Here is a 55,166-nt window from a genome sequence, read left to right on the forward strand (position 1 = left end):
TGCTTGCGGTCATAACATCATTGGCACGACAAGTGTTGCCGCTGCGATCGCGCTAAGCAAAGTGCTGGATGAAACTGGCGGTGAAGCGGTCGTATTTGGAACGCCTGCCGAGGAAGGCGGCCCTAACGGAAGCGCTAAAGGAAGCTTTGTAAAGCATGGCCTTGTTGAGGGAATCGATGCGGCATTGATGCTGCACCCTTCCGGACAAACAAGGTTGACAACGTCTTCCCTTGCTGTTGATCCACTCGACTTTGAATTCATCGGCAAGCCAGCCCATGCAGCCGCATCGCCTCATGAAGGTATCAATGCACTGGATGCGGTGATCCAGCTTTTCAATGGTATTAATGCATTGAGACAGCAGTTGACTGATGACGTACGAATCCATGGAATCATCACCCATGGAGGTGATGCACCGAACATCATTCCTGAATATGCAAAAGCAAGGTTCTTTATCCGGGCTGCAACACGGAACGGTTTAAATGAAGTAACCAGCCGTGTCAAAGCAGTCGCTGAAGGGGCAGCCCTGGCAACAGGAGCAAAGCTGAATATTATTGCTTTCCAAAATGAGGTTGATAATCTTCTGTTGAATGATCGATATAATGAAGTTTTTAAAAATGTCATCGAAGACCTTGGGGAGACAGTTGCAATTGATGAAAGGGACGGAATTGGCTCAACCGATGCAGGCAATATCAGCCAGGTCGTGCCAACCATCCATCCTTATATCAAAATTGGACCGGACAATCTTGTTGCCCATACTGTTCCATTCCGGGAAGCAGCCGCTTCTCATCAGGGGGATGAAGCCTTGCTTAAAGGGGCAAAAGCATTAGCTTTGACAGCTTTTCAATTAATCACAGACCAGGATTTATTAAAAGATATAAAGGCTGAATTCGAGAAAAGAAAAGCTGCGGAAAATAATTAATTCCTATTTACTTCATATGAGAACCCTTGTACAATCGCAAGGGTTCTTTATAATGTTCGAAGTCAGCTATCCTTGATTGGCCCATTAATATAACTAGCTCAAACAAAAGAACAGAAGCAAGACTACTTCTGTTCTTTTGATCCTGCCACACTGATTAAGAAATCAATTGCTTCCATTTCTTCACGGGTCAAATACTGTCCTATATCTGGATTCTTCAAAATGGCTTCTGCTTGTTCGATCGTCATTAGATTCTCTCCTGAACTAAAATTATTCCTTCTATACTATCGGATGAGAATGGGTGTTTTTTAATACCCACTACACTAATCCGGATTACGCCCCTGAAAGCAGCATTCGATTGATTTAAACCGCGAACTGCTTTCCTTCTATTCAAAAAATACTAAAAACTTAATTGACTTGTGAAGAGTTAGTAGATATAGTAGTGTGTATTATTCTTCTTTTGGGTTGCATGAGAAGAAAGGCTACATTTCCTTGTGATTCACTGAACAAGACTTGACTGCCTTTCCAGCGATTGGAATTTTCTTTCCTGTTTATGAGGATTTATAGAAATTTCTCCTGATCCACCTAAAGAAGTGCTTGAACCAGAATTCACAACATCAAGAAGAGGAGACAAGTGTATATGCAGCAAAAAATTTCGTTTTCAACCTATGCCCTGATTGGGACCATGCTATTTGGAATGTACTTTGGAGCGGGGAATTTGATATTTCCTATTCAACTAGGGCAGCTGGCAGGCACAAACTTCTGGCCAGCATTAATTGGATTCCTTGTAACAGCCATCGGCCTTCCTTTTTTAGGCATATTGGCGATTGGCCTTTCAGGAAGCACTGGTCTGCGTGATCTAGCCAGCAGAGTGCACCCTATTTTTGGTATCGGCTTTGCGACAGTTCTTTACTTGACGATTGGGCCCTTTTTCGCGATTCCACGAACCGCCACTGTTCCATTCGTTGTTGGCTTTGAACCCTATATTGCTCCAGGACAAGCTGGTTTGTGGCTGGGGATTTTCAGTTTCGTTTTCTTTGCCATCGTTTACTTCTTCTCACTGCATCCTGCGAAGGTGATGGACTACATTGGGAAATACCTAACACCCGCTTTTCTTGTATTTTTATTTTTATTAATTGGCATCTCCATCATGAAGCCTATGGGCAGCTTCGGGGAACCGAGCGGTGCTTATGCAGATTTAGCTTTTATGACAGGATTCAAAGAGGGATATAATACAATGGATGCCCTTGCCTCCCTGGCATTTGGAATTGTTGTCATCAATGCCATTAAAGGCCAAGGAATAACCAGCACAAAGGATATTGCCAGGGCTACATTGAAATCTGGTATCTTCGCAATGACATTGATGATGCTGATATACGGACTTATAACATATATGGGCGCTTCCAGCGCATTGGTTATTGGAACATTCGAGAATGGCGGACAGATTTTTTCTGCAGTCGCCAAACACTATTTTGGGCCCTACGGTGCAATCCTGCTGGCTATCATTATTGTTCTTGCATGTTTAAAAACAAGCATTGGGTTAATCACGGCATGCAGCGAGTTTTTTCATGATTTATTACCAAAGGTTTCTTATCAAAGGTTTGTGCTTCTTCTTTGCATCGTTTCTTTCACAATCGCAAACTTTGGTTTGAACAATATCATCCAATTTGCTGTACCTGTTTTAATGTTCCTGTACCCATTAGCAATCATCCTCATCTTATTAACTCTGATATCACCGCTTTTCGGAAATAAGCAAAGCGTATATGCGGCTTCAATAGCGATGACATTCTTTGTGAGTGTTTTTGATGGCTATAGCGCTTTGGTCGTTAATCTGCCGAATATAGATATTTCTTTATTCAACTCTGTAACGTCTATATACAAGGATTATCTACCTCTATACGCTATTGGTCTTGGCTGGATCATTCCAGCGTTCCTAGGTGCAGTCATCGGTTATATTTTGCCTAAAGCTCAATTACCGGTGAAAAAATACCAAAAAGAACTGTAGATTTTTTCTGCAGTTCTTTTCTTTTCTTTTCCTACTTTAAATATTCAAAATTTTCAAAAGGAATCTACAAGCGGCTGCCCGGAAGCAAATTATTTATTTTGTTTCCTTTGAGCTTTTAATGCTACCTTTTCAAAACCATTTCCTCTTTCCTCCGCAAATTCAATATCTGCTTTTGGCATAGCTTTATTGTGCTTTGGCTTATTTTTAGCCATTTTCTTCACCACCCATCATCCTTAATGTCATGTTTTTACCAAGTGCCAGTTACTCTATATTGGTGTCATCCGCCATTCTCTAGTTTGTGTTTCTTTTCTAAGGTTATGCTTTCCGTTCCAGGCAACGTGGATTACTTCTTATCATTTCTTATGCATTGAAAATTTGCTGGATGACGGAAATATTAGATGATGATTCGTAAAGATTGTTGTTAAAATCCTAAAGCCGATTTTAACGTATATAAAGTCATTTTGCTGGTCAGTATTAAGTTTGCAGGCTCTTTTCTCATTATAAAGAATCAAGTTTGCAAAGAAAAAATGTCATTCAATCCTATTTTTTAGTCAATAGTAACAAAGTTTGAGAAAAGAGCCTTTTTAAAAAAGGTATTTATCCCAAGATACATATCCAGACATGTCCTTCTTACATGAATAAACTGATTATTAATAGGTATGAAAGGAGGTGATTTGGATGGAAAGAAGAGAATTTGATGACTTTGGCAACCAGATGTCATTCCGATTTTCAAAACGCCGTCATGGACATGATAATCATAACCGGTTTGAAAGGGAATTTGAATCGAGTGACAATCACCATGGTGCAAGGAGAGAAGACCAACACTCTCGCCGAAGAGAGGTCGGAGGAATAAGCACTTCGATGTGCGAGAAGCTTGCCGACATTATCGGAGGAGATGTATTGACCGATACTCCAGTCTGTGTTGTTTCTCGTCTCAGAAATATAAAAGCCACTATTTTAGGACGCCGTACACGTTCCCCGCTTGCGCTGCCATTTGCACTGTCCTTTGAAAATAAGAGAAATGGGAAGACACTTAATCTTGGTGAAACAGTAATTCTTCAAAAGGAAATTAACCCTTTCCTGACTGAATTGCGGAAAAGAGGCATCATAGTAACTGCCGTCCATAACCACTGGCTTTTTGAAGACCCACGGTTAATGTATATGCATTGGGAAAACATTGGGGATCCATTTGAGTTTGCTAAAGACAGCATTGAAGCCGCTAAAGACGCTGGTTTATTCTAATAGAAATACCCTATGAACTAGTAAATCTAACTTCTTTAAGATTTTTATCCCTATACCATTTGTCATGCCACTTACCAGCCAATAAAAATGCTGCCGATGAAATTAACGGCAGCATTTTTTATATAGGGACACTTCAGCAATACAATGTCATTTCTTCTAATTTTGTTTGTCCGCATGCTTCCAGGACAAGGACCAAACTTCTTGGGTATCTCCCTGTTCGATAACTGTCTTATAGTTTAGGTTGACAAAAGAACTGTCTTACTGAATCATCCGCAGAAATTGTTTTGTACGGTCAGCTGTTGGATTGGTGAAAATACTGTCAGGTGCTCCCCGTTCAACGATAACACCGCCGTCCATAAAAATTACTTCATCAGCTGCTTCCTGGGCAAATCGCATCTCATGAGTTACTACGACCATTGTCATGCCCTCGTTTGCCAGGTCCTTCATAACTTTTAATACTTCCCCAACAAGTTCAGGATCCAGGGCAGATGTCGGCTCGTCAAACAACATCACTTCTGGTTCCATCGCTAGCGCCCTTGCAATCCCTACACGTTGCTGCTGGCCGCCTGACAGTTGAAATGGATAAAAATCCATTTTGTCAGAAAGCCCCACTTTTTCCAGAAAGAATGCTGCTTTCTGGCGCGCCTTATCTTTCGTTTCTTTTTTAACGGTTACCGGTCCTTCCAAAACATTCTCCAATGCCGTCATATGAGGAAAGAGATTATATCCTTGAAATACCATCCCGGTAAGACGGCGGAACGATGAAATGGATTTTGGAGAAACCTTTGCTGAAAAGTCGATTTTCTGTCCGCCAATCGAAATCTTTCCTTCTGTTGGTGTTTCAAGGACATTCAGGCAGCGCAGAAATGTTGTTTTGCCGGAACCTGAAGGACCGATAATAACGACAACTTTACCCTTGTCAATTTCAAGATCAAGTCCTTTTAATACTTCCAGCTGGTCAAAAGATTTCCTTAAACCTTTAATAGAGATCATAAATATCCTCCTTTCACTGGCAATTTACCGAGAAACATATCGGTCCAGCCGATTTTCAATTCTTCCCTGAGCAATTGAAAGAATAAAACAGATAACCCAGTAAATGAGTGCTGCTTCAGTATAGAGAAGAAGAAATTCATAATTTGTAGTCGCAATTTCCTGTGCTCGCCGGAACATTTCGGTTAATAGAATCATGGATGCAAGTGAAGTATCTTTTACTAAACTTATAAAAGTATTGGATAGGGGCGGAATGGATACCCTTGCCGCCTGAGGGATAATGATTCTCCTTAATACCTGCCTGCTGCTCATTCCTATGGAATATCCCGCCTCCCATTGGCCTTTTGGTATAGAAAGAATGGCTGCCCTTATAATTTCGGAAGCATATGCACCAACATTCAGGCTGAAACCGATTATCGCAGACGGCCACGGATCCAGAGTAAGCCCGATCGTAGGCAAACCATAGAACAAGATGAATAATTGCACCAGCAAAGGTGTCCCTCTTATCGCGGAAACATAAACCCTGGCAATCATCCGGAAAATCTTCACGTCTGAAATCCTGGCAAGTGCAGTCAGGACGGCTAATCCTATTCCGCAAATAAAGGATATCAGTGTTAAGGGGATTGTATAAAAAATAGCCCCCTGTAATAGGGGGACAACTGAGTTTTGGGCAATTTCAATCAGTCTTGCCAACCTTTCAGGGTCAGCCAGTATGTTATTCAAGTACATTTTCATCAAACCATTTTAAAGAGATTTTGTCATAGGTACCGTCAGCGATCATATCTGCAAGTGCACCATTTACCGCCTCGACAAGAGTATCGCTGTCTTTTCTGAACATTAAACCGCTTTTGGAAGCATCTTCGCTCTCTGCAATGATTTTAACTTTTGCGTCTGGTTTTGCCTTTTTAAAATCAAGGAAGGAAAGGTTTTCATTGATAGTTGCATCAACACGTTTAGATAAAATCAGTTCGATGGACTGATTAAAGCCATCAACACCAACAATTTCTGCACCATTTTCCCTTGCAATGTCAGCATAGTTGCTAGTCATTGACTGTGCCGCCTTTTTACCTTTCAAATCTTCGAAACCCTTCAATTCATTATTATCTTCATGAGCAATCAATACTGCCGTAGATGTGATATAAGGGCTAGAGAATAAATACTTCTCTTCTCTTTCCGGCTTTATGCCCACTTGGTTTGCGACCATATCAAAACGCTTAGCATCAAGGCCAGCAAACATTGCATCCCATTGAGTTTCTTTGAACTCTGCTTGAACCCCTAGTCTCTTGGCAACTTCTTTTGCTATATCAACATCAAAACCGGTTAAATTCCCGTCCTTGTCATGGAAAGTAAATGGAGGATATGTCCCCTCTGTCCCCACAAGAAGTTTCCCTTCTTTTTCTACCTTGGCAAGAACTGAGTTTTCTTCCTCAGTTGCGTCGTTACCTTGTAGCACCTTATCATCCTTTTCCTGCCCACCGCACCCAGATATTAAAAGAACGGCAGTAAGAATTAGAATCAGTAAAAATGAAAGTTTTTTCATTTTAATTCCTCCTATTTCAGTTGGTTTAGTCAGATTCAATTATCATAATTGATTTTCTTATGATAGTCAAAAGTTTAAACTTCACTTAAAGACGACTCGAATAGTCTTTATTAACTATTATTTAAAAATTTTACAACAAAGAAAATTCCTGATTGTTTATCAAGCATTAAATTACATTTTCAAAATCTCTTGTTTTCTTTACTTTCTCCCAGTAAGCAAAATGGCATGCTCTTTTCATCCAATTACTTTGGAACTTTCCCAGCGACGCAATATGCTTAAAGCCATTTATTCATTTGGATTCTTGTTTGCAGACTTCAATAGTTTGTAAAGCATGGCATTAAATAAGAACTATTTTTGCACATTATTCTCCTTAAATCGGAAAACATAAACTGGTCAACAAAAATCCAGGAGGGAAACATTATGCAAAACATGAACCAAAACGGCAATCAAATGGCAGCAAACATGCCAATGAATCAAGGTTTGTCAAACAATCATGGGGGACATGAGCTCTTTGATGCTCATGAAGTGATCAGTGGAATCATTTGTATGCTTGATCAGTACCTAATTTATGATCAGCACATTAAGGATCCCGAGCTAAAAGCAATTCTGCACAAGCAGTCTGCCTTTGTCACTCAAACATATAACACAATAGTCGAGAGTTTTAAAACCGGACAAGATCCAACCATACCGACTCAGCAATACGAAATGACCCAGAATAATGATGTTGTATATGGTCTCAAGCCGGGGGAGCCGAAGAAACCTATGCAGTCACTTAATGAGATTTCTGATCAGGGCATTTCAGGATTTATGCTGGGCCAGGCAAAATCGATGTCATCCATGCTTGCAATGGCGGCACTGGAAATGACAAATCCAGTACTTCGACGTGTGATTGCGGACAGCGTCCCGAATTTCATTGAACTGAGCTATGAAATTTTCCTTTATCAAAACAAACATGGCTATTATCAGGTTCCACAATTGATGCAGCAGGATATGAACCAAATGCTGACAAGCTACACCCAGTCGAATTCTCAAAAGCCAGGTTCCATGACTAACTAAGATTAATAAAACAGGAAAGAAGTCGCTGATTTCTTTCCTGTTTTTGATTAGATCAAAAAGCTTTCTGCCAATTTCGTGCAGATAGTTTATTAAAAAATTTCTCTGGATACTTCAAGAATTTTTTCTGCTTTAAGTTTTCTTCATTTTACCCAGAAGTTCGCTCCAACTCCTGATTTGTAATTAAATACCATTCAAAATACCTTTTGCACTTTACCTTTCTCTCTTTTTCCTTCTACGGTTCATACGTTTATACGGATGATGACCGGGTATGTTTTAGATAATAATAATCCTATCCAATCAAGGTTGTTTGGATGAAAGGAGACTTATCATGAAAAAGAAACTATTTTATGGAATCCCCTTGACGCTTGCGATTTTAATTGGTGGATGTTCTGCGGAGACGGACCAGGAAAATGAACCGCCTGTCGAGGATACTGAAACTGATGTGGAAGATGAGGATTTCAAATTGGATGATGATAAATCAGACAGTAATGGGAAATAACCCTAAGAGGTAATGATGTAAAAAAATGCTGTTTCTCCGAGGATGGAAGAAGCAGCATTTTTCATTTTATGGTTTGTAAGTGATTGCCTGTTCTCCAAATTGTTCCCAGCCTGCAACAAACTCTTCTTTTGAGAGTTTTTCGTTTTTGCCCTCTAGCGGGTCGTTTACATAAATATTTCTGTCGTCAAATCCAGTGACCAAAACCGAATGCCATTTGTAAGTGATCTTTTCTTTGCCTTTCCTTGTGTTCCATATTTCCCAGTGCTTGTCTGGTACGAGGGCAAAGATACTTGGTACCAGCACCCATACTGGGCGGCCATCTTTAACATGCTTCTCCACTTCTTTGAAATCTTCACCGGTCAGGTCCAATATTTTTCCTGGGAGGTACTGTTCTCCCAATTCCGCAACTGGACCATGATAGACACCTAGCCCAGGCTTGTCCATCGACTTCATATTGCCAACAAACCCCTCACCCGGATGCCCCTTCATGCCGTCTTTTTTAAATGGAACACGGGCAATTTCCTTTGATAGCTCCATCTTGCCAACATCTTTGCCCGCATGCTGTGAAAGCATAGCAAGTGTTGTGACCTCGCAGCCTCTTTCCAATTCAGGCAATTGCGATATATGGGGAGCATCAAGCATCACTTTTGACTGACTGTTTTGTTCTGATTTACTTTTTTCATTCGAGTTCTCCTCCTCAGTTTGTTGCTTCTCATTAGGAGCAGGGTCAGACTCTGGCGGAGGATTATCAGCACCTGTGCACCCCCCGAGCACAATGATCAACGGTAAAATAGCTTTTCTCAACTTTTTCGCTCCTTTTGATAATAGTATGAGTTTCCAATGAAAAAACCTTAGTACCAAGACGGTTCTAAGGTTTTTCAGCCAACATTATTCTTCAACCGAGTCTTCGATTATTTTCTGTTCCTCTTCGGTTAATTCCTCATCATTCTCGGTTGTGCCTTCTTCGGGTTGATCAGGCAATTCATGTGTTCCATCTGGTGCCGGAGGAGCTTGTTCATCCTGTTCCATCACCGGATCTTCTTCCGGGGGCGGCTCTTCTGTGGCTCCGCAGCCGGAAAGCATTAGCCCTGTCCCAAACGTGAATGAAAGCAGTAGATTTCTTTTCTTCATGCTGCCACTCCTTCCTCTCCTGTCTTATTTTACTTATAGCCCAACTCAATGAAGATAAACATATTGTAGAAACCAGGAGTTTTTCTTTAACAAAGACTCTTTTCTCAAACTTTGTTGCTATTGACTACAAAATAGGATTGAATGATATATTTTTCTTCGCAAAGTTGACTCTTTTGTGAGAAAAGAGCATGTAAACTTAATACCGACCAACAAAATGGCCTTCTTTTACGTTAAAATCGGCTTTAGGATTTTAACAACAATCTTTACGAAAACAGCCTTAACAAAAAAACTGCAAAACCAGATGGCTCGCAGTTTTCATGATTATAAAGGTTTTCCTGCATCACTTTTCGCATCTAATTTCTTTCTCCCTGTAAACATTGGGACTAAAATGGTCAGCAAGCTAACAATGATCAGTGTAAGCGCGATTGGCTTATCCAAAAATATCCCCAGGTTTCCGTTTGAAATCGTCAGCGTTTGCCTGAAGGCTTGTTCCATCATCCCGCCAAGGATAAAGGCCAGTATAAATGGTGCCGCTGGAAATGAGAACATCCTCATCAGGAATCCAATCATACCAAATGCGACTAGCATATACAGATCGAAGGTATTGAAGCTTATGGCATATACTCCAATCAAGCTGAAAATGATCACAAGCGAGATCAGGAGCGGCCGCGGGATCCTTAGTACTCTCGCAATGTATGGTATCAACGGGAGGTTGAGTATCAACAAGAAAATGTTCCCGATATACATACTCGCAATAATTCCCCAGAATACTTCGGGGCGGTCCTGAATCAACAACGGTCCTGGCTGTACACCGAGTACCAAAAATGCTCCCAGTAGAACCGCTGTTGTTCCCGAACCAGGAATCCCCAGGCTGAGAAGCGGCACGAATGCTCCGCCGGTAGCCGCATTATTCGCTGTTTCAGGCGCTGCAAGTCCTTTAATTGATCCTTTCCCAAATTCTTCTGGTTTTTTCGCAAGCTTCTTTTCGGTGATATAAGCAATGAACGAAGCAATCGTTGCTCCAGCTCCTGGCAAGACCCCGATGATGAAGCCCAGGAAAGACTGCCTCGCCATTGGCCCGCTCATTTCCTTTACATCTTCCTTCGACAAGCGCAGGCTGCCAATCTCTTTATTGTCACTCATTGAACTGTCTTTTCGATTCAACACAAGTGTGCTGACTTCAGCCAGAGCGAACAAACCAAGCGCGATGACCAGGAAGTCGATTCCCTCTAGGAGGTTCGGATTCCCGAATGTGAACCTGCTTGTCCCTGTCTGGCTGTCAATCCCGATCGTCACAACCATGAAACCAAGCGTCGCTGAAATGAATGCCTTGATAGTTGACCCATCAGACAAACTTGAAATGGCAGTCAGACCGAGGAACATTAGAGCAAAATATTCTGCTGGCCCGAACGATACCGCCACAGCTGATAAAATTGGCGTGAATAGCATGAGCAGAATGACACTGACTGTTCCGCCAGTAAACGAGGCAATCGCCGCAATGGCCAGTGCCTTTCCTGCTTTCCCCTGCTGGGCCATTGGATATCCATCAAACGCTGTTGCAACAGTCCCGGCAACACCCGGTGCGTTTAGGAGAATCGAGGAACTTGAGCCTCCAAAGATAGCACCGTAATAAACCCCGGCCATCATCACCAATGCAACCGTGGGATCCATAGTGTAAGTGATCGGGATCATGATGGCAATCGCACTGATTGGCCCCAGTCCTGGCATCATTCCAATGAAAGTACCTACAAAAACACCGATAAAAACAAACAGGAGTCCTTCTAAGCTAAAAGCCACTTGAAATCCTGTCATTAAACCTTGAAATGCGTCCATGTTCTACCCTCCTTTTACAACGGGATAATTCCTGCTGGCAGATTAATTTTCAAAAGATAGTTGAATAGTCCATATATAACTAGGGAAAATGCAACCGAAACAATTGCATTCGCTACATGCTTTTTATATCCAAGGAATAATGAACAGCCAAAAATAAATAAAGCTGTCATGAGTAAAAACCCGATGATTTCTAATAGGAAGATATAAATCAAGATGAAAACAAGAACGGACAATAATAATAAAACATTCTCCTTCGTGATTGTTCGCTTCAGCTTTTCTGCTTCAGTCTCTTCTTTTTTATCAAAATATAGAAGGACAGCGAAAAACAGCAATAGGAATCCTAAACCCTTTGGCACAACATCCGCATCGATAATGGCATTAGGGTATTTCGGCAGGTTATAGCTTAATAACAAATAGAAGCCTGATAGAATTGCCAGAATGACGGCGATTTTTTGATTGATCCTGCTTAGCAATGGTGGTCACCTCTTTTAATAGAATGAAAGATAGAACAGGGATGACTGCTCTATCTCTCGAATAGGCTCTTTTCGAAATTCGATGCTTTGACATATTTTTTGTGATTTTTCAGTTCAGAAGTCTCAGTGAAAAGATCCCTGAATAAAGTTCCTGGCTGGAAGTTAACGAGCCAACCCTAGCTCTTCAAGAAGCTTTTTCATGTCTTCTGCTTCTTTTTTCAAGAACTCGCTGTACTCTTCGCTATCCATGTAAAGTTCGCCCCATCCATACTTCTTGCGGATTTCATCCCATGCTGGAGAGTCGCTTAACTCCTTGAACTTCTCTTCATAATACTTAACAGCAGCAGGGTCCATTCCTGAAGGTCCGAAGAAGCCTCTCCAGTTTACAAAAGTTTCATCAATCCCCTGTTCCTTTGCTGTTTGGAAGTCAGATAGGACTTCTCCTTCCAATCTTTCCTCAGAAGTGATACCAAGAACCTTGATTTTGCCTGCTCTTACTTGTTCGATCGTTTCAGCTACTCCTGTTGTATAAACATCGACACTTCCATTTAATACAGCAGTTAAACCCCCAGCATCCGGATCAGAGATATACTTGATCTTTGTTACATCAACGCCAGCAGCCTTAGCAATTTTTACGAACTGCATATGGTCCATGCTGCCAGGTGATGATGTACCAATAACGCTGACGCTTGCTGGGTCCTTCTTCATGTCTTCGAACAAATCGTTCAGGTTATTCCATTTAGCATCTGCTTTCACAACGAAAGCACCGTAGTCTGCGATTATGTTTGCAAGCGGAGTGAAGTCTTCATATCCGTACTCCGATTGCCCGTTTAAAGGTACTAAAATTAATGGTGGCGAGGCAACGAACATATTGTGATTACGCTCTTTCTTACCAGCGATATATGCCCAGCCAATCGCTCCGCCTCCACCTGCTTTGTTCACTACCGGCAAGCGCTTATCAATAATTTTCTCCTGTTCAAAAACCTGTGAAGCCATACGTGCAGTTGTATCCCAACCACCGCCAGGTCCCGCTGGAGCCGTGATTTCAATCGGTTGAGTCGGTTTCCATTCTCCATTTTCCCCTGTGGCACTGCCCTCGCCAGATGACTGGTCCGAACATCCTGCCGCCAACAGCATTGTGAATGCCGCAGCTGTCGCTAAAAACTTTTTCATTTTGTTTCCCCCCTGTAAAAAAATCTTCTTCCATCCTTATCCGCTATAATAATTCAGAATAATAAAAATGTAACCGTTTACAATTTTACTTCCATAAAAAACTTTTTGGCTATTTTGTTCATTTTGTTCACGAGTAAGCAGCAAGGAAAAATGAATTCATAAAAAAACATCTCCCGTAAGAGGAGATGTCTTAAACCAAATAATATTTTCGCTCGGGTCTTCCAACAATTCCGTATTCCAGTTCCGCTCTTGCTTTCCCGACAGAAATTAAATACTCCAAATACCTCCTGGCTGTGGTTCTTGACGCGCCTAGGTGATCACCTAAAATCTCTGCATTTATGCCGCTAGAAAGCATGCTCAATGTTTCCTCTACTTTTCCAAGTGTTAATGGGTCGATTCCTTTTGGCAGAAGCTCAGGATCCGCTTCTGCTTGCCCGCCAGTGATAACCTTGTCGATGATTGCCTGATTGAATTCCTCATTGGCTTCCATCAGCTGCCTGCGCCTGGATACTTTTTCCAGAGATTCTCTGAATCGTTCAAAAGTGGCTGGCTTTATGATATAATCTACTACTCCGTTGCGGATAGAGGGCTCCACCACTTTCCGTTCTGTAGAAGCAGTAATCAAGATAATATCCAAATTCTCGAATCGTTTTCTTAAAGCCGGCAGTATGGATACTCCGTTTCGGTCAGGAAGATAATTATCCAGCAGCAGCACATCTACTTCTTTAGTTTCCAGCAGTTCAATTGCTTCCCTGGCATTCAATGCTTTGCCTGCGACCGTGACTCCCTCGATTTTTTCTAAAAACTGTTCATGGATTGACGCAACCCTGAAATCATCTTCAGCAATAGCTACCTTGATCATTCCACCACCCCTTTTCCCTGTTATATTTCCAAGCTCCTGCAACTCTAATTTGCAGTACTTAATCTCTTTTTCGGCAGGTAAACGGTCAATACCGATCCCCTACCAGGCTTGGATTCTACCTCAATGTTCCCATCCAATTTGTCTATTGCCTGCTTAACAATTGCCAGGCCGTAGCCACGATTTTCTTCGCCTTTGGTAGAAAAACCTGTTTGGAAAATTTTATCCGTTTCGCCTACTGAAATCCCTGGACCATTATCGTAAACCTCAATGATCAGATCCTCGCCCAGATCAATCGCGAAAAAGGTCACCCTGCCATCATTGATCCCTTCTACTGCATCAAAGGCATTGTCGATAAGGTTGCCGATGATCGATATGACATCTGTATAAGGTATATGTGCCAGAAGAGGGCCCATACTGCTGTTCTCATCAATGAAGAATTGAATTTTTTTCTCAGAGGCTTTCCCAAGTTTACCTAGCAGCAGAGCCTGAATTTTCGTATCAAAGATTTGGTCAAAAATGATCTTGTTTTGACTTTCATGAACTTCTGATTCTGCTTGGATCATTTCAATTGCCTCGTCATGCTTGCCCAATTGGAGCAAACCTGAAAGTACATATAGCTTGTTGGAAAATTCATGTGTTTGTGCCCGCAGATCTTCAGAATACCTTTGTACTTCAGTCAAAGTTGCAAGCATCTTATTGATTTCGGTTTTATCCCGGAATGTTGAAACTACACCGATTACTTCACCATTTTCAAATATTGGCGTCCGATTGATGATCATATCCCTATTCCTTAATGTAATTTCATGATCACGATCCGGCTTTCCCGAAATCAATACATGATAGACACCGGTATTAGGGATGATCGTTTCGATCTTTTGATTTACACTGTCCTCTTGTATATCTAATAATACTTTAGCAGATTGGTTAATCATTGTTATATAACCATCTTTATCGACTGAGATGATTCCTTCTTTTATCGAATAAAGGATAGCATTCCGCTCGAGATAAAGCGAAGTCACCTCATGGGGCTCCAGACCCAAGGTAGTCCTCCGGATGTTTTTAGCCAGAAGATAACTTGCGATTATACCAATCAACACGACGATCAAGGAAATGAATCCTATTTCTTTCCCCCTTTGAAGAGCGTCCGCCTGCAGGTCAGTGATCATGTAGCCAACGGAAATGATGCCGACGATCTCACCTTGCAGATTCCTGATCGGACCTTTTCCTCTGATGGACTGCCCAAGAGAACCCTTCGCCTTTGATATGTAAAATTCACCTTTTAATGCAGGACTGTTATCTCCTCCAACCATTGACAATCCAAGTTTCTTCTCATCTGGATGCGCATATCTCAGTCCGTCTTTATTGCCAATAACGATGAATTGTGCCCCGGTTTCCCGTCTAATTTGATTCATTAGGGGCTGAAGAGTTTCAGAAGGATCGTTACGCTCAAAAGCCATAATTACGGTAGGCATCGAAGCCACGGTTCTTGCCAATTGAAGAGCCTGGTTTCCCCTCTGCTTTTCAACCTGCTTATACTCAATCACCAATGATATGACAAGGAAAATGAAAATGATAAATACTGTATTAACAATATTTGATCCGATGATCTTTGTTTGCAGGGACATTGGAAGCTTTTTCGGTTTCATGACTCCCCCGATGAAATTTATTATAAATCTATTAATATTCTAATAATTTTCACCATTCTTGTCACCCTAATCTATCATGTTTAAAGACCTTGCGCTTTTTAATATTGATGATGGATCAGAATTAATGCTGCTAAAAGTGTCGATACTCCAAGTGGCTATCCTGCTGGTGCTAGTTTGTCTGTACACGACCGGGGAATACTGTAAAAAGGCTCTATCGGACAATTCAATCGGCCTTTTCGCAATTTTTGTCCGTTAGAAGGGCTCTAATGTTCTTTTAATAAGGCTCTTTTCTCAAACTTTGTTGCTATTGACTTCAAAAAAGGATTGTAATGACCTATTTTCTTTACAAAATCGACTCTTTTGGAAGAAAAGAGCATGTAAACTTAATACCGACCAGTAAAATGGCCTTATATTACGTTAAAATCGGCTTTAGGATTTTAACAACAATCTTTACGAAAACAGCGTTTAATAATAAGTGGTCATTAAAACTGAAGGCCTGCTCTTTTCACAATTTGTTCCATAATGGAAGAAGCAACCATATAGCGGGGTGTTAAAATGAAATTAAGTATACTTGACCAATCTGTCATCAGCAAGGGGGATCCAGCTGGCCAGGCATTACAGAAGACGGTGGAGTTGGCACAGATCGCTGAAGAACTTGGGTACACCAGGTTCTGGGTGGCTGAACATCATAATACCAATGGCATAGCTGGTTCTTCCCCAGAAGTATTGATATCCCATATAGCCTCCAGGACGAAGAAAATCAGGGTAGGTTCAGGAGGTGTTCTGCTTCCGCAATACAGCCCTTACAAAGTCGCGGAAAACTTCAAAGTTCTGGAGACTTTGTTCCCTAACCGTATTGATGCTGGAATAGGCCGCTCTCCAGGCGGGTCAGCGACAACAAGGATTGCATTGACTGATGGACTGAGGAAAAGCTTAAATGAATTCCCGAGACAGGTTAGAGATTTTCAGGCATTTTTAAGAAATCAATTACCAACGGACCATCCTTACCATCAAGTAAAAGCATACCCTGAGGCATCTAGTTCTCCAGAAATATGGCTGCTGGGAATAACCCATAAGGGGGCGAGACTCGCTGCAGAATATGGGACAGCTTTTACATACGGCCACTTCATTACACCAGTTAACGGCAAACGGGCCCTGGAACAATATTATCGGGAATTCCAACCTTCCCATTTACTCGATAAGCCTCAAGCAAATGTGTGTGTATTCGTAGTTTGCGCGGAAACACAGGAAAAGGCGGAAGAATTAGCTTTAAGCCAGGATTTATGGCTTTTACGGGTTGAAAAGGGAATGGACACAAGAATCCCATCGTTGGAAGAGGCAAGGAATGCTCCACTTACTTCTAGCGATCGCTCCAGGATCAAGGAAAATCGAAAACGGATGATTATTGGTACACCAGAAAAAGTTAGAGACGAACTTTTGAGACTTGGCGAGGTTTACAGAACGGATGAATTTATCGTGATTAACAATCTGTTTAGCTTTGAGGATAAGGTGAAGACATACACTTTGTTGGCTGACTCCTTCCTTTAAGCTGTTTTCCTGGAAGGGGGATTCCCCCCTTCCCATTATTCCTTTAGATCCTTTTGGGTGATTTCACTTCGAATATTTACATCTTTGGAGATATTCCGCTCTTTATTGTTAGGGTATTTGTTTTTCCGTTCGCGGTTATCGTTGCGATTTGTCATGGCTATCCCTCTTTCTTATTTATTACGGCTTTTACCGGAGTTGATGTCCTGGTCATTACCTAACTCACCGTTCGTACGGCCTTTTTCTTTAGCGATTTTACCTCCCAGCCTTATATTAGGCTGGCTGATTTCTTTTTCCCTCATATTTGTCACCCCCAGTTTTAAGATGCTCCATTTTGCAAAATAAAATTTCAGAAATTAAATCTTTAATCATTGCACAACCCTTCTGTTATGTAATATAATTTAATTAAATATTCTGTTATATAACAAGGAACGGTAAATTGATGAGGAGAGAGGTAGAATGGATGACTAAAACGGATGCAATTGCACGAAGGATTTTGGGTTGGAAGCTGAACAGGTGGGATCGCTGGTTTGATTATGAAAAAGGCGTTTTCATCAATGACTCTGAATTCCAGCCGGAGCAGAACCTTGTCCATGCGATGCTGGTTGTCGAGAGATTGGAGAAATTGTGCTACAGCTTCTCCTCCAACGGAGTTTCAGAGGCCGCTTTTAACCAGTTCAAAGGTACGGGGGAAAATCTGCCTGAAGCCATCACAAATGCTGCCTATGCGATCATTGAAAATGACTCAGTCGTCTCTAGTTCATCTTTGTGGCGCAAGCTTTCGTAATAATCCGCAAATAAGAGCTGTCATCCGGACAACAAAGGATGACAGCTCTTTAAATTTATTCCACTTTTTCGTCCTTCCCTGCCAGCCAGAATGATGCAATAATTGACGCAATAATGACAATGAAAGGAGCGTAAAACATCGTGAATTCAGCCATTCTCAAACCTCCTATGCGTGGTCGTTCTTTTTCCCCTGAACATAGTCCTTATTAAATAAAAATAACCTCAGCAGCAGGTACAGTGACGGAAGCAAAAGCCCAAGCCCAGCAATGAACGCGATGATAAGTGCAATGGCCATCGCTTCATTTGTGAAGCTGTCGTATATGCTGAGAAACGGATAAAGCAGATAAGGGTAATGCGAAATACCATAGGCAAAAAAGGCAATAAAGAATTGGCCGGTCAATAGTCCAAACGCCACCCCGTATGCCTTCCGTTTTCCAATCAGGTACACGGTTCCCACAAACAGGATGAAGGAGATGGCAAACAGCCACCATAAATCAACCAGTCTGCTGTAATGCTCAGGGTTATGGCCCCTAAGTTCCACGATGATGCCTGTTGCCGTAACGATTGCCGGCACAGACCAAATCAAGGCATATTTCCGCAGCAGTTCTGTTGCCGGTTCATCTTGTGCCTTATTCGCATACCAGGTCAAAAAAACGGCAGATATATAAAGAACCGCAGTCAGGCTCAGGATTACAATGCTCCATGTTAATGGACTGGTGAACAGGGCCCAGTAGTCCAACTCGATCCCCGAGCCAGTTTCCTCCACAAAGCCTCCCTCTGAAATCGTGAGTACAATCGATAGAGAGGCAGGGATGAACAAGCCAGTGAGTCCATATAAATACGTGTATCTCTTATGCTTTAATCCCCCATAAGTCGTGAACGCATAATATGCCCCGCGAATGGCGAGCAAAACAACTCCAATGCTCGCCGGCACCAGCAGGATGGTTCCATAATAATAAGCTGTTTTAGGAAAGAAGCCGACAATTCCCACGAAGAAGAATACAAGAAATACGTTCGTGACTTCCCAGACAGGCGATAAATATCGCTGGATGATTCCTGTCAGGATATGCTGCTTTCCCCTGAACAAGCTGTAAGCATTGAAAAAACCTGCACCGAAATCGATGGAAGCGACGATGACATAACCAAATAGAAAGAGCCAAAGAACTGAAATCCCTATTATCTCAAGCATCATCGAAATCCACCTTCCTTCTCCAGTTCCCTGTCTTCCAGTTCCTGTTCAACTGTATTTTTCCTGAACATCCTTGTTAATACAACGGTGCTGCCAATGGCCAGGATCAAGTATAAACCTGCAAACAGAAGCAGCATCAAATCGACCTGTCCGCTTGTGGTCGCCGCATCCTCAACTTTCATGATTCCTCGAAGGATCCATGGCTGTCTTCCGACTTCAGCGAACCACCAGCCAAGTTCAATCGCTAGCATCGATAACGGTCCGCCGAAGACAATCAGCCAGCGGTACCATCTTGCCCTGATAAAACCCCATTTCATCCACACGCCCACAACATAGACAAGCGAAAGGGCCATCATCCACATCCCGATTGTCACCATTCCATCAAACAGATAATGGATGTACAATGGCGGGATTTCATCTTCAGGGAATTCATTAAGTCCTATAACTTCAGCGTTAGGGTCGCTATGAGCCAAGATACTCAGTGCATAAGGAATCTCAAGGGCATATTTTACTTCGCCGTCATCAAGAACACCATACAACATCAACGGCGCCCCCTCATGCGTCTCGAAGTGCCACTCTGCTGCTGCCAGCTTTTCCGGCTGGTATTCTGCGAGGTATTTACCCGAAAAATCACCGATGACCGCAGCAGCAATTGAAAAGATAAGACCGATTTTCATCGTTAAAAATAATGCTTTTTTATGGTAGATATGATTGGATCCTTTTAAAAGCCGGAATGCGCCTATCGAAGCGAGTACAAATGCTGATGTCATGTAAGCTGTCGCCAGCACATGGGCGACCTTCGTCGGCATTGCCGGAGTGAACATGGCAAGAACGGGATTGATATTGACCAGTTGGCCGTTCACAAGGTCAAAGCCTTGTGGCGCATTCATGAATGCATTAACCATCGTGATGAACACAGCTGAAAAAGAAGCCCCAACCGCCACCGGAATCAGCAGCAGCAAATGTTTCTTCTGATTTTCAAACCGATCCCATGTATATAAATAGATTCCTAGAAAAATAGCTTCAAAGAAGAACGCGAAGGTTTCCATGAACAGAGGAAGAGCGATCACGTTACCCGCCAGTTCCATAAAATTTGGCCATAACAATGACAGCTGCAATCCAATTGCCGTCCCTGTCACAACTCCAACTGCAACGGTGATTACAAAGCCACGGGTCCACCTTCTTGCGAGCAGGATATAATGCTCATCCTGTTTCTTGATTCCCAGCCACTGAGCAATCATGATCATCAGCGGTATTCCCACTCCAATGGTGGCATAAATGATATGGAAGGATAATGTAAGCTCCGTCAAGACACGGCTGAAAAAAACTGATTCTTCATTCCCCATTTTTCAATACCCCTTTTCTATCCAGCAAAAATTCGGCCGATAAAAGACAATCCCATGATTGCCGCTACAATAAAAGCAAGCCACATAAGCATTCTTTCTTGTTTTTTATACATAAGTCACCTCGAAAATTTGTTCACTTTATCACATTTTTGCGCAGTCTCTGACCCTAATCCTTTATACAGTATAAATGTGAGAGAAATATGTTATGTAATCCATTTTGGCATCTTTCATTTCATTCCCGTTCTCCGGCCTGTTAAAACGAAAAAACAGCATATTGTCAGTGTGCACGTTTCGATAATTCCAGCTTCTCTTTATATCTTTGGGAAAACCAAATAACAGCTGCCACCCACAGACCGCTGGCAATAAAACCGCCAATGATATCACTTGGATAATGGACGCCTAAATAAACCCTGCTCAACCCAATCGCTAAGATCATAAAAGCGCTGAGTATGATGACAGCTACTCTCCCAATCCGGGAGGGAACATGGCGCCAGAGCAGGAAAGCAAGAATGCTGTAAAAAGAAAAAGCATTCATCGCATGGCCGCTTGGAAAACTGTAGCCACCTATATCGATCAGCCGGTGAAAATCCGGGCGTGCCCGATGAAAATAAAGTTTCAGCAATCTGTTCAAGATCGGTGTAATATATACAACAGACAGGAAAACAAGGATTTCCAGCCTGTGTTTTAACACGTAAAAAAGAAACAGGAAAATGGGAATGGTCAGGATTACGATCAATTTTAAGGAGCCAATATAGGTAAAGAATTTCATGGCCGAAGTCAGGCCCTCTGCTTCGAGTCCCTGCACTGCATCAATGACAGCCCGGTCGAACACCATCAGATGTTCAGCCTGTACCAGATAAGACATAATGATAAAACCAAATAACGAACCAAAAAAGGCGGTTAAAAGCTGCAGATTGAACTTCATGAATCCTGTTCCCTCCCGTGCATTCTAAATCCCCCTTACTATTCCCAATCCGCTATTTTAAAAAGACCTTTCATGACTTCATTGTTAGCAAGTTGGTAACATTCACAAACCAAACAAAAAAAGGAATGAACTTAATCATCCCCCTTTAAAATAATCGCCGGCCGCCCGACTGGATAATATTCAATTGTCCCGCATGCTTTGAGGGCAGCTTCATCTAAACAGTTCCTGCCGTCAAAGATAATTGGCTTTTTCATGTTATCCAATAGAGCTTTGACATCAAGCTCCGTGAATTCTTCCCATTCTGTGACAATAAACAAAGCATCTGCCTCTTCAGCAGCTTCTGCTGCGGAGTCAACGTAAGTGATGATGTCACCAATGACCTTCCTTGCATTGCTGGCTGCAACTGGGTCAAAGGCTGCAACTTCAGCCCCTGAAGCAGTCAAGGAGCGTGCAATTTTGATTGACGGAGCTTCCCTCATATCATCCGTATTCGGTTTGAAGGAAAGGCCGAGCATGGCGATTTTCTTACCCTTTAATTCTCCCAATCGTTTCAATGCCTTAGTTACAAGCAGCTCATGCTGATGATCATTGATGGCAATTGTCTCTTCCAATAATAAAAATGGGACCCCTAGATTCCTTGAGGTATGCAGCATGGCTTTTACATCCTTTGGAAAACAGGATCCGCCATACCCTATTCCCGCCTTTAAAAAGGCGGAACCAATCCGCTTATCTAAGCCCATCCCCTTCGCTACATCATCGACGTCAGCTCCTGCGGCTTCGCATAGATTGGCGATTGCATTGATAAAACTGATTTTTGTCGCCAAAAATGCATTGGAAGCGTATTTGATCATTTCAGCGCTTCTCACATTCGTCAATAAAAATGGGACGTTCAGCGGCCGGTACATCTCTCGGATTTTTTTAGAGGCACCCGCATCGTCAGAGCCAATGATAATCCTGTCAGCTTTCAATGTATCCTCGATGGCTGATCCCTGCCGCAGGAACTCCGGGTTGGAGACCATCTTGATGTCAACTTTATTTTTCAGCTGCGCCAATAACAGTGTTTCAAAATATTCATTTGTCCCAACTGGCACCGTACTTTTAATTACAACAATACAATCCCTGACTATATGTTCAGCGAGATCCTTTGCGGCTTGCTCAAGAAAGCTTAAATCCGCCTGCCCGTCGTCACTTTGAGGGGTACCAACGGCGATTATGATAATATCTGCGTGGCTCAATGCATACTGATGGGAGGTAGTAAAAGCGAGTCTCCCTGCAGAGGAGTTTTTACTGAGAAGGTCTTCTAGACCGGGTTCATAAATCGGGGACTTTCCTTCCTTAAGAAGCTCTATTTTCCTTTCATCAACATCTATGCAAATTACATTGTGTCCGATTTCCGCCAGGCAGACTCCTGTGGACAGCCCGACATAACCTGTTCCAAGTACTGCGACCCTCATGTCAGTCACACTCTCTCTTCATGTCCGGCATCTCGTACACTTCTTTCAAATACTCAATGACATCATCTCTTGTATCTTCCCTTTGCAGTGCGAAATCAACCGTTGCCTTGATGAAACCGATTTTGTCCCCGATATCGTACCGCCTGCCCTCGAAGTGATACGCCAACACCGCCTGGCGCTTATTGAGTTCATTGATTGCGTCCGTCAGCTGCAATTCTCCCCCATGGCTGGCTGGAGTCTTTGCCAGTACCTCAAAAATTTCCGGCCTCAGTACATAGCGTCCCATTATTGCATAATTTGAAGGTGCCTCATCTTTCGAAGGCTTTTCTACCAGTGAATCAATATAGAACAGATTTGGCTCGAGGTTCGCCCCCTTTGGCTTGATGATTCCATATTTACTGACATCACTATCTGCAACTTTTTGAATCGCTACGACTGAGCTATTGCAGTATTCAAATACATTGATGATTTGCTTCAAGCATGGGGTTTCCGACATTACAATGTCGTCGCCAAGCAAAACGGCGAACGGTTCATTGCCGATGAAGCTTTGGGCGCAAAGGATTGCGTGCCCCAATCCAAGAGCTTCCTTTTGCCTGACATAATAGATTTTTGCAAGGCTGGATATATTTTGGACCTCTTCTAAAATAGCAAGTTTATTCTTTCTTAATAATGCATCTTCCAGTTCATACGATTTATCAAAATGATCTTCTATCGATCTTTTTCCCCTGCCGATGATGATGATAATTTCCTCTATTCCTGAGGCTACTGCTTCTTCGACAATATATTGAATTGTCGGCTTATCAACAATCGGCAGCATTTCTTTTGGCTGCGCTTTGGTTGCCGGCAAAAATCGAGTCCCGAGTCCTGCTGCCGGGATAATGGCTTTACGGATTCTCATATGCTGCCTCCTTTTCAATTCCATAGTCTTTTATATTCAATAGGAGAGAATCCGGTCACGTTAAAGGCCTATCATTTTGAAAATAGACTCCATTAGGAATGATTTGTACGGGTCCACGCCCAAAAGACTCCCGGCAAAAGGCTAGGAGTCAGTGGCGCTTTTTATAGTAGGGTAAATATACTTTTTTGATAAACTGCTTTATCAGCTTCGGCAAAAGTTTTTTCCGCCTTTTCACCAATGCAGTGACAATGGCCTTTTTCTCATCCTTCGAGACCTTCCAGTCATCAGGGATTACGGATACTATTTCTTCTATCAAGAAAATGGGCATTGTCTGGATAAGTTCAATATAGTCGGCAAATTCCCCTTCGTCCTCCACAAAACTCGCCATAAGTTTGTGGGTAGCGCTTTTCATCATTTTATTATTCATTTTTTGTAAATCAGGAAGCTGCCAATTATACGATCCCATTACTTCTGCCTGGTCAATTATCCACAAACGATAAGAGTCAGCTGATTCTTCCTGCAAAAGAATATTCTTGCGAGTCCGGTCACGGTTGCTGAGCCAATAATCAAATACAATGATGCCCGCCAGTGTCTCTGGGTTGATAATGCCTGGCACATCGGGCACCTGATGTCCATCAAGACAGCCTGGAACATATAGGGATGCAAATTGATATTGGGAAGCAGCCAATTGAGAGAGTTCGGGAATCTCAGAAATGAACGACTGTGGAATTACAATAATTTGGGCGAAGGGCACTGGAAGCCCCAGGTATCTGGCCAAACAATAGGAAACCCATTCATTTGGCAGAGTCTTTTCAAACCCTTCCTGAAAAAATTTCACGACGTAGTTCCTGCCATCGTCAAAAGTAATTAAATGCGCGTTGGATTTACCCTCGAATTTTCTGCGGTAAGTAACGGGCTGTATCAATGCTCGATCACTCCCGTTCTATCACCGTGGACAATTTCGTATAACAAATCAATATACTGTTCTGCCACTACTTCGATGGTAAAATGCTCTTGAACATGCTTAGTGGCTGTGTTCGATATTTTTTTATGCAGTTCCGGGTGGTCAAGGATGCCATAAAGCTGCTTTACTGCATCATCCACATTTTGACCTCGATACAGGCGGCCGGTTTGTCCTTGAATAACCAGCTCAGTGACTGGCCTCATATTGGATGCAACTACCGGGACACCGCATGCCATCGATTCAATAAAAGTATTGCCGAACGATTCGGATTTCGTGGTAGCCAGTGTACATCCTCCAGACTTTCGGATTTTCGCATATACATGCGGCATTTGTTGATACGGAATGACTGGGAACCACTTGACTATATCAGTGAGGTTTTCTTCCCGCCATTTTGCTGCAAACTCTTCCCTTTGCACACTCTGGGCGCCTCCAACTACCCATATTTCCACGTCATTCCGTTCACTTTTTATTCGCTTGGCAACCTCGATCAGCATAGGCCAATTTTTACGCTTATCAAGCCTGCCAATCCAGCCGATGACTTTCTTGTTCTCCGGCAGCAGAGGAGCACTGTTACTGTCAATCTCGGATTCGGCCAATGGCCTGAAGAAGGAAGTATCAACTCCGTTGTAGATGACATTGACTGGTTCTGCTTCAGTCAGGATCGATACAATTCTTTTTTGATAATTCGATGGCACGATAATCGATACAGGGTTAATTCCGTTGAACGATTTAATATGTGGTTCAAGCTTGATGATCTCTGGTGTCCTGGCTTCTATGATGACCGGTCCTGAATAATCAGCCTTTTTCAGCCATTTATAGGCAGCACCAGTATCCACTACAATAATCGCATCGTATGCGTTATTCTGAATGATATCGACAATTTCCCGCTGATCCCTGGTTAAATATACGGGAGCGACATCCTTCATGATGTGAAGTCCGCCATGATCAGTCGTATACAAAAATTCTGTATCGATTCCATGCTTTTTGAAAAAAATCGCCCGATTCCTCCAGCCTGCATTGACCCCGCCGACAGTTAACAGCCTCCAGATCACTAATATTTTCATATTGGTAGCTCCTCGAAAAAGATTGGGCGCCTCCTGAACAGAATTTAATTCCTTACACTACTATAAAACTAGAATATTAATCTTTATTTTCATCAGATTCTTTGTCAATATCTGTTCCTTTAGCAAATCTTTTTTCTGCTCTTTCCCAATGTTTGTCGATTGCATCCATCACCCGGTCCGGCTCATATCCTTTAGCAAGCATTGTTTTCACCCATTCCTCTTTAAAGACCTTCCTGATAAGGCTTTCGAGCTGGCTGACATGCATCTGTTCATCATTGGTCAATAAGACCTTCTTGCTTAAACTACTTAGTACATCTTTGTTTGATTTCTTTTTAAGCAAGAGCTGATAAATTTCCCGTGACAATTTTTCCATCCTCATATAGTATTCCCATTCTTCATAAAGCTCGGGTGCCAGCAATTTTACATGGTGTAGAAATTTTGCCTTGTTCTCTTTCCCGAGTGAGTTTAATAATTTCCGAGGATAAGGATAAACACGGTTTCTCCAAACAGTCCTCCCTACATCTATTACTTTCAGATTGCCGTCCGGTTGAATATATATTTGTCTTTTATGATGGTCGATCCGGTCAAAGCCAACCTCTTTAAATGTGATCAGCAACTCTATCAATTTATAGGATAACTGTTCTGTCAAAGGTTGGGATTGTAGGTACTCGCGTAAATCAACCCCCTTTACTATCTCCATTACAATGTAATTATCACCAGCGGCATACAGAAGGGGAAATAGATCAGATTTCTGCCCTAAGTACATCGCATAATGTTCCCGTTCACAATCTTCCTTGTTCCCGTACACTTTTATGCAAATATCCTTTGAGTATCGGAACACGGCTCCCTGCCGCCCCTTCCCCATTAGCTCAAGTGGAGAATTATTGATTACTTCTACGTCACCATTTTCTACATTTTTCACCTGGATATCCTTTAAAAGCTTTTCAACATATTCAGTGCTCACAATGTTCCTCCTTACTTCTGTCAATTAACATGTGAATTTTTCCCTCTTATTAATTAATTCAGGAAACAGTCAATATGGAAGGGCATGCATCTATAAGACGGAAAATGTTTTCGCCAAGATTGGATTACATTAGCTCTCACACTTTTTTTCTTGGCAAGCAAAATGTAAAATAGTCTTGAAAGGAAGTGGACAGATGGCAAACTCAGCTGCAGGCACTAGCCAGTCGCATTTAACTCAATATATCCCGCCTAAGGGCATGTATGAACAATTTGAGGATGAAGCTCATTATCTCGAGAAGGTCAAAGAATGGGGTTTGAGCACGAAGAAAGAGCTTTGGTATAAAGACAGATACCAGCATTGTCTTGTTACGATAAAGGGGTATGAAATATTCGGTGAAACAGCTGAATTGAATACTCTTGTGATTGAATTTCCGGATGGGAACTTAACTTGTATCCACCCGGCATACCTCAAGGAGATGCAGTCTTCCGGCTTCGGGAAGGAAATCATCACTCCAGTCTCCGGGGATGGAAGTGAAGCTTTAGTAGCGAAGAAGGAGAAGCCTAAAACAGCGGCTCCTGCGGCAGCAGAAGCGCAAGCAAAAACTCCTGTAAAAAAGGAAAAAGCGAAAAAGGAAAAGGCTCCTAAATTAGTGCTGCCAGAGGAAAAAGTCCATTTTACCGCGACGGTGAAGCAGTTTGCGCTAAGCTGGAACCATTTCAATGAGGATAATGACGAAGTAGTCGTGTTCGAAAATGTCCGAATTGAGCAGGAAGAAGCAATCGAGGTTGGCCTGGCATGGGGCTCACACAGCAAAACACTGAAAAAGCACGAGCTCGAGCCTGGACAGCAGCTTGAATTCGACGGAAAAATCGTCAAAAAAAGCCTTCCAAAAGGCAAAGACGTAGAAGATGAGTCTATGCTCCTCGATGTTTCGGTCGCTTATAAAATCAATAACCCTTCAAAAATCACTAAAAAATAAGGATGGACTGGCCGCAAACAAGCCAGTCCGCCTTTTTTTTGGAAGGCTGTTTTCGTAAAGATTGTTGTTAAAATCCTAAAGCCGATTTTAACGCAATATAAGGCCATTTTGCAGGTCGGTATTAAGTTTGCATGCTCTTTTCTTACAAAAGAATCAACTTTACGAAGAAAAATAGGTCATTCAATTCTATTTTGTAGTCAAATAGCAGCAAAGTTTGAGAAAAGAGCCTTTTGGAATAATAATTAATGTCTATCTCATGCACTTGTCGGGGCTGCCCAATGAGCTTGCGATTTTTTATTTTGAGAAGGTTTGCAGGAACTGGATCAGCGCCGGGCCAAGCAAGACGATGAACAAGCTTGGAAAAATAAACAGGACTAGAGGAAACAGCATCTTCACCGGGGCTTTCATTGCTTCTTCCTCGGCGCGCTGCCTCCGGCGTTCCCGAACCTCATTCGACTGGACACGGAGAACCTGCACCATACCAATTCCCAGCTTTTCAGCCTGGAGGATGCTGCTGATGAAAGCTCGTACTTCCTCGACTTCTATCCTGTTTTTGATTCCGGTAAGCGCTTCTCTCCTCGTTCTGCCAAGTCTCAGTTCTTCAAGGCTCCGATGGAATTCGGCAGACAGGACGCCATTCTTTTTCGACACGACCTTGCTGACGGCCGAATCAAATCCAAGTCCTGCTTCCAGGCTGACCGTCAATAGGTCAAGGATATCGGGGAGTTCTTTCAAAGCGCTTTTATTCCTTGCCTTTTTCTTGATGCTTAAATAGTAGTGCGGCAGGAAAGTGCCGGCTGCAAGGCCTATCAGCAGGAACAGGATGATCCCTGCATAGCCTGCCTTGAGGACGGCCCCATATCCGCCTGCCAAAAGCGGGAGCAGCAGCACGAGGGAAATTTGCACCAGCCTGAAGTCAACAGGTGACATTCCAAAAGGACTTCCGGCCAGCTGAAGCTTCGTCTCGATTTTCGCTTCCTTTTCGCCTGGCATCCTCCGCTTAAAGCTTCTTTTGAAATCATGCATCAACGGCTTTCCGATTCGTTCATATAAGGAAGCATTGCTGGGCTTTTCTGTGGCATCCAAACTCTCTTCCTTCACGCGGCTGACGAAGGTTGACATACGTTTTTTCACGTGGATGGCCTTTTCTGCCCGCATTAAGTACAGTCCATAGATGGCTAATGAAATCGTTAAGAAAAATGTAAAATATAGCATCCCTACACCTCGACTGCCGTAATTTTGCGGATCAGTACAAATCCAATGATGCCGGAGAAAATGCCGGCGACCGTCAATGCAATTCCTATTGGATGACGGAAGAGCGTGCCGATATATTCAGGTTCGATTAAATAAAGGACGAATGCCAGAATGATCGGGAGCAAACCAATGACAATTCCCGATAGTCTGCCTTGAGCAGTCAGAGAAGAGATCTGCCTGTGGATTTTCGTCCGCTCCCTGATGGTCTGGACAATTTTATCAAGCACCGTCGCGAGATTTCCTCCTACCTGGCGCTGAATCAAAATTGCCTGGATCATTAAATCCAAATCTTCGCTGGGCATTCTCTCTTTAAGTTCATTCAAGGAATCCTCCAGGCTGGCTCCATATTGCATCTCTTTGATGACACTGTCCATTTCTTCCTTTATCGGTGAACCCGCTTCTTCTATCACTGTTTTCAAAGCCTGCTGGAAGCTGAACCCGGCCCTTAAAGACCCGACAATCGTGGAAATCATATCTGGAAGCCCCTCGTTGAATTTCACGATTCGTTCCTTGATTTTCTTTTTTACATACCAGCCCGGCAACAAAAATCCAATGAAAAAGCCGACAACCATGAGGAGTATGTTGCCAGAAACAAGGAGCATAAAAAATCCTGTGACTCCTGCTGACAGCCATTTGAATAGGATATATTCCTCAGGCTTAAGCGGAAGTCCTGACCTTCTGAGCATGGTCTCAAACTTCGAATTCTTCTCCTTGGTCAGCATGTTTTTCCTGACCTTTTGCTTTGTCATTTGGTAGTAAACCATCAAATCATATTGCTTCCGGTCAAGCTTCGTCCCTGAACTGGCCAGGTACTTTTCAATCCGCTTCTCCAGACGCTTGTCCGAAAGAAAGATTCGATGAAAAATCGAGTAAAAAAGCAAAAATACTGTCATCATGAACAGGGCGGTAAGGATATAGATCATGCTCCCCACTCCTCGCCTTCGATAAAGACATTTGCTGGAATGTGGATTCCTGATGCTTCAAGGCGCTCATAGAACTTAGGCCGGACACCTGTCGGGATCAGGCGGCCAATGATCTTACCGTTATCATCCACCCCTTGTTGTTTATACGAAAAAATATCCTGAAGGACGATGACATCACCTTCCATTCCCTGTACCTCGGTAATGCTTGTTATTTTTCTGGAACCATCCTTCAAGCGTGATTGCTGGATAATCACGTCAAGTGCTCCAGCGATCTGTTCGCGGATTGCTTTCACCGGGAGCTCAACACCTGCAAGCAGCACCATCGTTTCCAGACGGGCAATCATATCCCTTGCGCTATTGGAGTGACCGGTTGCCAGAGAACCATCGTGTCCGGTATTCATAGCCTGAAGCATATCCAGGGCTTCGGCACCGCGGACCTCACCGATTACGACCCGGTCCGGCCTCATCCGAAGCGAGTTCCTTACAAGATCCCTTATTGTGATTGAACCCTTCCCCTCGATATTGGGCGGCCTTGATTCCAGTGAGACGACATGGTCCTGCCCCAGCTGAAGCTCAGCCGCATCCTCGATTGTGATAATCCTTTCATCATGAGGGATGAAGTTGGACAATACATTGAGCGTAGTGGTTTTTCCGGAGCCCGTTCCGCCGGAGACGAATATATTAAGCCTTGCTTTTACACAGGCCTCTAAAAAAATCGCCATTTCATTGCTAAGTGTCCCGAAGTTGACCAAATCTTCAATTTGAAAGGGATCCTTCGAGAACTTCCTGATTGTAACTGTCGGCCCATTCAATGCCAGCGGAGGAATGATCGCGTTGACACGCGAACCATCCGGGAGCCGCGCATCGACCATCGGTGAGCTTTCATCGATTCTCCTGCCAAGAGGAGCAACGATTTTATCAATGATGCTCATGACATGCTCTTCGTCTCTGAACATGATTGAAGTCAGCTCAATCTTCCCTTTTCGTTCACAATAAACCTGAGCCGGTCCATTTACCATAACCTCGCTGACATCTTCATCAATCAAAAGCGGGTTGATCGGTCCAAACCCCGTCAAATCATTCCTCAGTTCATCGACGACCTTTTTCCGGTCAATGCTGCCCCTGAATTGTTCATCCTCTTTCATGATTTCAATCGCCATCGCATCTAGCTGAGGAATGATGTCCTCTACAGGTGCATCTTTAAAGTCTTGAAGAATCTTTTTATGAATGAGGTTTTTAAGCTCCTGGTGCTTATCCTGCTTTCTTTGGATTTCCGGACTGACAGCCTCTTTTTTATGTGGTTCCCTGAACACAGACCGGATGTCAACCTTTTGCTGCGGATTAGCCTGGGCAACAAATTCGTCGTGCTGGCTTTCTACTCCTTCGACTTGCTGTGTCCTTTCCTGGATGCGGTTCAGAAGGCTCATTATGCTGTTCCTCCCTTCATGCGTTTTCTGCCAATTAGTTTTGATAGGAAAGAAGGTCCTTTCGCTTCCTTGAACAAGGTAATTTCCCGCCTGCTCGAGATTCTCTCTGCCATTTTAAAAATGGCTTTGGCTACATCGGTCTTGCCCTGGTTGATGACAAAAGGAATTCCAATATTAAGTGATTGTGAGCATGTTTGAAAGTCATTTGGTATATATACAGGATCCTCGTAACCAAGAATCCTGGCCGCATCTGCTGCCTGGATCACGCTCTCCATGTTCGCCCGATTCACTACGAGTGTGACTTTATTTTTCAATTCAAGGATATCGAACGTCTCGAGCATCAGCTTGGTATTCTTCAATGCTGTCATCTCAAGATTGGCCATAACCATGATTTGGTCCGCTTTTTCAGCGATATGGACTGTATGATCATTAAGGCCTACAGATGTATCGACGACCACATAGTCATAATTCAGCAGCATCAGGTCGAGGATTTGATCGACTGCTTCTTTCGTGACTAGATCTGCATACTCAGGGCGGTCCGGAGCCGCCATGACCTTCACTCCGCTTTCATGCCTGGACATGTAGCCTGCCAGTGAATGTTCATCAAGAGTACTCATTCCCTCAATCACTTCTTTAATGGTAAAAGCAGACTTCAAATCCATGGCTAGCCCGATATCACCAAATTGAAAGTCTCCATCCAATATCGCTACAGATATATTTTTCTTCACTAAAGCTCCAGCCAGATTGACCGTCAGGACCGTGCGACCAATCCCGCCTTTTGCACTGCAAACGGCAATAAGCTCGCCTCGTTTCAACTTAGCCGGCTTCTTTTCATGTATTTGCAGTTCATTCGCGTTTTCCATGATTGGTCACCCTCCATCTTCTTCAATCCTATTCGCTGTCGCTTGCAGCTTCGTTTTCCGCTATGACCGGCCGCTTATGCAGCATGAAATGGATATTGCCTTGTTCGGCTGAATTGACAAGTTTTAAAGCATCCGCTGGCTTAAGTTCTACCGTAACTGACGTATATTCGGCATAAGGCTCTTGTGTATCCTCAGGCAGGACCATCTTTCGCCCAACCGCCAGTACCCTTGCTTTTTCCAAGATGATTTTAGACTCAACATTCCCTTCCTGTCCCGGAAGCTTTTTAGAGAACATAATGTCGACTTCATCTTCAGGTTCAATCAGGTTCGCAGTTGATTGATTTAAATTAACCCCCACTGAAACAGCACGATAGCCATCCCTGACTTTTCTCGAAACATAGATATGTTCTGCAGTCTGGGATCCCAGCCGGTGGGAAAGGATTGGCTCGCCTTGCTCAATCTCAGCGTTAGCCAGCTTCCCCTCAACATCACCAAAGCTTTTAATGGAGTTGGCGTGCAATGCCTTTTCAGGAACCATCGCAGTTCCCAGTTTTGCGGATGTGATTTGCTCATTTTTCTGGATTTTTTCTTTGGCGACAACAATCTCCACCAAATTGCTGTTCATCGCCTTTTCAGCTTTCACTTGATTCATATATTGAAAGAATAAAAATGTCGTTACTATACCCATTACTAATGCGAGGACCAAAACAAGCTTTGACCGCATATTTGATCACCTACTCCGTTATTCGAATGCTGTATGCGCCCTTAAAGGCGGCCGTTTCACCTTCAAAACCCGTTCCTGCGCGCTTGATGAATATCCCCTTGATTGAAGTGTCATGGCTGTCCATTGGATCGGTAATATAGAAATAAGCGAAACCAGTAATTTTCACTTCTTTTACCTGGTTGACATCCGTGCTGTATGGTTTATAGACAGGGACAAGCAGAATCCTTGAACAGTTCCTCGAATTTATATCCCTTGGGAGTTCGGGACACGAATTCACTTTTTCCTTGACCACTTCCCTTGTCTTACCGGCAATATTACCTGTTTGTGTGATGACGATATCCCCTACAGAAAGCTCGTTTTGATAGCCATTACGGAGGTTTTCTTCATACGGCCGGGCTCCTGTATCGCCCAGGGCAAGGACGCCGAAATTCCCATATTCCACTCCGCCAGTATCCACTTTCAGCTGGTATTCCTTATTAAACTCCAAGGGGATGCTGTCATCGATGCCAAGCGGTGCTGCACCTTCTGCCCGTCCCATCGTCCTTAACTCGGCAGCAGAATGCGCTTTGACATCGACAGTTTCAAAGCCAAGTAATTTTGAGAAAGCGAGGTCTACCTTTTTGGACAAATCAATAGCGACTTTCTTCTCCATGTATATTGATATATTGTCTATATTTGAGCCATCTTTATGGGCTGCAACGATGCTTCGTACCACCTCTTCAACCTTCGCTTCGTTGTTTGTCAGCTCCTGTGCTCCAGAAAGGACAGCCGCATTAGCCGTTTTCTGCAGCTCCGCCTTCGTCATATATACCATCCCGCCGTCAATTGCAAGACCGGCCATACTAAGGATGACAAACATCGAAAGGGCCGCCAAAAGAATGGTGTTTCCTGATTCATCCGCTAACCATCTTCTTGCCATTTTTTCCTCCTCACTCCACTCTGATCGTTGACTCCGCCGTAATCGTCAAGGATGAAGAAAACAGGCTGGATATAAACGGAGTGAAAAATTGATAAGGATATTCCAGCTTCACAGTTATATAGTCACCAGCAACACGTCCCGATTCTCCAGGGGAAATCGAGATGGCCAATTTATCAATTTCATTCAGCTGTACGTAATCCCTGGCAAAAGCAGTAACTTCAGAATCACTTTTACCGAGACCTCCCACCCTGACGGTTTCCTGGGCCGCCATATGAAGATGGGCATAAGAATACATAATCCTTCCGAAATCCAAAATGCCTACCAACAGCAGTAAAAGAACCGGCAGAACAAGGGCCGTCTCAACGAGTGATTGCCCTCTCTCATCACGTCTCAAAACAATCCTCCTCCAGCTGGAAACACAATGGCAGCCAAAGCTCCAATCGCGATCGCCACTCCATATGGATAGGTCGTGTTCAAGGCTTCCTTATCCAGTCCATGCGGGACTTTCATACCGCTTCGCAGCCCGCCCAGGAACATGCCGATCTGTTTTAGCCTGTTTATGGCACCCTTCCTGAAAAACAGGATCAACAGCGCCATAATCCCTCCAGCCAGCGCCATATACACAGCCGCCGTCAATACAAATACAGCTCCCTTTAAGCTCCCCACCACTGCAAGCAGTTTCACATCCCCAGCTCCCATGCCTCCGAGCAAATAGGGAATCAGCAAAATAGAGAAACCAACTGCTGTTCCTGCAAGAGCAAAGGTGAGGCCCTGGATTCCATCAGTGGCTGTATTTAAAGCCAGGCCAGCTAGTAAAAAAGGAAATAAAACTTTGTTATAAATCTTCCGTTCTCTCAAATCGGTTATGACACAAATCACTATTAAAGTTATCAATAAAAAGTCGACTAACATCGATCTACCTCATTTCAGTGAGGAGTTTTAAAAAAGCCTCACGTTTCTCAACGCGAGGCTGTTTGCCTGTACCTCTGACTGGCGTATTCTGTATCTAACAAATTATCGTCGGTTTATATAAATAATGAATGAGTCCTTATCGGGTATCGGTAGTTTATCGTGATGTTCCACAAGGATGTTACGGTGTGGTATTTCCTGTTTCAGCCCCTTTGACTGCTGTAAGAACTTCATTAAACATAGTAACAATCTCTGTACGAAGAGCAGCCAAAATCCCAACAACCGCTACCGCAATAACCCCAAGTACCAAACCGTACTCAGTCATACCTTGTCCTTGTTCTTCTGTGAATAGTGCTTTCATTTTTGCTTTCATTGTCTAAAACCCCTTTTCATTTTATTAGTTTGATAGAATGACCGACTTTCGTTCCGCTATTCCGGATCGTGCCTTCTGGAAGCTCGAATACGGAATACGCACCTTTGCAGCGCTTTCCCATTTTCGCAGGCTCAAGTTGTTCGTCCGCGCCTACAATTTCATCGTTCTCGTTGATGTAAAGAACATCGATGGAATAGTTCATAAAAAAGGTATGGATGGACCGGCAGGGCTTTATATAGAGACTGTGTCCTTCTGGCAAGCTTTCTGTCAGCATCAACCCTTTGAATCTGCTGAAAAAGGTATCTGCTATTTTTACATCCGCTGCCAATTCTTTGCCGTTCGCTTCGTTCACAAGTCTCATTTCGCTTTTCACCTCCAACTGTACAAAAATAACCCCGCCTTTACCGAAAGGGGGTTCGCTGAATACATATTTCATGTAATTCACCCTGATCTTTCGGTAGCTGGCTGGCTTAGCAATGGATTGCCGTAGCCCCTTTAGCTTTGCGTCGCTGGTTTTCACCAGGTTTGCCTTTATCGAGAACCAGTGTATATCCGACTGATCTCTTATCCACATCATAATTTGAATCATTCTTCAACAAAATCCATCAAAAATCCTGATTTTTCTAAAAATTTAACCAGGTATTTTTGCTCAGGAAAAAGAAACTACTTTCCGATAGATAGTACTTAAATCACTATTCGGATGGTTAACAATTTTCTGATGTGAGTAACTCAGCTGAACAAAGCTTTGATTATGGATAATTAGGCATGCTCCCTTACATAGTTTATAGGTAGAATGTTTTATTTTCTGTGGATTTTTCCATCTCGAATAGGCCCTAAACCACTAAATTCCTTGAAATAAATATGGATTTTTATAATATATTTGCATTTCTTTTAAAAAACCGTCATGCTAGTGGATGAAGAACAACAATGTAATAAAGCGAGCAGGTGAAAAAAATGATCGAAGTTAAAACTTCTGAAATTAGCGATGGTGAATTCAATAGAGGGATATTCGCAACTCGTGATATTGCAAAAGGCGAATTGATCCATGAGGCTCCCGTGCTATCCTATCCAAACGATCAGCATGTCCATATCGAGAAAACTGCGCTGGCGGATTATGCCTTCGAATATGGCATCAACCATTCTGCCCTCCTTCTTGGATATGGAATGTTATTCAACCACTCATACGAGCCTAACGCAACGTATGAAATCAATTTCGACAATCACACATTTGATTTCTATGCCTACCGTGATATCAGCGCCGGTGAAGAAATTTTCATTAATTATAATGGGGAAGAGGATAATAACGATCCATTATGGTTCAACAAAGAAGAGGAATAACAAGAAAACGGCTACCCATCCAGGGAGCCGCTTTTTTATGAGTTCTCTGCCTACGTTTCCAAACAATCCAGTTCAACAATCACTGTTGTCCCCTTACCCTCTTCACTGATGATCTTCATTGTTCCATTATGCTCCTGGATGATTTTATTGCTCACCGTCAATCCAAGTCCAATCCCTTTTTCTTTTGTCGTATAAAAAGGCGTCCCAAGGTATCTAAGCCGGTCCGCTTCGATGCCCGTTCCCTCATCTGAAATGCTTATCTGCACCTTCCCCGAACCTTTCATCTGAAGGTCAATATGAATTTTCCCGCCTTCAGGCATGGATTCAATCGCATTTTTCATAAAGTTTAAAAATACCTGTTTTAGCTGGTGCGGATTGCATGAAAGCATGAGATTCTTTTCTTGATAATTAGTGATGATTTGGACATTATGCAACAATGCTTGCGGGTGAATTATTTTGATTGTGCTGTCCAGGATTGACTTCATGTCTCCCTTTACAAACTTTACCGCCTGCGGCTTTGCAAGTGACATAAACTCATTGACTATCGTATCGATCCTGTCAAGTTCATTCATGATGATAGCCAGGTAATCCTCCTGCTTCTCCTTATCGAGACATGTCTGCAATAATTTCGAGAAACCTTTCAATGAAGTAAGCGGATTGCGAATTTCATGAGCCACTCCTGCTGCCAGCTGTCCGGTGATGGAAAGCCTGTCCAGGTTTCTGATCGTGGCGTCCTGCTTGACACGGTCGGTAATATTCCTGCCGACACTGACAAATGACTCTATCTCTTTTTTCTCATTGTAAATCGGTGAAAAATTGTACTCTGTGTAAACCGTATTTTGGTCACAGGTCGTAAACTTCTTCCGTAAAATTTGGGGTTCACCTGATTCCAGAATTTCCTCAAGCTTTTTATCAAGAATGACATCTTCATCAGGTGTCAAAAATTCACTCAAGCTTTTGCCGACAATTTGCTCTGGCTTCAGACCGATTACTTTTTCATGGGAGGGTGATGCATACACTATCACTTTATTCTTATCAATCACCTTGATCATGTCAGTCGTATTCTCGGTGATCAATTCGTACAATTCCCGGGTTCTATTCAGTTCACGCTCCATGTTCACCATTTTGGTAATGTCACGATAAATCGCAATGATTGCGATGATTTTCCCGTGCTTATTCCGAAAAGGAGAGTAGGAGACCGCAATATCCAGCATTGATCCGTCTTTATGATATCGCTGGGTTATCATATTTGTAAAAGCCTTGCCATTCTTGACTTGGGCTATGATTCCTGGAACATAATCAGGGTTTGAGAACTCATAAAAGGTTCTTCCAATCAAGTCTTCTTCTGTATAGCCGAATATTTCAGTGTACTTATGGTTGATTCTTAAAAATCGATTCTCCATATCGACAATAGCAAATCCGTCAGCCGTGCAATCCAAAAATAAACTCAGCAGTTCATTAGGATTATAGATTGTTTCATCATCTGTCCCGAATATTGGGAAACTATTACGCATAGAGATCTCTCCAAACTTTTATTCCTTATAAATCTATTTTACAGAAGATTTAGATATTTAAAAAGAAATATTTGGCTATCATACTATTAAAAGTAAAAAACCGCTATCTTTTGAAAGACAGCGGCAGATATTACTTTGAAGTCAGATGGCTGATTACTTTTTCCACCGCAGATTCCGCCTGGTCGATACAGCCAGGGATGCCCACTCCCTCAAATGACCCTCCGGCAAGGAAGACACCAGGAAGTTCCCGGCTAAGCTGCTTTTTAACTTGGGCAATTCTTTCAAGATGCCCGACCGTATATTGCGGCATCGCTTTTCTCCACCTTGTTATGACATGGAAGAGGGGTTTTGCGGTAATGTTCATTGTCTTATTCAAGTCTCTTAATACCAGCTCGACGATCTCCTCATCTGACAAATCAACTGCTTCCTGGTCATCCGGTTTACCGACATAGCAGCGGAGCAAGGCCATATCATCAGGAGATGTGCCAGGCCATTTCTTGTGCGTCCAGGTACATGCAGTTATCCTGAAATCGCTGTTCCTTGAAACGAGGAAGCCAGTACCATTGATATCTTTCTCGATTGCTGATTTCGGGAATGCCATCGCGACATTTGCCACGGAATTGGACGGCATATCTGTAAACTGTTCCATAAATGCGTATTCGGAAAGCATACGCTGGGCATGGAAATGATCAGTAGTAATGACGACACTGTCCGCTGCTTCTACTTCGCCAGTTTCGAAGTGAACTTGATAGGTATTTCCTGTCTTCGCTACCTTTTTCACAGCATTTCCCTTCATGACCGTCCCCTCTTCCAGGCGGCTTTCAACCCGGTGGATCAACTCCTCGAGGCCCGTTGACAATGAGATGAACATGCCCTTTTTTGAGCCAGGCTTTTTGGCTGTCTTCGGCGGCTTTGGCATCGATTTATTCAGTCCAACCACCAGGCTCCGATGCTTCTGTTCAATTTCATAGAAGTTCGGGAACAATGACATCAAGCTCAGTTCATCAATGTCGCCTGCATAAATACCTGACAGTAATGGATCAATCAGATTGTCGACCACCTCATCGCCCAGCCGATAACGGAAAAATGCTCCAAGTGACTGGTCTGCTTTCGGCTCGCCTTTTGGTAAAATAAAGTCCCCCGCCGCACGCAATTTCCCCAGAGGTGAAAATAATCCCGATAACGCAAACGGCGTCACCTTCGTAGGTATGCCCATGAAAGAACCCTCGGGCATCGTGTGAAGCTTGCCTCTAGCGTAAATATAAGATTTGCCGGCTGTGTTGGAAATGATTTTATCCTTGAGGCCAACTTCTTCTATCAATCTCATCGCACTCTTCTTTCTCGCTATGATCGAATCTGGACCTCTTTCAATAACGAATCCGTCCCGTTTTTCAGTGCTGATGACACCACCAAGGCGTTCGCTTGCCTCAATCAATTTCACTTTTATGGATAATCGCTTTTCCCTGGCTTCCTTTTGGAGATAATATGCTGCCGCCAGCCCGGTGATCCCGCCGCCAACAACAATGACCTTCTTTTCTTCCATTCCGCTCACCTATTCTTTAGTAATGTATTGATTATCCTATAGTTGAATTAACTAGGTATGTGAAGTTTTTAACATATTTAAAGTATAGCACCGGAAATTAAAAGGAAGATGGGAGTTTTTTTACTAAAATGTGAACGAAGAATTTGGAGAAAATAACGAAGGATTTCCTATTTGCGGAATTTGCAGAAACGGGTGCGATTTGGAGGGATTCTTTCGGAATCATGTATCTTTCCTTCGCTGGTACTAGATGTCTTTTAATGAAATGTACCCTTATGGAATGCTGGGCCGCTGCATAAGGGTACGATTCGCTCTTTATCGTACCCTTATAGCAGACGAAAACCTTACATAAGGGTATGATTCGCTCTTTATCGTACCCTTATAGCAGACAAAAGCCTCGCATAAGGGTACGATTCGCTCTTTATCGTACCCTTATAGCAGACGAAAACCTTGCATAAGGGTATGATTTGCTCTTTATCGTACCCTTATAGCAGACAAAAGCCTCGCATAAGGGTACGATTCGCTCTTTATCGTACCCTTATAGCAGACGAAAACCTTGCATAAGGATACGATTCGCTCTTTATCGTACCCTTATAGCAGACAAAAGCCTCGCATAGGATACGATTCGGTCTTTATCGTACCCTTATAGCAGACGAAAACCTCGCATTAGGGTATGATTTGCTCTTTATCGTACCTTATAGCAGACAAAAGCCTCGCATAAGGGTACGATTCGCTCTTTATCGTACCCTTATAGCAGACAAAAGCCTCGCATAAGGATACGATTCGGTCTTTATCGTACCCTTATAGCAGACGAAAACCTCGCATAAGGGTATGATTTGCTCAGGAATCATATATTCATATCTCTTTTTCGGTAAAAGACAAAGGTCACAATTGTGAGTCCCAGCACCAAGAAGGTTGACAGTGCCAGATAAAACGGTTCAAATCCGCCTTCCTCCAAAACCAGCTTCGCGTCAAAATACTTGAATGGAGTAAGGAATTTCAATCCATCCAGCTTTTCAGTCAAATCAATTGCAATCGACAGAATGAAGAGGATGAGCAGGATGCCTGTTGCCAAAGATGTGGCTTTTTTAGCATTCTTAAAAACTGCGGCAATCGCTGTACCGATTACGAGGAAGATCAACTGAAGGATGAACATTCCGGCCACCAGTAAGGAAATATCCCCGGTCACGTTTTCACCTTCCGCATATCTCTGGAGCATTCCCACAGAGGAAGCGAAGGTCACTGCATTGAAAATCACAACATTGACCAAAGCCGCCAACAGCTTGGATGTAATCATTCTCGACCTCGAAACAGGTTTGACCAGCAGGAACTCCACCGTCTTATCCCGTTCTTCCTTGGCGATGATCGTCGATCCGAGTATCACTGCATGAATGGCTCCCATCACGGCAAGATACAAGAATAGGACCCCATAATAACCGATAGGTGTCGACAAATCGAGCGAACCAGTACCCATGATTGCCTGGAGTGATTTAGGCATGTCGGCCATCAGTGCATTCATTGATTGCCCGGTCCCTTCCAGGCTTGAGTATTTGCCCATGCCCGAAACAACCATGAAAATGACACCGATGCTCCAAATGATCAGCGACTTGAGATTTGCTTTCATTTCCCTTTTAAAAAGATTCATGATTTTCCCTCCTCCCTAAACGGAATGGACATCCTTTTTACCGTACAAATAATAACTGGCTATGACTGCTGCGATGATAAAAAGTGCACCGGCCAGGATAAAAGAAGTCTCATAGCTCATGTTTTCTGTGATATAGGCAGAGTCAAAATAATTGAAAGGCGTCAAATAACGCAGCGCCTTATCATCTGTCGTCGAACTGATCATCCCGAGCATGAAAAATCCGAACACAGTACCGAGTGAAACGGAAATAACGGATTTAATCCGAGGGATAATCACTGAAATAATCATTCCCAGTGCCATGAACATAAGCTGGATGAAAAACAGGGAGATAGCAATCAGGAACAAAGCTGCCTTGTCAAAATCTTTACCTTCGACAATTGATGCCATCACGAAAGTCACTGTGATAAAAACAATATTGGTGAAAACCAGGGAAAACAGCGCCGCCAGCAGCTTCGCAGTAACGACCTGCGCCCTTGTAACTGGTTTTGTGAGCAGGAAGTCCGCTGTTTTTTCCCGGGATTCTTTAGATAAAATCGAGGTTCCAAGATTCATAGCCTGAATGGCGCCCGCCAGCTTCAGGTACAGAAACGCATACGAGAAAAAACCAATCATTGTCGCAATGCTATCCACCGACAATCCGATCGCTTTTCTCAACTCAACCGGGAAACCTTCAAGCAGTGTCTTGAACTCTTCCGCATCCTTTGAAAAGGAAGGAAACATTGATAAAAACAACACCACTAGCGCCACCAATGACAAGGTCCAGATCATCGTCGATTTTCGATATGCCTTCAGTTCATGAAGGAATATATTCATCGTCTATTCCTCCTTTTCATAGTAATGCATGAAAATCTCTTCAAGGTCAGGCTCCACCACCCAGAGGTTGGCTATCTCGATTTCTGCGATTTTTTTCATGATGGAGTTGATGTTGCCCCTGAAAAGGAAGCTGATTGTTCGGCCGTCCTGCTCAAGCTGGTTCACACCTTCGATATCAAAAAGACTTTTATCGATGTCGGATTTGGATTCGATTTTGAATTTCTTATAAGTGTTTTCTTTCAACGTGCTGATTTTCTCGACAGTGACAATCCGGCCTTCCTTAATGATGGCGACCCTGTCACACAGCCTTTGCACCTCACTGAGAATATGGGACGAAAACAGGATTGTCGCGCCTTTCTTGTTTTCTTTTTCAAGAAGGTCAAAGAACTTCTGCTGCATGAGCGGATCAAGCCCGCTCGTCGGTTCGTCAAGAATGATCAGCTTCGGTTCATGCAGCAGCCCCTGGACAATGCCGACTTTTTTCTTGTTTCCAAGTGAAAGGTCATCGATTTTCTTCGTCAGGTCCAGCTCCATGACGTCAGCAAGCTCTTTGATTCGATTCGTGCAATCCTTTTTGTAAAAGCTTGCGGAATACTTGAGCAGATCCATGACCTTCATATTGTCATAGTAAAAAACTTCAGAGGGCAGATAGCCGATGTCTTTTTTAATTTCCGGTGCAGCTGTGATGATATCCTTGCCGAAAATAGTCGCGCTGCCGCTCGTCGGATAAATCAGTGACAGCAGCGTTCGGATTGTTGTGGATTTTCCCGCACCATTCGGTCCTATGAACCCGAAAACCTCTCCCTCTTTTACATCGAAGCTGACATTCTCAATTCCCCTGGCCTTGCCGTACATTTTCGTCAGATTGTTAATCTCAATCACGTTCATGCCAGACCCTCCCAGATCCTTTTTCTATCTATGTTCAGGTTTATGTGTGAACCTTCCCTTACGGTTGAACCGTGTTTATTTACGGTTAAGCACAGTTTATTTACGGTCGGTCCGAATTTATTTACGGTTGGACATTTTTTATTTACGGTTGGACGGATTTTATTTACGGTTGGTCCGTGTTTATTTACGGAAGCATTTTTTATTTTCGGTTGGTCCGAATATTTATTTACGGCTGTGCAACTTTTTACTGATTGTTTTCTCGCCCTTATACCTCGTTCTTATAAAACGATTTCTTCAGCATATCAATATATACTTCTGCTTCTTTAAACGCTTCATCAAAATCCAGAATTCCTTCGTTCAGTTTTTTTGCCTTTTCAAGTGCCTGGCTGCTGAAGCCTTCAAGCGTCCACATGATAATGTTGATCGCTCGTTGAATGTCTGTGCCTTCACGGAATTTTGAAAGATCAATATTCTCGAATAATCTGCCATAGCTGGTGTGAATCAGTTCTGTATTGGCATTGGCCAAAGTCTCCTTCACTTCGTCAGAAGCTTCCTGCGAGGCGGACATCATGAAGTCGAATATCTCTGGATGTCTGGCCATTAACCTGTTCTTGAGGATCATCAGATTCTTGAGCCGCTCAAAGATATCTCGTTCGCTGAAATCCAATTCACTGAAGAATTCTTCCATTAAAACATCAACAAAGTGATTATGAAGGAACAAGTATAGTTCTTTTTTATTCGAGAAGTAGTGGAATAGCAAGCCTTTAGAAATCCCTGCTGCTTTTACGATTTCATTTGTGGAAGCATTTTCGTATCCTTTTTGGGCAAACTCCTTTAGAGCAGCGTTCAGGATCCGCTCCTGCTTCTCTGGATTTAAGCCTAAAAACTTTGAAGACATGTCACCCTCCTTAAAAGCACATTGACCACATCGGTCAATTATATTCTACTCCTTATTGACCACTTTGGTCAACAGCATCAAAAGCAAACATTTCGACATATTTTATCAACCACATAAAAAGGCCGCCCATAATCGGGCAGCCTTCCAGTTTACTTCAGTTTTCGAACTACCGCCCTCACAGGACTGCCGTCACCCTGTTCCAACGCCAGAGGCAGTGCAGCGAGCTCGTATTCTCCTGGTTCAATTTTATCTAGGACCAGTCCTTCAAGAATATGAATACCCTGGTTGTTCAATTCATGATGGGCACTCAATTCCTTGCTGTCCAATGGGTCGACCGATGGCAAGTCAAGACCAAGCAATTTCACACCATGTCCAGCAAGAAAAGCTGCCAGTTCCGGCTCGATATGTGGAATCGATTCCGGGAATACAGTCTTATCCTGCCACGAGTCGGTCCTGATCAACAGACGTTCCACTCCGTTCAGATCCACGCCTTGCAGCTCTTTAATACCGATACTTTCAGGCTTCTCCACATGTATCACAAGAGCAGGTCCAATGTATAGGTTGAAATCCAGCTCGATGACTTTCTTTCCATCATTTTCGAAATGAAAAGGCGCATCGATGTGTGTGCCGGTGTGCGTACTCATTGTCACCTGGCCGACATTCACGGAGCCGCTTTCTTCCATTCCCCAGCTCACTTCATATTGAAATGGCGTGTCACCCGGCCAAACGGGAATGCTATTATTTAAAACCTGCGAAATATCAATCCAATTTCCCATACTTTTTCCTTCTTTCTTTTAGGCTCTGTTCTCAAAAATTTTTGCTATTGACTGCAAAATAGGATTGAATGACACTTTTTCTTTGCATACTTGACTCTTTATAATGAGAAAAGAGCATGCAAACTTAATACCGACCAGCAAAAAGGCTTTATATACGTTAAAATCGGCTTTAGGATTTTAACAACACTTTTCGAAAACAACCTTCTTTTATAGCTTCGTCCTGAGGCTCCATAGCTCAGGGAAGAATCGATGGTCGACGACCTTTTTCAAGTAGGATACACCGGCGGAGCCGCCTGTTCCCGTTTTGTGGCCGATGATCCGTTCCACTGTACTCATATGGTTGAAACGCCATAGATGCTGCTGGCTGCCGATATCGACAAGCTTTTCAGCAAGCTCATACAGGTCCCAATATTGATCGACGTTACGGTACACCGTAAGCCACGCTTCCTCGACACTGGCATTTGGTTCGTACGGAGCAGACCAATCACGATTTAGGGCCGCATCATCTATAGGCAGGCCGCGCATCGCCATCGCACTGATCGCTGCATCATATATCGACCGTTCATGAAGCGCATCTTCCATTTGTTTATACAGTTGCGGATCATGTTTGTAAACAGACAGTACATGTGCGCTTTTTTGGCCAAGAGCAAATTCAATCAATCGGTTCTGGTAGGATTGGAATCCTGATGAATGGCCAAGCTTGTCTCGGAACTCCATATATTCAGCCGGAGTCAGCGTCGACAAGACACTCCATGACTGGATCAGCTGCTGCTGGATTCTCGACACCCTTGAGAGCATCTTGAAGCTCGGCTCCAGGTCATTTTTACGGATGCAGTCAATCGCCGCGGTCACTTCATGTAAAATCAGCTTCATCCACAGTTCGCTGGCTTGGTGGATGATGATGAACAGCATTTCATCATGGTGATCCGACAGGCGCTGCTGGCTGGACAAAATTTTATCTAATTGCAAGTAACTTCCATAAGAAAGCTCTTTTGAAAAATCGGTATGAATTTGATGTTTTTGCTCTTCCTTCATTCCCGGACTCCTCCCCTACGCCACAACTCCGCGCTCATTGCTGTATTTCTCGTACAATTTATCATCCATAATTTCCTTTAAAATCTGTACAGCATTCCAGACATCTATATATGAAGTATAAAGAGCTACAGGTGCTAGACGGACGATGTTCGGAGCGCGGAAGTCAGGAATGATCCCTTTTTCCTTCAAAGCCTTGCAAATCCTTGCTGCTTCTTTATGCTCGAGGCTGACATGGCCGCCCCGTCTGTAATCTTCTGTTGGACTGCCGATATTAAAGCCGGCGTCGCCAAGCTCCTGCTCAATCAAGTCCATTAAATATCGGTTGATCTTTAATGATTTTTCACGGATGTTCGCGATTCCCGCTTCAGCGAACATTTCCAAAGAGCCCAGCAAAGGGGCAAGACTCAATACATGAGGGGTTCCAATCTGGTACGCCCCCGCATTCTCAGCAGGTATCAGGATATGCTCCATATCAAACTGTTTGTCTTTTCTCGAACCGAACCAGCCGGCAAGTCCCGGCTTCGCGCCGAAATGCTTTGAATTCACATAAAGGCCGGCTACAGCTCCAGGTCCGCCATTCAGATGCTTATAGCTGCACCAGTAAGCAAAGTCGACTCCCCAGTCAGAGAAGGCATGCGGAATCGCGCCAATGGAATGGCAGCCATCAAAACCAATCATGATTCCACGTTCATGGGCAGCTCTTGTCAACCGCTCCATATCAAGTATTTGCCCGCTGCGGTACAAAACAGTCGGCAATACGACAAGCGCAATTTCTTCCGTCATTGCCTCAATGATGTCTTCCTCATCAAGAAACCTTCCATCCCTGCTCTTCACCCTGACCAAATGCGAATCCGGATCATAGCCATGGATTCGCAGCTGGCTTTGCAGTGCATAGATATCGGAAGGAAAATTCAATTCGTCTGCGAGGATTTTTGTTCTTTTGCCTTCCGGCTTGTAAAAGGTAGCGACCAGCTGATGCAGGTTGACGGTTGTGGATCCGCTTACAATAACCTCCTCAGGGGAAGCACCAACAAGCGGAGCAGTCAATCCTCCTAGTTTTTCAGATAAATAGAACCAAGGATGCCTGCCATCCATCCAGCCATCGATGCCAAGCTCGCGCCAGTCAGCCAATGATTCAAGCAATGTCTGTTCAGCCCTCTTTGAAAGAAGACCAAGCGAGTTTCCATCAAGATAAATACAATCAGGTTTCAAGTAAAATTCATCCCGGTAACGGGCCAGCATATCTTCCCGGTCAAGCTGTGCGGCAAATTCCGCATCAGGTTCAAAAGAATAAGGCTTCATCATCATCTCTCCCATCCCATTTGCAACTAGAGAAATCGTAACAAGAACAGAAGGAAGCGTCAACAAAAGGTCTGATAATTCTAAGAAATGCGGAAGCGCCTTGGTCAGTTGTTTTATTTAGGCTCTTTTCTCAAACTTTGTTGCTATTGACTGCAAAATAGGATTGAATGCCCAATTTTTCTTCGCAAAGTTGACTCTTTTGTGAGAAAAGAGCATGCAAACTTTATACCTCCCTGCAAAATGCCCTTATATTACGTTAAAATCTGCTTTAGAATTTTATCGAAAACAGCCTTTAGTTAAAAAGGAAAAACAGCCTCCATTGAAGGCTGTTTAAGCAAAACGATAATAGATCAGCACAAAGGTCGACAGAACGAAAATGAAGTTCAAAAATATAAACACGAACTGGTCGACTCTTGTCTTGTGCAGCTTGATTGGCGGGTTATAGAAGGAAACGCCTTCGATGATGAAGATGATCAGAACGATATGAATCATGAAATGGCCGATCACTTCTGTAAAACCGAATAACATGGTCGTTAAAATAAAAATGGTAGTGACAACGAAACCTAGCACCCGGTTCAGGATACCAACTACCAGCAAGTAGCCGACAACAAATTCAACAAAAGCCGCCATCACGATGAAGGCTGCTGGTTCAAAGCCGAAAGTGGGCACCTGGTGGTTTGCGACGATATCAAGCGACATCGTAGGGTATACCCATTTTTCAACAGCCACCCAGCATAGGGAAAGCCCTGTCCCCAAATACAAAAACGGGAAGCCAACCTTCTCCAGCTTCGTTTTGCCAACAAGCAGCACGCCGATGATTGCAACATAAAAACCGTAATCAAGCATATAGAAAATTCCGTGCTTCACAGTCACCATAATGAATAATATCAGTAATATGGCCGCCCCTATTTTTGTCGCGATATGATGCGGCACAAGAAGCAGGGCAATCGTAACCCACGCTAAAATCGTCATCAAGGTGCTGTCCAAGTGGAACTCCGGTGCAAATAAGGTACCGTTTGTAACCTGGATGATCAATGCCAGGGCTGTTCCGTATTTTAATAAGTATCTGGAATATTTACGGAAGCTTGAAAGGAAATCATCCCACTTTTTAATTAGCGGCCATTGTGCCATTTTTGGGATGATTAACGTCAGTGACGCGAGAACCACAGCCGCCAGTAGCGCTAACCCCATAAATAACGGCGATAAAATGTTTTCAATACTTTCTTTCCTAGGCGCCACTTCGGTAAACCATTTCACATGGGCATTTGTATAAAAGGGTGTCAGAATAAGTCCGATTATAATAATGATTTGTAATAGTTTTTTCAAGATAAGACCTCCTGGTAATATAAACACTACTGAGATAGTAATAATACAACTAATCCATAAGAATTTAACATAAGAGTTATGAACATTATGCGAAACATTTCACAAATAATGAAGCTGGATAGTTTTACATACAAAGTTTGCCCTGCCTCCAAGCTAGTATGCTTTTTCAATCAAGTATTAATGGGTATATTGGTGATAAGGAATAAAGGATGGTGAAAAACCTTGGGACGATTGTTTTCACTTTTAATTTTAGGGGCCCTGCTTTATTTTGCATGGCCATTTTTGACGAATGAAAAAGATATTCAAAATTTAAATAATGAAATAAATAAATTAAAAGAAAACCCCGAACTCAGCAAAGCATTGGAAACAGTCAACAGCGGGATCAATCAGTTGTTATGGAAACTTGATGAGAAGAAGGAAGAATTGACACAGGATGAACAAAACCTTTTGCCGAAAGTGGCTAAACCGGAGCTGGAGACCCCTTCCGAGAGAACCTTTACGATTCATAATATCGGAATTGGCGATGCGAAGGATGAAGTTGAAAAACAGCTTGGCAGCCCAAAACGAGTTTCCGTGAACGAGTATGGAACTGAGTGGCATGCCTATCATGAAAATTTCCAGAACTTCATCATGGTTTCCTACAGCAAAGATGGGATCGCAAATGCTTTGTATACAAACCAGGATTTGATCGCTGCCAAAAATGGCCTCAAGTATGGTAACCCTAAGGAAACAGTGCGTCAGACGCTTGGTGAACCACTTGGCGAGATCAGGAAAGGGCTTGTTTATTACCAATTCCAAAAGGACCAGGATTATGATGTCTATCATTTGGACGACAGCTATGTGACGGTATTTTATGATAAACATAGAAATAATAGTGTCAGTGCAATCCAGATTGTCAGCGAGAAGCTGGAACAAAGCAAGGCAGGCTTTTATACCGAAGCGAGTGAGGCATTGAAGGAAGGTTTTGAATATCAGCTGTTTGACCTGACCAATGCTTCGAGGGTGGTTCACGGTTTGGGGCTTCTTAACTGGGATGATCCGGTCAGGGTAACTGCCCGCAAGCACAGTGCTGATATGGCGGAAAACTCGTATTTCAGCCATACAAACCCAGAAGGACAATCACCTTTTGACAGGATGGAAGAGGATGATATTGCGTTTTCTGTCGCCGGAGAGAATCTCGCATATGGACAATTCAGCAGCATTTTCGCCCACGAAGGATTGATGAACTCGCTCGGACACCGCGAAAATATCCTGAAGTCGGACTTCAAACTGCTCGGTGTTGGTGTCGCTTTCGGACCGAAGCATGAGCCTTATTTTACCGAGAACTTTTATTCGAAGAGGAAGTTTTAAACCGAGTCTTAGTGGCTCGGTTTTTTTATAGCTGGAAAAAATCGCGGGTAATTTCCAGTTCGCTATAAAAAGTTGAAACTCGCTATAAAAATTAAAAAGGTCGCTATAAAATTAAAAAAGTCGCTATAAAAAGTCGAAACTCGCTATAAAAAAGAAAAGTCGCTATAAAAAAATTGATAGTGGCATAAAAATAATTACTTTTTCCCTTTAAAATCAGAAAATCGCTATACAAAAGAGAGATTCCACAATTTAAAACCACTATTTTCTCTACATAATTAAGATTTTTCCTATAAAATCGGCTCCCCCCTTGTTAACAGCATGATTTTTTCATTGAAATGCCACTAATATCATGCCTTTTTCTTCCTGAAAAAAATTATATTGGCGATTTTCACAACTTTATTGGCGACTTCCTCATTTTATTGGCGAAAACCAATGACTTATTGGCGAAAATCAAATTATATTGGCGAATTGGTAATTCCACGCCTTTTTTCCAGTTCGGAGATTAATAAACCATGACTGCCTTCATCGTCTAATCCCATAATTAACAAAAAACCGCTCAATCGTCATCAGACGATCAAGCGGTTTTCCAAACTATTTCACGCGAGGGAACCCGAAGCCTGATGCATAGTCATCACCAGATGCTGCTCCTGATCCGCCAAGGATATCGTTCGCTTTTGCGCGGTTTTGAAGTTCCGAACGAAGTTGTGTATGGCTCATGCTTGGATTTTCAGCCCAAATCTTTGCTGCAAGTCCGGATACATGCGGAGTCGCCATTGATGTTCCGCTGATTGTGTTATAAGAACCGTCAAACCATGTTGATTCGATCGCTCTTCCTGGTGCGGATAGTTCCACATCTAGCTCACCGATCACATAGTCACCGTCAGTCAGCGGGTTACCGCGGGATGAGAAGTCTGCGACACGGTATGTACCGTTTTGCTGAACATCCTCTAAAGCGGCAACAGCTACTGCATTTGTTAAGGCACCTGGATAACCAATTGTATTGGCAGTCGGTCCGCTGTTACCAGCCGCTGCAACCACGAGGACACCTTTTCCGTATGCATAGTCAACTGCATCGGCAATCAATGTGCTCTTGCTGCTGGATCCTAGTGACATTGAAATGACGACTTTCGAGCCTGTGCGAACTGCTTCATCTGCAGCATGCTGGATTGCACCTGCGATGTCATCGGAATAGCCTGAGCCCTGGTCATTCAGAACCTTGTAAGCCCAAAGATCTGCTTCAGGTGCTACCCCATAAATTCCCTGGCCAGATCCTCCGTGTGCCAGTACAGTACCTGCAACATGAGTTCCGTGACCATTTTTATCTGAACAAGATCCATTTACTAATGGCGACCTGCGGTTAGTAAAATCCTTACATTGTTCATCGCTGCCGGCTAAGTCTGTATGGGCTACATTGACGCCGGTATCGAGAACCGCTACTTTGACGCCACTACCACCAGAAGTGGCCTGAATATTGTTATCATTATAGATTGCTTCCATTCCCCATGGAGTTTGATCAGTTGGTGCTGCCTGGGCGCTAGAACCTGGCTTGGCTTCCAGCTGTACCTGGGAAACTGTTTCTACTTGCAGATTCTTATTTTTTAATAGTGCCTGGTATTGCTTGGCATTGACTGTTGTTGTAAAACCTTTCGTTCCGAAATCCCATCTCTTGCCGTACTGATCTTTTGCCTTAGCCTTTTCAGCTGCAGGACCCTGGACCAAAACCCGGTATGTATCCTGTGCCTCTGGTGCCTGGCCAAATGCCCCAGCCGTGAACATCGATAAACCCATTGTCATGCTTAGTAGCGCTGCTCCTAGTGCTTTTCTTTTTTTCATCCAACCACTCCTCTGCATTTTGATGGTGCTGCTGGTTTTACAACTCTATTATATTTAAAATTTTCTGACATTAACAATATGCTAATTTGTTCATTTTTAAGTCTTTAGAATCAGGTAATTTTGCACGTTTAGATAAAAGTCACATGCTTATCTGACTATTTTTGAATTTTCCCAATATCGAAAGCACTAAAAAGAGTGACCATTTTTTTACAGGTCACTCTTGTCGTTTGGAAAATAATAGGATATCCAGCACTTGTTTTTTAGATGAACAAAAGCAAACTAACCGCCATGACTGCCATACCTGCTACCAAGCCATAGATAGCGAGGTGGGATTCATCATATTTTTTTGCAGCCGGCAATAATTCATCGAGTGAGATGAACACCATGATTCCGGCTACAGCTGCGAAAATGACGCCAAACATAATATCATTCAGGAACGGCATCAAGAATAGGTATGCCGCAAGTGCGCCGATCGGTTCGGAAAGACCTGAAAGAAATGATAGTTTAAAAGCTTTCTTTCTGTCGCCAGTCGCAAAATAAACTGGTACAGAAACAGCGATTCCCTCTGGAATGTTATGAATGGCGATCGCGATGGCAATGGCCACACCCAAAGCAGGGTCCTGAATTGCAGAGGTGAAGGTAGCGATTCCTTCCGGAAAGTTGTGGATCCCGATTGCCAGAGCTGTGAAGGTACCCATTTTCAAAAGGGCCGCATCATTGGCTGCTTTTGAAGGTGTATTCATGTCCTCGACCTTTTTCAGTTCATGTGGATTTCCTTGCTTTGGTATGAACTTATCGATCAATGCAATCAACACGATTCCGGCAAAAAAACCACCCACGGTTGCCCAGTTTCCTGATTGCACCCCCAGCGCCGATACAAGGGAGTCCTTCGCTTTTACGAAGATCTCGATCATCGATACATAAATCATGACTCCGGCAGAAAAACCAAGTGCGAGCGACAGGAACTTTGTATTGGTCCGCGATGTAAAAAAGGCGAGAATACTTCCGATCCCGGTGGCAAGACCTGCGAATAAAGTCAAGCCGAAAGCAAATAAAATCTCCTCTGTCATTTTTATTCTCCTTTGAATATGAATATTTGACCTGACCCGTGTAATTTTCAAAAAGGAAAACAATAATTCTTAGTCTATGCAACTGCTTGAAAAAGTTTCACATTCAGAGATAAGCTTCAATTGATGGACTTACTCTAAAATGTTTCCTTGAGTCAACTTTTTGGGTGCAGGAGTCCTTTGTAAAAATAATATATGCGTGTGGGTCAAAAAGTTTCCTTTGGTCAACATTTTATCGCATAGGAAACTTGACCTGCAACTAAATTGTTTAAGAATTCCTATAATTGTTTGATAGATAACCGCACTTTTACATAAAATCACTTAGATATTTACAATGGAATTCGACACTCCGGGATTGAATGCCTCCCGGTGACAGAGGCAAGGAACAAGAAAAACCCCTGCAAACACTGCAGGGGCTCAGATTAACTATAAATAACTTTTAATTTTATATTCTGCTTTTTTCTCCTCCAGCCAGTTTGGGTATTCTGCCTGGATTTTCTGGTCAAATAACAATTCTTTAATTTCACCCTTGTGATCATCAAACTTTGCGGCCTTCGCAGCTTTTTTATCAACAAGCTTGATGATATGGTAGCCAAATTCCGTTTTTACCGGCTCGCTAATTGCGTCGGTTTCCAGTGCAAATGCAGCATTCTCGAATTCCTCAGCCATTTCTCCTTTTCCGAAATAGCCGAGGTCGCCTCCGTTATCAGCATTGCTTGTATCCGTTGAATATTTTTTTGCCAATTCAGCGAAATTTTTTCCATTATCAAGCTCTTCCTTGACCTTCTTGGCCGTCGCTTCGTCCTCCACTAATATATGACTCGCTTTTACCTGTTCCTTCTGGTCAAAAGAGTCTTTATTTTCCTCAAAATACGTCTTCAGTTCATCTTCGCTCACGTCTATTGACGAACCGATCATTTTTTCAGCGAGCAGATAGACCTCGATGTCCTCCCTGATTCTGTCCATTGGCACCTGGTTTTGCTCAAGCGCGGCCGCGAAAGCTTCTTCACCGCCATAAGATTCCTCAAGCTTCTTAAGCTCTTCATCTATCTCATTGCCGGTCACCTTCACCTTTTCCTTCGCCGCTTCCATTTCAATCACTTTATTTGTGATCAGCGAATCCAAAATATCAGGGCCATACATTTCGGTCAATTTAGTATCCAGTTCCTCCTTGGTGATTTTTTCGCCATTGATGCTCGCGGCAGTTTCTGTTCTTGTAAAAGCTGTCGCAAAGATTAAGAGAAGACCTAAAACGATCACTCCAAATATAATAGGCAGTTTATTGTTTTTCATAAAAGCACTCATCATTTTCCTCCATTATTCAGCGCTTGAAGCAGACAAATCAACCTTCAAGGTTTGCTGCTTGCCGTCACGGTATATTTTCAACTCGGCATGGTCCCCAGTTTGAAGTTTCGTGTACAAGAATCTTCTTAAATCACTGGCCTGTTCCACCTTTTCATCATTGATACCAACGATGATATCCTGCTCCTGAAGGCCCGCTTTGGCTGCCGCCGAATTTGGGTCTAAGTAGGTAACCATTGTACCTGATTCGACACTGTCAGGAAGGTTCTCAAGATACATATCTGGAATTTGCGCCAGATCAGCAAGGCTTACACCTAAATATGGGCGTTCCACTTTCCCCTTTTCTATCAGCTGATTGACGATTGGCAAAGCCTCATTGCTTGGAATTGCAAAGCCTAGACCTTCGACGCCATTTTGGGAAATTTTCAAGCTGTTGATTCCTATCACCTTGCCATTCGTATCGATTAACGCACCGCCGCTGTTGCCCGGATTGATTGCTGCGTCCGTCTGGATGACATTCATTTCCCATTCCCCAGCAGAAGTCGGTACTGAGATGGAGCGGTCTACCGCACTGACAATACCCTGTGTTACCGTCCTCGATAAATCAAGGCCAAGCGGGTTTCCAATCGCGAGCACCTGGTCTCCAGCCCTTAAGACAGATGAATCACCAAACTCAATGACATCCGAAGCTTTAGCAGCATCGATTTTGACAACGGCTAAATCAGTCAATGCGTCTGCCCCGACAACCTCTGCCGCAACCTTTTCCCCATTGTATAAGCTGACCTCCACCTTAGATGCTCCTTCAATGACATGGTTGTTTGTCACAATGAAAGCACTATTGCCTTCCTTTTTAAAAATAACCCCTGAACCAGAGCCGCTTTCTACATTGCCCTGACTTCCGGAAAAAGGATTGTTTTCGGATTGGATATTGGTAATGCCCACAATCGATTTTGAAGAAGATTCGATAATATCAGCAATTGATCCAGAACTATTTGTTGAAGTTGGTGTCGTTACGATATTTGAATTACTTTCCGCGGCTGATTCCGTTTGAGGCTGCTGCTGATTTCCTGCGTCCGCTTCTGTAAAATTGACCGCCGCAAGTGTAATCGCCGAGCCTACTACCCCGGCCATGACAGTCGACAGGATACTTTTGAAATTATATGACTTTTTGACCGGCTCCTGTTCTTGATAACGGGAACGCTGTTCAAATTCATTCATGTTTTTTTCCTCCTCGCTTCTAACTTGTCTTCATCTTAACCAGAAATTATGAACAAATTATTAACAAACTGCGGCGAGGATTTTAAAAGATTGGGAAGATTTTGCTGTTACACCATAGAGGGGGCATTTTTCGAAGGAACTCCATTTACTTGATGGTATTAGGACTGTTCTATTGACCATCGTGATCACTTTTTCTGCTTTGGATGGTCTTTATAACCCTTCTATCGACCATCCTGACCTCTTTTTCTGCTTTGGATGGTCTTTATAACCCTTCTATCGACCATCCTGGTCTCTTTTTCTGGTTTGGATGGTCTTTACAACTCTCCTATCGACCATCGTGATCACTTTTTCTGCTTTGGATGGTCTTTATACCCCTTCTATCGACCATCGTGATCACTTTTTCTGCTTTGGATGGTCTTTATACCCCTTCTATCGACCATCCTGACCTC

General features: G+C 43.2%; 56 protein-coding genes and 1 riboswitch (1 of these 57 only partly in view). Of the genes, 10 read left to right on the forward strand and 46 right to left on the reverse strand.

Annotated features, from left to right (window positions below):
• On the forward strand, nucleotides 1-919 hold the 3' portion of the coding sequence (locus J7E35_RS17730; RefSeq protein ID WP_214781957.1) for a M20 family metallopeptidase. The gene continues 296 nt to the left of window position 1, outside the view; the window shows 919 of its 1,215 coding nt (coding positions 297-1,215); its start codon lies beyond the left edge, outside the window; its stop codon occupies nucleotides 917-919.
• A gap of 122 nt (nucleotides 920-1,041) precedes the next feature.
• Here J7E35_RS17730 and J7E35_RS23560 read toward each other — a convergent pair whose 3' ends face one another.
• A complete protein-coding gene (locus tag J7E35_RS23560; protein ID WP_285290808.1) occupies nucleotides 1,042-1,164 on the reverse strand; it encodes a hypothetical protein in 123 nt (40 codons plus the stop codon).
• Between the two features lie 392 nt (nucleotides 1,165-1,556).
• On the opposite strand from J7E35_RS23560, the gene brnQ reads away from it, so the two are divergent.
• A complete protein-coding gene (brnQ, locus tag J7E35_RS17735; protein ID WP_214781959.1) occupies nucleotides 1,557-2,921 on the forward strand; it encodes a branched-chain amino acid transport system II carrier protein in 1,365 nt (454 codons plus the stop codon).
• Between the two features lie 89 nt (nucleotides 2,922-3,010).
• On the opposite strand, the gene J7E35_RS23565 is transcribed toward brnQ, so the two are convergent.
• Nucleotides 3,011-3,133, reverse strand: a complete 123-nt coding sequence (locus J7E35_RS23565) for a hypothetical protein (RefSeq protein ID WP_285290375.1) — start codon at nucleotides 3,131-3,133, stop codon at nucleotides 3,011-3,013.
• Between the two features lie 466 nt (nucleotides 3,134-3,599).
• Here J7E35_RS23565 and J7E35_RS17740 point away from each other — a divergent pair, with 466 nt between their 5' ends.
• Nucleotides 3,600-4,163: a DUF1259 domain-containing protein gene (locus tag J7E35_RS17740; protein ID WP_483297225.1), complete on the forward strand. Its 564-nt coding sequence runs from the start codon at nucleotides 3,600-3,602 to the stop codon at nucleotides 4,161-4,163.
• Between the two features lie 258 nt (nucleotides 4,164-4,421).
• Here the strand turns inward: J7E35_RS17740 and J7E35_RS17745 are convergent, their stop codons facing one another.
• From J7E35_RS17745 to J7E35_RS17755, 3 genes are read right to left on the reverse strand one after another with little or no spacing between them, the layout of a single operon-like run.
• Nucleotides 4,422-5,156: an amino acid ABC transporter ATP-binding protein gene (locus J7E35_RS17745; RefSeq protein ID WP_214781961.1), complete on the reverse strand. Its 735-nt coding sequence runs from the start codon at nucleotides 5,154-5,156 to the stop codon at nucleotides 4,422-4,424.
• A 24-nt stretch (nucleotides 5,157-5,180) separates the two neighbouring features.
• Nucleotides 5,181-5,882, reverse strand: a complete 702-nt coding sequence (locus tag J7E35_RS17750) for an amino acid ABC transporter permease (protein WP_214782076.1) — start codon at nucleotides 5,880-5,882, stop codon at nucleotides 5,181-5,183.
• Complete coding sequence (locus J7E35_RS17755; protein ID WP_214781963.1) at nucleotides 5,869-6,693, reverse strand: amino acid ABC transporter substrate-binding protein; 825 nt, start codon at nucleotides 6,691-6,693, stop codon at nucleotides 5,869-5,871. The genes J7E35_RS17750 and J7E35_RS17755 overlap by 14 nt, the downstream gene beginning before the upstream one ends.
• Nucleotides 6,694-7,113: 420 nt before the next feature.
• Between J7E35_RS17755 and J7E35_RS17760 the strand changes: the two genes are divergently transcribed.
• Both J7E35_RS17760 and J7E35_RS17765 read left to right on the forward strand, forming a co-directional pair.
• Nucleotides 7,114-7,749 carry a spore coat protein gene (locus tag J7E35_RS17760; RefSeq protein WP_214781965.1) on the forward strand — a complete coding sequence of 212 codons (636 nt, stop codon included), beginning with the start codon at nucleotides 7,114-7,116 and terminating at the stop codon, nucleotides 7,747-7,749.
• Between the two features lie 328 nt (nucleotides 7,750-8,077).
• Nucleotides 8,078-8,248 carry a hypothetical protein gene (locus J7E35_RS17765; RefSeq protein WP_214781966.1) on the forward strand — a complete coding sequence of 57 codons (171 nt, stop codon included), beginning with the start codon at nucleotides 8,078-8,080 and terminating at the stop codon, nucleotides 8,246-8,248.
• Nucleotides 8,249-8,314: 66 nt separating this feature from the next.
• Here the strand turns inward: J7E35_RS17765 and J7E35_RS17770 are convergent, their stop codons facing one another.
• The 7 genes from J7E35_RS17770 to J7E35_RS17800 all read right to left on the reverse strand — a co-directional run bounded on the left by J7E35_RS17770 (nucleotide 8,315) and on the right by J7E35_RS17800 (nucleotide 15,366).
• Nucleotides 8,315-9,052, reverse strand: coding sequence for a C39 family peptidase (locus J7E35_RS17770; RefSeq protein ID WP_214781967.1), 738 nt, complete (start codon nucleotides 9,050-9,052; stop codon nucleotides 8,315-8,317).
• 84 nt (nucleotides 9,053-9,136) lie between these two features.
• The gene (locus J7E35_RS17775; RefSeq protein ID WP_214781968.1) at nucleotides 9,137-9,379 is read right to left on the reverse strand and encodes a hypothetical protein; all 243 of its coding nucleotides are present in this window, start codon (nucleotides 9,377-9,379) and stop codon (nucleotides 9,137-9,139) included.
• A gap of 321 nt (nucleotides 9,380-9,700) precedes the next feature.
• Nucleotides 9,701-11,212, reverse strand: coding sequence for a tripartite tricarboxylate transporter permease (locus tag J7E35_RS17780; RefSeq protein WP_214781969.1), 1,512 nt, complete (start codon nucleotides 11,210-11,212; stop codon nucleotides 9,701-9,703).
• 14 nt (nucleotides 11,213-11,226) lie between these two features.
• Entirely contained in the window at nucleotides 11,227-11,685 is a 459-nt protein-coding gene (locus tag J7E35_RS17785) for a tripartite tricarboxylate transporter TctB family protein (RefSeq protein ID WP_214781970.1), read from the reverse strand.
• A 162-nt stretch (nucleotides 11,686-11,847) separates the two neighbouring features.
• On the reverse strand, nucleotides 11,848-12,858 hold the full coding sequence (locus J7E35_RS17790) for a tripartite tricarboxylate transporter substrate binding protein (RefSeq protein ID WP_214781972.1): 1,011 nt from the start codon (nucleotides 12,856-12,858) through the stop codon (nucleotides 11,848-11,850).
• Between the two features lie 190 nt (nucleotides 12,859-13,048).
• Nucleotides 13,049-13,720, reverse strand: a complete 672-nt coding sequence (locus J7E35_RS17795; protein WP_214781974.1) for a response regulator — start codon at nucleotides 13,718-13,720, stop codon at nucleotides 13,049-13,051.
• A 44-nt stretch (nucleotides 13,721-13,764) separates the two neighbouring features.
• On the reverse strand, nucleotides 13,765-15,366 hold the full coding sequence (locus J7E35_RS17800) for an ATP-binding protein (RefSeq protein WP_214781976.1): 1,602 nt from the start codon (nucleotides 15,364-15,366) through the stop codon (nucleotides 13,765-13,767).
• 555 nt (nucleotides 15,367-15,921) lie between these two features.
• Here J7E35_RS17800 and J7E35_RS17805 point away from each other — a divergent pair.
• On the forward strand, nucleotides 15,922-16,914 hold the full coding sequence (locus J7E35_RS17805) for an LLM class flavin-dependent oxidoreductase (RefSeq protein ID WP_214781978.1): 993 nt from the start codon (nucleotides 15,922-15,924) through the stop codon (nucleotides 16,912-16,914).
• A 170-nt stretch (nucleotides 16,915-17,084) separates the two neighbouring features.
• Here J7E35_RS17805 and J7E35_RS23570 read toward each other — a convergent pair whose 3' ends face one another.
• A complete protein-coding gene (locus J7E35_RS23570; protein ID WP_285290809.1) occupies nucleotides 17,085-17,213 on the reverse strand; it encodes a hypothetical protein in 129 nt (42 codons plus the stop codon).
• A 161-nt stretch (nucleotides 17,214-17,374) separates the two neighbouring features.
• Between J7E35_RS23570 and J7E35_RS17810 the strand changes: the two genes are divergently transcribed.
• On the forward strand, nucleotides 17,375-17,698 hold the full coding sequence (locus J7E35_RS17810) for a BC1872 family protein (protein ID WP_214781980.1): 324 nt from the start codon (nucleotides 17,375-17,377) through the stop codon (nucleotides 17,696-17,698).
• 55 nt (nucleotides 17,699-17,753) lie between these two features.
• Here the strand turns inward: J7E35_RS17810 and cydS are convergent, their stop codons facing one another.
• The 9 genes from cydS to J7E35_RS17850 form a co-directional block, all read right to left on the reverse strand.
• Entirely contained in the window at nucleotides 17,754-17,852 is a 99-nt protein-coding gene (gene cydS / locus J7E35_RS23865) for a cytochrome bd oxidase small subunit CydS family protein (protein WP_413632775.1), read from the reverse strand.
• A gap of 11 nt (nucleotides 17,853-17,863) precedes the next feature.
• Nucleotides 17,864-18,889 (reverse strand): cytochrome d ubiquinol oxidase subunit II, encoded by a 1,026-nt coding sequence (locus tag J7E35_RS17815; protein ID WP_214781983.1) that lies wholly within the window; start codon nucleotides 18,887-18,889, stop codon nucleotides 17,864-17,866.
• Nucleotides 18,886-20,232, reverse strand: coding sequence for a cytochrome ubiquinol oxidase subunit I (locus tag J7E35_RS17820; RefSeq protein ID WP_214781985.1), 1,347 nt, complete (start codon nucleotides 20,230-20,232; stop codon nucleotides 18,886-18,888). The genes J7E35_RS17815 and J7E35_RS17820 overlap by 4 nt, the downstream gene beginning before the upstream one ends.
• A 277-nt stretch (nucleotides 20,233-20,509) precedes the next feature.
• Nucleotides 20,510-21,157, reverse strand: a complete 648-nt coding sequence (locus tag J7E35_RS17825) for a phosphatase PAP2 family protein (RefSeq protein ID WP_214781987.1) — start codon at nucleotides 21,155-21,157, stop codon at nucleotides 20,510-20,512.
• Nucleotides 21,158-21,288: 131 nt separating this feature from the next.
• On the reverse strand, nucleotides 21,289-22,611 hold the full coding sequence (locus tag J7E35_RS17830) for a UDP-glucose dehydrogenase family protein (RefSeq protein WP_214782079.1): 1,323 nt from the start codon (nucleotides 22,609-22,611) through the stop codon (nucleotides 21,289-21,291).
• A 1-nt stretch (nucleotide 22,612) separates the two neighbouring features.
• On the reverse strand, nucleotides 22,613-23,509 hold the full coding sequence (gene galU / locus J7E35_RS17835; RefSeq protein ID WP_214781989.1) for a UTP--glucose-1-phosphate uridylyltransferase GalU: 897 nt from the start codon (nucleotides 23,507-23,509) through the stop codon (nucleotides 22,613-22,615).
• A gap of 148 nt (nucleotides 23,510-23,657) precedes the next feature.
• On the reverse strand, nucleotides 23,658-24,434 hold the full coding sequence (locus J7E35_RS17840) for a HipA domain-containing protein (RefSeq protein WP_214781991.1): 777 nt from the start codon (nucleotides 24,432-24,434) through the stop codon (nucleotides 23,658-23,660).
• Nucleotides 24,431-25,537, reverse strand: coding sequence for a glycosyltransferase family 4 protein (locus J7E35_RS17845; RefSeq protein WP_214781993.1), 1,107 nt, complete (start codon nucleotides 25,535-25,537; stop codon nucleotides 24,431-24,433). The genes J7E35_RS17840 and J7E35_RS17845 overlap by 4 nt, the downstream gene beginning before the upstream one ends.
• 76 nt (nucleotides 25,538-25,613) lie before the next feature.
• Nucleotides 25,614-26,501 carry a hypothetical protein gene (locus J7E35_RS17850; protein ID WP_214781995.1) on the reverse strand — a complete coding sequence of 296 codons (888 nt, stop codon included), beginning with the start codon at nucleotides 26,499-26,501 and terminating at the stop codon, nucleotides 25,614-25,616.
• A 193-nt stretch (nucleotides 26,502-26,694) separates the two neighbouring features.
• Here J7E35_RS17850 and J7E35_RS17855 point away from each other — a divergent pair, with 193 nt between their 5' ends.
• Nucleotides 26,695-27,480 carry a hypothetical protein gene (locus tag J7E35_RS17855; protein ID WP_214781997.1) on the forward strand — a complete coding sequence of 262 codons (786 nt, stop codon included), beginning with the start codon at nucleotides 26,695-26,697 and terminating at the stop codon, nucleotides 27,478-27,480.
• Nucleotides 27,481-27,774: 294 nt separating this feature from the next.
• Here J7E35_RS17855 and J7E35_RS17860 read toward each other — a convergent pair whose 3' ends face one another.
• The 10 genes from J7E35_RS17860 to J7E35_RS17905 all read right to left on the reverse strand — a co-directional run bounded on the left by J7E35_RS17860 (nucleotide 27,775) and on the right by J7E35_RS17905 (nucleotide 35,308).
• The gene (locus tag J7E35_RS17860) at nucleotides 27,775-28,695 is read right to left on the reverse strand and encodes a type II secretion system F family protein (protein ID WP_214781999.1); all 921 of its coding nucleotides are present in this window, start codon (nucleotides 28,693-28,695) and stop codon (nucleotides 27,775-27,777) included.
• A 2-nt stretch (nucleotides 28,696-28,697) separates the two neighbouring features.
• Nucleotides 28,698-29,657, reverse strand: a complete 960-nt coding sequence (locus tag J7E35_RS17865) for a type II secretion system F family protein (RefSeq protein ID WP_214782001.1) — start codon at nucleotides 29,655-29,657, stop codon at nucleotides 28,698-28,700.
• Nucleotides 29,654-31,084: a TadA family conjugal transfer-associated ATPase gene (locus tag J7E35_RS17870; RefSeq protein WP_214782003.1), complete on the reverse strand. Its 1,431-nt coding sequence runs from the start codon at nucleotides 31,082-31,084 to the stop codon at nucleotides 29,654-29,656. The genes J7E35_RS17865 and J7E35_RS17870 overlap by 4 nt, the downstream gene beginning before the upstream one ends.
• Nucleotides 31,084-31,947 (reverse strand): CpaE/TadZ family protein, encoded by an 864-nt coding sequence (locus tag J7E35_RS17875; protein WP_214782005.1) that lies wholly within the window; start codon nucleotides 31,945-31,947, stop codon nucleotides 31,084-31,086. The genes J7E35_RS17870 and J7E35_RS17875 overlap by 1 nt, the downstream gene beginning before the upstream one ends.
• Before the next feature lie 28 nt (nucleotides 31,948-31,975).
• The gene (gene cpaB / locus J7E35_RS17880; RefSeq protein ID WP_214782008.1) at nucleotides 31,976-32,671 is read right to left on the reverse strand and encodes a Flp pilus assembly protein CpaB; all 696 of its coding nucleotides are present in this window, start codon (nucleotides 32,669-32,671) and stop codon (nucleotides 31,976-31,978) included.
• A 10-nt stretch (nucleotides 32,672-32,681) separates the two neighbouring features.
• Entirely contained in the window at nucleotides 32,682-33,590 is a 909-nt protein-coding gene (locus tag J7E35_RS17885; protein WP_214782010.1) for a pilus assembly protein TadG-related protein, read from the reverse strand.
• A 10-nt stretch (nucleotides 33,591-33,600) separates the two neighbouring features.
• The gene (locus tag J7E35_RS17890) at nucleotides 33,601-33,984 is read right to left on the reverse strand and encodes a TadE/TadG family type IV pilus assembly protein (protein ID WP_214782012.1); all 384 of its coding nucleotides are present in this window, start codon (nucleotides 33,982-33,984) and stop codon (nucleotides 33,601-33,603) included.
• Complete coding sequence (locus tag J7E35_RS17895; protein ID WP_214782014.1) at nucleotides 33,981-34,502, reverse strand: A24 family peptidase; 522 nt, start codon at nucleotides 34,500-34,502, stop codon at nucleotides 33,981-33,983. The genes J7E35_RS17890 and J7E35_RS17895 overlap by 4 nt, the downstream gene beginning before the upstream one ends.
• Nucleotides 34,503-34,680: 178 nt before the next feature.
• Nucleotides 34,681-34,872: a Flp family type IVb pilin gene (locus J7E35_RS17900; protein ID WP_214782016.1), complete on the reverse strand. Its 192-nt coding sequence runs from the start codon at nucleotides 34,870-34,872 to the stop codon at nucleotides 34,681-34,683.
• A 16-nt stretch (nucleotides 34,873-34,888) separates the two neighbouring features.
• Nucleotides 34,889-35,308, reverse strand: a complete 420-nt coding sequence (locus J7E35_RS17905) for a DUF192 domain-containing protein (RefSeq protein WP_251041073.1) — start codon at nucleotides 35,306-35,308, stop codon at nucleotides 34,889-34,891.
• Nucleotides 35,309-35,325: 17 nt separating this feature from the next.
• Nucleotides 35,326-35,412, reverse strand: a riboswitch (cyclic di-GMP riboswitch).
• A gap of 414 nt (nucleotides 35,413-35,826) precedes the next feature.
• On the opposite strand from J7E35_RS17905, the gene J7E35_RS17910 reads away from it, so the two are divergent.
• A complete protein-coding gene (locus J7E35_RS17910) occupies nucleotides 35,827-36,210 on the forward strand; it encodes an SET domain-containing protein (protein WP_214782019.1) in 384 nt (127 codons plus the stop codon).
• 50 nt (nucleotides 36,211-36,260) lie between these two features.
• Here J7E35_RS17910 and J7E35_RS17915 read toward each other — a convergent pair whose 3' ends face one another.
• From J7E35_RS17915 to J7E35_RS17960, 10 genes are all read right to left on the reverse strand, one after another.
• Nucleotides 36,261-37,724, reverse strand: coding sequence for a PAS domain-containing sensor histidine kinase (locus J7E35_RS17915; RefSeq protein ID WP_214782022.1), 1,464 nt, complete (start codon nucleotides 37,722-37,724; stop codon nucleotides 36,261-36,263).
• Between the two features lie 130 nt (nucleotides 37,725-37,854).
• Nucleotides 37,855-39,267: a protoporphyrinogen oxidase gene (gene hemY, locus J7E35_RS17920; RefSeq protein ID WP_214782025.1), complete on the reverse strand. Its 1,413-nt coding sequence runs from the start codon at nucleotides 39,265-39,267 to the stop codon at nucleotides 37,855-37,857.
• 844 nt (nucleotides 39,268-40,111) lie between these two features.
• On the reverse strand, nucleotides 40,112-40,909 hold the full coding sequence (locus J7E35_RS17925) for an ABC transporter permease subunit (RefSeq protein ID WP_214782028.1): 798 nt from the start codon (nucleotides 40,907-40,909) through the stop codon (nucleotides 40,112-40,114).
• Nucleotides 40,910-40,924: 15 nt separating this feature from the next.
• Nucleotides 40,925-41,722 carry an ABC transporter permease subunit gene (locus J7E35_RS17930; protein WP_214782030.1) on the reverse strand — a complete coding sequence of 266 codons (798 nt, stop codon included), beginning with the start codon at nucleotides 41,720-41,722 and terminating at the stop codon, nucleotides 40,925-40,927.
• 3 nt (nucleotides 41,723-41,725) lie between these two features.
• Nucleotides 41,726-42,610: an ABC transporter ATP-binding protein gene (locus J7E35_RS17935; RefSeq protein ID WP_214782033.1), complete on the reverse strand. Its 885-nt coding sequence runs from the start codon at nucleotides 42,608-42,610 to the stop codon at nucleotides 41,726-41,728.
• Nucleotides 42,611-42,875: 265 nt separating this feature from the next.
• Nucleotides 42,876-43,508, reverse strand: a complete 633-nt coding sequence (locus J7E35_RS17940; protein WP_214782034.1) for a TetR/AcrR family transcriptional regulator — start codon at nucleotides 43,506-43,508, stop codon at nucleotides 42,876-42,878.
• Nucleotides 43,509-43,657: 149 nt separating this feature from the next.
• The gene (gene kynB, locus J7E35_RS17945; RefSeq protein ID WP_214782036.1) at nucleotides 43,658-44,284 is read right to left on the reverse strand and encodes an arylformamidase; all 627 of its coding nucleotides are present in this window, start codon (nucleotides 44,282-44,284) and stop codon (nucleotides 43,658-43,660) included.
• A gap of 207 nt (nucleotides 44,285-44,491) precedes the next feature.
• Entirely contained in the window at nucleotides 44,492-45,319 is an 828-nt protein-coding gene (kynA, locus tag J7E35_RS17950) for a tryptophan 2,3-dioxygenase (RefSeq protein ID WP_214782039.1), read from the reverse strand.
• A gap of 15 nt (nucleotides 45,320-45,334) precedes the next feature.
• Entirely contained in the window at nucleotides 45,335-46,621 is a 1,287-nt protein-coding gene (gene kynU / locus J7E35_RS17955) for a kynureninase (RefSeq protein WP_214782084.1), read from the reverse strand.
• A gap of 330 nt (nucleotides 46,622-46,951) precedes the next feature.
• The gene (locus J7E35_RS17960) at nucleotides 46,952-47,947 is read right to left on the reverse strand and encodes a hypothetical protein (RefSeq protein ID WP_214782042.1); all 996 of its coding nucleotides are present in this window, start codon (nucleotides 47,945-47,947) and stop codon (nucleotides 46,952-46,954) included.
• A 282-nt stretch (nucleotides 47,948-48,229) separates the two neighbouring features.
• Between J7E35_RS17960 and J7E35_RS17965 the strand changes: the two genes are divergently transcribed.
• Nucleotides 48,230-49,297, forward strand: coding sequence for a CAP domain-containing protein (locus J7E35_RS17965; protein ID WP_251041075.1), 1,068 nt, complete (start codon nucleotides 48,230-48,232; stop codon nucleotides 49,295-49,297).
• Nucleotides 49,298-49,888: 591 nt separating this feature from the next.
• Here the strand turns inward: J7E35_RS17965 and J7E35_RS17970 are convergent.
• From J7E35_RS17970 to J7E35_RS17985, 4 genes are all read right to left on the reverse strand, one after another.
• Entirely contained in the window at nucleotides 49,889-51,130 is a 1,242-nt protein-coding gene (locus tag J7E35_RS17970; RefSeq protein WP_214782048.1) for a S8 family peptidase, read from the reverse strand.
• Between the two features lie 260 nt (nucleotides 51,131-51,390).
• Nucleotides 51,391-52,200 carry a zinc transporter ZupT gene (gene zupT / locus J7E35_RS17975; protein WP_214782051.1) on the reverse strand — a complete coding sequence of 270 codons (810 nt, stop codon included), beginning with the start codon at nucleotides 52,198-52,200 and terminating at the stop codon, nucleotides 51,391-51,393.
• Between the two features lie 423 nt (nucleotides 52,201-52,623).
• The gene (locus J7E35_RS17980) at nucleotides 52,624-53,502 is read right to left on the reverse strand and encodes a peptidylprolyl isomerase (RefSeq protein WP_251041076.1); all 879 of its coding nucleotides are present in this window, start codon (nucleotides 53,500-53,502) and stop codon (nucleotides 52,624-52,626) included.
• Nucleotides 53,503-53,514: 12 nt separating this feature from the next.
• Nucleotides 53,515-54,717 carry a S1C family serine protease gene (locus tag J7E35_RS17985; protein ID WP_214782054.1) on the reverse strand — a complete coding sequence of 401 codons (1,203 nt, stop codon included), beginning with the start codon at nucleotides 54,715-54,717 and terminating at the stop codon, nucleotides 53,515-53,517.
• Nucleotides 54,718-55,166 lie beyond the last annotated feature (449 nt).

The organism is Bacillus sp. ISL-45, from assembly GCF_018613195.1.
In the GTDB taxonomy this organism is placed as follows: domain Bacteria; phylum Bacillota; class Bacilli; order Bacillales; family Cytobacillaceae; genus Mesobacillus.

Excerpts from the sequence above, each read along its gene's own strand:
- J7E35_RS17870 (WP_214782003.1), bottom strand. The coding sequence starts at position 31,084 with ATGAGCCTTCTGAACCGCATCCAGGAAAGGACACAGCAAGTCGAAGGA.
- kynB (WP_214782036.1), bottom strand. The coding sequence starts at position 44,284 with ATGGGAAATTGGATTGATATTTCGCAGGTTTTAAATAATAGCATTCCC.
- J7E35_RS17825 (WP_214781987.1), bottom strand. The coding sequence starts at position 21,157 with ATGAAGTTCAATCTGCAGCTTTTAACCGCCTTTTTTGGTTCGTTATTT.
- J7E35_RS17765 (WP_214781966.1), top strand. The coding sequence starts at position 8,078 with ATGAAAAAGAAACTATTTTATGGAATCCCCTTGACGCTTGCGATTTTA.
- J7E35_RS17790 (WP_214781972.1), bottom strand. The coding sequence starts at position 12,858 with ATGAAAAAGTTTTTAGCGACAGCTGCGGCATTCACAATGCTGTTGGCG.
- J7E35_RS17760 (WP_214781965.1), top strand. The coding sequence starts at position 7,114 with ATGCAAAACATGAACCAAAACGGCAATCAAATGGCAGCAAACATGCCA.
- J7E35_RS17795 (WP_214781974.1), bottom strand. The coding sequence starts at position 13,720 with ATGATCAAGGTAGCTATTGCTGAAGATGATTTCAGGGTTGCGTCAATC.
- J7E35_RS17810 (WP_214781980.1), top strand. The coding sequence starts at position 17,375 with ATGACTAAAACGGATGCAATTGCACGAAGGATTTTGGGTTGGAAGCTG.
- J7E35_RS17865 (WP_214782001.1), bottom strand. The coding sequence starts at position 29,657 with ATGATCTATATCCTTACCGCCCTGTTCATGATGACAGTATTTTTGCTT.
- zupT (WP_214782051.1), bottom strand. The coding sequence starts at position 52,200 with ATGACAGAGGAGATTTTATTTGCTTTCGGCTTGACTTTATTCGCAGGT.
- kynU (WP_214782084.1), bottom strand. The coding sequence starts at position 46,621 with ATGAAGCCTTATTCTTTTGAACCTGATGCGGAATTTGCCGCACAGCTT.
- galU (WP_214781989.1), bottom strand. The coding sequence starts at position 23,509 with ATGAGAATCCGTAAAGCCATTATCCCGGCAGCAGGACTCGGGACTCGA.
- J7E35_RS17745 (WP_214781961.1), bottom strand. The coding sequence starts at position 5,156 with ATGATCTCTATTAAAGGTTTAAGGAAATCTTTTGACCAGCTGGAAGTA.
- J7E35_RS17895 (WP_214782014.1), bottom strand. The coding sequence starts at position 34,502 with ATGTTAGTCGACTTTTTATTGATAACTTTAATAGTGATTTGTGTCATA.
- kynA (WP_214782039.1), bottom strand. The coding sequence starts at position 45,319 with ATGAAGGAAGAGCAAAAACATCAAATTCATACCGATTTTTCAAAAGAG.
- J7E35_RS17915 (WP_214782022.1), bottom strand. The coding sequence starts at position 37,724 with ATGCGTAATAGTTTCCCAATATTCGGGACAGATGATGAAACAATCTAT.
- J7E35_RS17845 (WP_214781993.1), bottom strand. The coding sequence starts at position 25,537 with ATGAAAATATTAGTGATCTGGAGGCTGTTAACTGTCGGCGGGGTCAAT.
- J7E35_RS17755 (WP_214781963.1), bottom strand. The coding sequence starts at position 6,693 with ATGAAAAAACTTTCATTTTTACTGATTCTAATTCTTACTGCCGTTCTT.
- J7E35_RS17970 (WP_214782048.1), bottom strand. The coding sequence starts at position 51,130 with ATGAAAAAAAGAAAAGCACTAGGAGCAGCGCTACTAAGCATGACAATG.
- J7E35_RS17930 (WP_214782030.1), bottom strand. The coding sequence starts at position 41,722 with ATGAATATATTCCTTCATGAACTGAAGGCATATCGAAAATCGACGATG.
- J7E35_RS17935 (WP_214782033.1), bottom strand. The coding sequence starts at position 42,610 with ATGAACGTGATTGAGATTAACAATCTGACGAAAATGTACGGCAAGGCC.
- J7E35_RS17985 (WP_214782054.1), bottom strand. The coding sequence starts at position 54,717 with ATGAATGAATTTGAACAGCGTTCCCGTTATCAAGAACAGGAGCCGGTC.
- J7E35_RS17800 (WP_214781976.1), bottom strand. The coding sequence starts at position 15,366 with ATGAAACCGAAAAAGCTTCCAATGTCCCTGCAAACAAAGATCATCGGA.
- J7E35_RS17910 (WP_214782019.1), top strand. The coding sequence starts at position 35,827 with ATGATCGAAGTTAAAACTTCTGAAATTAGCGATGGTGAATTCAATAGA.
- J7E35_RS17925 (WP_214782028.1), bottom strand. The coding sequence starts at position 40,909 with ATGAATCTTTTTAAAAGGGAAATGAAAGCAAATCTCAAGTCGCTGATC.
- J7E35_RS23565 (WP_285290375.1), bottom strand. The coding sequence starts at position 3,133 with ATGGCTAAAAATAAGCCAAAGCACAATAAAGCTATGCCAAAAGCAGAT.
- J7E35_RS17830 (WP_214782079.1), bottom strand. The coding sequence starts at position 22,611 with ATGAGGGTCGCAGTACTTGGAACAGGTTATGTCGGGCTGTCCACAGGA.
- J7E35_RS23570 (WP_285290809.1), bottom strand. The coding sequence starts at position 17,213 with ATGAGGGAAAAAGAAATCAGCCAGCCTAATATAAGGCTGGGAGGTAAA.
- J7E35_RS17775 (WP_214781968.1), bottom strand. The coding sequence starts at position 9,379 with ATGAAGAAAAGAAATCTACTGCTTTCATTCACGTTTGGGACAGGGCTA.
- J7E35_RS17780 (WP_214781969.1), bottom strand. The coding sequence starts at position 11,212 with ATGGACGCATTTCAAGGTTTAATGACAGGATTTCAAGTGGCTTTTAGC.
- cpaB (WP_214782008.1), bottom strand. The coding sequence starts at position 32,671 with ATGCGGTCAAAGCTTGTTTTGGTCCTCGCATTAGTAATGGGTATAGTA.
- J7E35_RS17860 (WP_214781999.1), bottom strand. The coding sequence starts at position 28,695 with ATGCTATATTTTACATTTTTCTTAACGATTTCATTAGCCATCTATGGA.
- J7E35_RS17750 (WP_214782076.1), bottom strand. The coding sequence starts at position 5,882 with ATGTACTTGAATAACATACTGGCTGACCCTGAAAGGTTGGCAAGACTG.
- J7E35_RS17940 (WP_214782034.1), bottom strand. The coding sequence starts at position 43,508 with ATGTCTTCAAAGTTTTTAGGCTTAAATCCAGAGAAGCAGGAGCGGATC.
- J7E35_RS17855 (WP_214781997.1), top strand. The coding sequence starts at position 26,695 with ATGGCAAACTCAGCTGCAGGCACTAGCCAGTCGCATTTAACTCAATAT.
- J7E35_RS17900 (WP_214782016.1), bottom strand. The coding sequence starts at position 34,872 with ATGAAAGCAAAAATGAAAGCACTATTCACAGAAGAACAAGGACAAGGT.
- hemY (WP_214782025.1), bottom strand. The coding sequence starts at position 39,267 with ATGGAAGAAAAGAAGGTCATTGTTGTTGGCGGCGGGATCACCGGGCTG.
- brnQ (WP_214781959.1), top strand. The coding sequence starts at position 1,557 with ATGCAGCAAAAAATTTCGTTTTCAACCTATGCCCTGATTGGGACCATG.
- J7E35_RS17980 (WP_251041076.1), bottom strand. The coding sequence starts at position 53,502 with ATGAGTGCTTTTATGAAAAACAATAAACTGCCTATTATATTTGGAGTG.
- cydS (WP_413632775.1), bottom strand. The coding sequence starts at position 17,852 with ATGGCTGAATTCACGATGTTTTACGCTCCTTTCATTGTCATTATTGCG.
- J7E35_RS17805 (WP_214781978.1), top strand. The coding sequence starts at position 15,922 with ATGAAATTAAGTATACTTGACCAATCTGTCATCAGCAAGGGGGATCCA.
- J7E35_RS17740 (WP_483297225.1), top strand. The coding sequence starts at position 3,600 with ATGGAAAGAAGAGAATTTGATGACTTTGGCAACCAGATGTCATTCCGA.
- J7E35_RS23560 (WP_285290808.1), bottom strand. The coding sequence starts at position 1,164 with ATGACGATCGAACAAGCAGAAGCCATTTTGAAGAATCCAGATATAGGA.
- J7E35_RS17815 (WP_214781983.1), bottom strand. The coding sequence starts at position 18,889 with ATGATGCTTGAGATAATAGGGATTTCAGTTCTTTGGCTCTTTCTATTT.
- J7E35_RS17820 (WP_214781985.1), bottom strand. The coding sequence starts at position 20,232 with ATGGGGAATGAAGAATCAGTTTTTTTCAGCCGTGTCTTGACGGAGCTT.
- J7E35_RS17905 (WP_251041073.1), bottom strand. The coding sequence starts at position 35,308 with ATGAAATATGTATTCAGCGAACCCCCTTTCGGTAAAGGCGGGGTTATT.
- J7E35_RS17885 (WP_214782010.1), bottom strand. The coding sequence starts at position 33,590 with ATGGCAAGAAGATGGTTAGCGGATGAATCAGGAAACACCATTCTTTTG.
- J7E35_RS17875 (WP_214782005.1), bottom strand. The coding sequence starts at position 31,947 with ATGGAAAACGCGAATGAACTGCAAATACATGAAAAGAAGCCGGCTAAG.